Annotated in this window: 49 protein-coding genes, 1 tRNA gene and 2 rRNA genes (2 of these 52 running past the window's edge); 36 read left to right on the top strand and 16 right to left on the bottom strand. The window is 62.5% G+C overall.

Annotation, left to right across the window (positions count from 1 at the left end):
* Positions 1-853 (top strand): 23S ribosomal RNA (locus B0G80_RS13750) (it extends 2,029 nt beyond the left edge of the window).
* A 207-nt stretch (positions 854-1,060) separates the two neighbouring features.
* A 5S ribosomal RNA gene (gene rrf / locus B0G80_RS13745) occupies positions 1,061-1,174 on the top strand.
* 184 nt (positions 1,175-1,358) lie between these two features.
* Here the strand turns inward: rrf and B0G80_RS13740 are convergent.
* The gene (locus B0G80_RS13740; RefSeq protein WP_116119651.1) at positions 1,359-2,555 is read right to left on the bottom strand and encodes a M20 aminoacylase family protein; all 1,197 of its coding nucleotides are present in this window, start codon (positions 2,553-2,555) and stop codon (positions 1,359-1,361) included.
* A gap of 187 nt (positions 2,556-2,742) precedes the next feature.
* Here B0G80_RS13740 and B0G80_RS13735 point away from each other — a divergent pair, with 187 nt between their 5' ends.
* Both B0G80_RS13735 and B0G80_RS13730 read left to right on the top strand, forming a co-directional pair.
* The gene (locus B0G80_RS13735) at positions 2,743-4,821 is read left to right on the top strand and encodes a molybdopterin-dependent oxidoreductase (RefSeq protein WP_116118348.1); all 2,079 of its coding nucleotides are present in this window, start codon (positions 2,743-2,745) and stop codon (positions 4,819-4,821) included.
* Between the two features lie 146 nt (positions 4,822-4,967).
* Positions 4,968-6,641 carry a long-chain fatty acid--CoA ligase gene (locus tag B0G80_RS13730; RefSeq protein ID WP_116118347.1) on the top strand — a complete coding sequence of 558 codons (1,674 nt, stop codon included), beginning with the start codon at positions 4,968-4,970 and terminating at the stop codon, positions 6,639-6,641.
* Between the two features lie 212 nt (positions 6,642-6,853).
* Here the strand turns inward: B0G80_RS13730 and B0G80_RS13725 are convergent, their stop codons facing one another.
* A complete protein-coding gene (locus tag B0G80_RS13725) occupies positions 6,854-8,023 on the bottom strand; it encodes a porin (RefSeq protein WP_106285154.1) in 1,170 nt (389 codons plus the stop codon).
* A gap of 303 nt (positions 8,024-8,326) precedes the next feature.
* On the opposite strand from B0G80_RS13725, the gene coq7 reads away from it, so the two are divergent.
* From coq7 to lpxC, 18 genes are all read left to right on the top strand, one after another.
* On the top strand, positions 8,327-8,965 hold the full coding sequence (gene coq7 / locus B0G80_RS13720) for a 2-polyprenyl-3-methyl-6-methoxy-1,4-benzoquinone monooxygenase (RefSeq protein ID WP_116118346.1): 639 nt from the start codon (positions 8,327-8,329) through the stop codon (positions 8,963-8,965).
* A 410-nt stretch (positions 8,966-9,375) separates the two neighbouring features.
* Positions 9,376-9,804 (top strand): division/cell wall cluster transcriptional repressor MraZ, encoded by a 429-nt coding sequence (mraZ, locus tag B0G80_RS13715; protein ID WP_012434430.1) that lies wholly within the window; start codon positions 9,376-9,378, stop codon positions 9,802-9,804.
* A 15-nt stretch (positions 9,805-9,819) separates the two neighbouring features.
* On the top strand, positions 9,820-10,773 hold the full coding sequence (gene rsmH / locus B0G80_RS13710) for a 16S rRNA (cytosine(1402)-N(4))-methyltransferase RsmH (protein WP_116118345.1): 954 nt from the start codon (positions 9,820-9,822) through the stop codon (positions 10,771-10,773).
* A complete protein-coding gene (ftsL, locus tag B0G80_RS13705; RefSeq protein WP_106285157.1) occupies positions 10,770-11,120 on the top strand; it encodes a cell division protein FtsL in 351 nt (116 codons plus the stop codon). Before rsmH ends, ftsL begins: the two co-directional genes overlap by 4 nt.
* Positions 11,117-12,982 carry a penicillin-binding protein 2 gene (locus B0G80_RS13700; RefSeq protein WP_106285158.1) on the top strand — a complete coding sequence of 622 codons (1,866 nt, stop codon included), beginning with the start codon at positions 11,117-11,119 and terminating at the stop codon, positions 12,980-12,982. The genes ftsL and B0G80_RS13700 overlap by 4 nt, the downstream gene beginning before the upstream one ends.
* Positions 12,979-14,526, top strand: coding sequence for a UDP-N-acetylmuramoyl-L-alanyl-D-glutamate--2,6-diaminopimelate ligase (locus B0G80_RS13695; protein WP_116118344.1), 1,548 nt, complete (start codon positions 12,979-12,981; stop codon positions 14,524-14,526). Before B0G80_RS13700 ends, B0G80_RS13695 begins: the two co-directional genes overlap by 4 nt.
* Positions 14,523-15,935, top strand: coding sequence for a UDP-N-acetylmuramoyl-tripeptide--D-alanyl-D-alanine ligase (gene murF / locus B0G80_RS13690; protein ID WP_116118343.1), 1,413 nt, complete (start codon positions 14,523-14,525; stop codon positions 15,933-15,935). The genes B0G80_RS13695 and murF overlap by 4 nt, the downstream gene beginning before the upstream one ends.
* 17 nt (positions 15,936-15,952) lie before the next feature.
* A complete protein-coding gene (mraY, locus tag B0G80_RS13685) occupies positions 15,953-17,122 on the top strand; it encodes a phospho-N-acetylmuramoyl-pentapeptide-transferase (protein WP_106285161.1) in 1,170 nt (389 codons plus the stop codon).
* 26 nt (positions 17,123-17,148) lie between these two features.
* Positions 17,149-18,663 carry a UDP-N-acetylmuramoyl-L-alanine--D-glutamate ligase gene (murD, locus tag B0G80_RS13680; RefSeq protein ID WP_106285162.1) on the top strand — a complete coding sequence of 505 codons (1,515 nt, stop codon included), beginning with the start codon at positions 17,149-17,151 and terminating at the stop codon, positions 18,661-18,663.
* Positions 18,660-19,937: a putative lipid II flippase FtsW gene (ftsW, locus tag B0G80_RS13675; protein WP_116118342.1), complete on the top strand. Its 1,278-nt coding sequence runs from the start codon at positions 18,660-18,662 to the stop codon at positions 19,935-19,937. The genes murD and ftsW overlap by 4 nt, the downstream gene beginning before the upstream one ends.
* A complete protein-coding gene (gene murG, locus B0G80_RS13670; protein WP_116118341.1) occupies positions 19,934-21,052 on the top strand; it encodes an undecaprenyldiphospho-muramoylpentapeptide beta-N-acetylglucosaminyltransferase in 1,119 nt (372 codons plus the stop codon). Before ftsW ends, murG begins: the two co-directional genes overlap by 4 nt.
* On the top strand, positions 21,049-22,452 hold the full coding sequence (gene murC / locus B0G80_RS13665) for a UDP-N-acetylmuramate--L-alanine ligase (protein WP_116118340.1): 1,404 nt from the start codon (positions 21,049-21,051) through the stop codon (positions 22,450-22,452). Before murG ends, murC begins: the two co-directional genes overlap by 4 nt.
* A gap of 1 nt (position 22,453) precedes the next feature.
* Positions 22,454-23,395: a D-alanine--D-alanine ligase gene (locus B0G80_RS13660; RefSeq protein WP_116118339.1), complete on the top strand. Its 942-nt coding sequence runs from the start codon at positions 22,454-22,456 to the stop codon at positions 23,393-23,395.
* 24 nt (positions 23,396-23,419) lie between these two features.
* Positions 23,420-24,172 (top strand): cell division protein FtsQ/DivIB, encoded by a 753-nt coding sequence (locus B0G80_RS13655; RefSeq protein WP_106285166.1) that lies wholly within the window; start codon positions 23,420-23,422, stop codon positions 24,170-24,172.
* A 27-nt stretch (positions 24,173-24,199) separates the two neighbouring features.
* Complete coding sequence (gene ftsA / locus B0G80_RS13650; RefSeq protein ID WP_007180311.1) at positions 24,200-25,432, top strand: cell division protein FtsA; 1,233 nt, start codon at positions 24,200-24,202, stop codon at positions 25,430-25,432.
* Between the two features lie 155 nt (positions 25,433-25,587).
* Positions 25,588-26,784: a cell division protein FtsZ gene (ftsZ, locus tag B0G80_RS13645; RefSeq protein WP_012434416.1), complete on the top strand. Its 1,197-nt coding sequence runs from the start codon at positions 25,588-25,590 to the stop codon at positions 26,782-26,784.
* Between the two features lie 269 nt (positions 26,785-27,053).
* Positions 27,054-27,557: a peroxiredoxin gene (locus B0G80_RS13640; protein WP_012434415.1), complete on the top strand. Its 504-nt coding sequence runs from the start codon at positions 27,054-27,056 to the stop codon at positions 27,555-27,557.
* Between the two features lie 289 nt (positions 27,558-27,846).
* On the top strand, positions 27,847-28,764 hold the full coding sequence (lpxC, locus tag B0G80_RS13635; protein WP_106285167.1) for a UDP-3-O-acyl-N-acetylglucosamine deacetylase: 918 nt from the start codon (positions 27,847-27,849) through the stop codon (positions 28,762-28,764).
* A 71-nt stretch (positions 28,765-28,835) separates the two neighbouring features.
* Here lpxC and B0G80_RS13630 read toward each other — a convergent pair whose 3' ends face one another.
* The gene (locus B0G80_RS13630; RefSeq protein ID WP_041758585.1) at positions 28,836-29,321 is read right to left on the bottom strand and encodes a DciA family protein; all 486 of its coding nucleotides are present in this window, start codon (positions 29,319-29,321) and stop codon (positions 28,836-28,838) included.
* A 291-nt stretch (positions 29,322-29,612) separates the two neighbouring features.
* Between B0G80_RS13630 and secA the strand changes: the two genes are divergently transcribed.
* The 4 genes from secA (at position 29,613) to mutT (ending at position 35,159) form a co-directional block, all read left to right on the top strand.
* The gene (secA, locus tag B0G80_RS13625) at positions 29,613-32,423 is read left to right on the top strand and encodes a preprotein translocase subunit SecA (protein ID WP_116118338.1); all 2,811 of its coding nucleotides are present in this window, start codon (positions 29,613-29,615) and stop codon (positions 32,421-32,423) included.
* A gap of 149 nt (positions 32,424-32,572) precedes the next feature.
* Positions 32,573-33,814, top strand: coding sequence for a bifunctional glutamate N-acetyltransferase/amino-acid acetyltransferase ArgJ (gene argJ, locus B0G80_RS13620; protein WP_116118337.1), 1,242 nt, complete (start codon positions 32,573-32,575; stop codon positions 33,812-33,814).
* A 41-nt stretch (positions 33,815-33,855) separates the two neighbouring features.
* Positions 33,856-34,725, top strand: coding sequence for an ATP-binding protein (locus tag B0G80_RS13615; protein ID WP_116118336.1), 870 nt, complete (start codon positions 33,856-33,858; stop codon positions 34,723-34,725).
* A gap of 8 nt (positions 34,726-34,733) precedes the next feature.
* Complete coding sequence (gene mutT, locus B0G80_RS13610) at positions 34,734-35,159, top strand: 8-oxo-dGTP diphosphatase MutT (protein ID WP_116118335.1); 426 nt, start codon at positions 34,734-34,736, stop codon at positions 35,157-35,159.
* Positions 35,160-35,239: 80 nt separating this feature from the next.
* Here the strand turns inward: mutT and yacG are convergent, their stop codons facing one another.
* The 9 genes from yacG to B0G80_RS13565 all read right to left on the bottom strand — a co-directional run bounded on the left by yacG (position 35,240) and on the right by B0G80_RS13565 (position 43,506).
* A complete protein-coding gene (gene yacG, locus B0G80_RS13605; RefSeq protein WP_106285173.1) occupies positions 35,240-35,437 on the bottom strand; it encodes a DNA gyrase inhibitor YacG in 198 nt (65 codons plus the stop codon).
* Between the two features lie 123 nt (positions 35,438-35,560).
* Entirely contained in the window at positions 35,561-36,316 is a 756-nt protein-coding gene (zapD, locus tag B0G80_RS13600; RefSeq protein WP_106285174.1) for a cell division protein ZapD, read from the bottom strand.
* A 194-nt stretch (positions 36,317-36,510) separates the two neighbouring features.
* Positions 36,511-37,113 carry a dephospho-CoA kinase gene (coaE, locus tag B0G80_RS13595; RefSeq protein ID WP_116118334.1) on the bottom strand — a complete coding sequence of 201 codons (603 nt, stop codon included), beginning with the start codon at positions 37,111-37,113 and terminating at the stop codon, positions 36,511-36,513.
* A 3-nt stretch (positions 37,114-37,116) separates the two neighbouring features.
* The gene (locus tag B0G80_RS13590; RefSeq protein ID WP_116118333.1) at positions 37,117-38,058 is read right to left on the bottom strand and encodes an A24 family peptidase; all 942 of its coding nucleotides are present in this window, start codon (positions 38,056-38,058) and stop codon (positions 37,117-37,119) included.
* Between the two features lie 27 nt (positions 38,059-38,085).
* On the bottom strand, positions 38,086-39,315 hold the full coding sequence (locus tag B0G80_RS13585; RefSeq protein WP_116118332.1) for a type II secretion system F family protein: 1,230 nt from the start codon (positions 39,313-39,315) through the stop codon (positions 38,086-38,088).
* Complete coding sequence (locus tag B0G80_RS13580) at positions 39,312-40,607, bottom strand: GspE/PulE family protein (RefSeq protein ID WP_116118331.1); 1,296 nt, start codon at positions 40,605-40,607, stop codon at positions 39,312-39,314. Before B0G80_RS13580 ends, B0G80_RS13585 begins: the two co-directional genes overlap by 4 nt.
* A gap of 271 nt (positions 40,608-40,878) precedes the next feature.
* Positions 40,879-42,177: an HlyC/CorC family transporter gene (locus B0G80_RS13575; protein ID WP_116118330.1), complete on the bottom strand. Its 1,299-nt coding sequence runs from the start codon at positions 42,175-42,177 to the stop codon at positions 40,879-40,881.
* 211 nt (positions 42,178-42,388) lie between these two features.
* A tRNA-Pro gene (locus B0G80_RS13570) sits at positions 42,389-42,465 on the bottom strand.
* A 48-nt stretch (positions 42,466-42,513) separates the two neighbouring features.
* Positions 42,514-43,506 carry a polyprenyl synthetase family protein gene (locus B0G80_RS13565; protein WP_116118329.1) on the bottom strand — a complete coding sequence of 331 codons (993 nt, stop codon included), beginning with the start codon at positions 43,504-43,506 and terminating at the stop codon, positions 42,514-42,516.
* 239 nt (positions 43,507-43,745) lie between these two features.
* Between B0G80_RS13565 and rplU the strand changes: the two genes are divergently transcribed.
* The 4 genes from rplU to proB all read left to right on the top strand — a co-directional run bounded on the left by rplU (position 43,746) and on the right by proB (position 46,890).
* On the top strand, positions 43,746-44,057 hold the full coding sequence (gene rplU / locus B0G80_RS13560) for a 50S ribosomal protein L21 (RefSeq protein ID WP_006051835.1): 312 nt from the start codon (positions 43,746-43,748) through the stop codon (positions 44,055-44,057).
* 25 nt (positions 44,058-44,082) lie between these two features.
* Entirely contained in the window at positions 44,083-44,346 is a 264-nt protein-coding gene (gene rpmA, locus B0G80_RS13555; RefSeq protein WP_007180330.1) for a 50S ribosomal protein L27, read from the top strand.
* A 233-nt stretch (positions 44,347-44,579) separates the two neighbouring features.
* Entirely contained in the window at positions 44,580-45,701 is a 1,122-nt protein-coding gene (gene cgtA, locus B0G80_RS13550) for an Obg family GTPase CgtA (RefSeq protein WP_116118328.1), read from the top strand.
* A 70-nt stretch (positions 45,702-45,771) separates the two neighbouring features.
* On the top strand, positions 45,772-46,890 hold the full coding sequence (gene proB / locus B0G80_RS13545; protein ID WP_106285181.1) for a glutamate 5-kinase: 1,119 nt from the start codon (positions 45,772-45,774) through the stop codon (positions 46,888-46,890).
* 108 nt (positions 46,891-46,998) lie between these two features.
* Here proB and B0G80_RS13540 read toward each other — a convergent pair whose 3' ends face one another.
* Positions 46,999-47,556, bottom strand: a complete 558-nt coding sequence (locus tag B0G80_RS13540) for a CNP1-like family protein (RefSeq protein WP_116118327.1) — start codon at positions 47,554-47,556, stop codon at positions 46,999-47,001.
* Positions 47,557-47,633: 77 nt separating this feature from the next.
* Positions 47,634-48,374 (bottom strand): RNA pyrophosphohydrolase, encoded by a 741-nt coding sequence (locus tag B0G80_RS13535; protein WP_116118326.1) that lies wholly within the window; start codon positions 48,372-48,374, stop codon positions 47,634-47,636.
* A 314-nt stretch (positions 48,375-48,688) separates the two neighbouring features.
* Here B0G80_RS13535 and B0G80_RS13530 point away from each other — a divergent pair, with 314 nt between their 5' ends.
* Positions 48,689-50,425, top strand: coding sequence for a proline--tRNA ligase (locus tag B0G80_RS13530; protein WP_116118325.1), 1,737 nt, complete (start codon positions 48,689-48,691; stop codon positions 50,423-50,425).
* 12 nt (positions 50,426-50,437) lie between these two features.
* A complete protein-coding gene (locus tag B0G80_RS13525) occupies positions 50,438-51,037 on the top strand; it encodes a MarC family protein (protein WP_106285185.1) in 600 nt (199 codons plus the stop codon).
* A 127-nt stretch (positions 51,038-51,164) separates the two neighbouring features.
* Here the strand turns inward: B0G80_RS13525 and B0G80_RS13520 are convergent, their stop codons facing one another.
* Together B0G80_RS13520 and ffh are read right to left on the bottom strand one after the other, a co-directional pair.
* A complete protein-coding gene (locus B0G80_RS13520; RefSeq protein ID WP_012434394.1) occupies positions 51,165-51,716 on the bottom strand; it encodes a hypoxanthine-guanine phosphoribosyltransferase in 552 nt (183 codons plus the stop codon).
* A gap of 154 nt (positions 51,717-51,870) precedes the next feature.
* Complete coding sequence (gene ffh, locus B0G80_RS13515; protein WP_012434393.1) at positions 51,871-53,238, bottom strand: signal recognition particle protein; 1,368 nt, start codon at positions 53,236-53,238, stop codon at positions 51,871-51,873.
* Between the two features lie 81 nt (positions 53,239-53,319).
* Between ffh and B0G80_RS13510 the strand changes: the two genes are divergently transcribed.
* The 4 genes from B0G80_RS13510 to B0G80_RS13495 form a co-directional block, all read left to right on the top strand.
* On the top strand, positions 53,320-54,249 hold the full coding sequence (locus B0G80_RS13510; protein WP_116118324.1) for an inner membrane protein YpjD: 930 nt from the start codon (positions 53,320-53,322) through the stop codon (positions 54,247-54,249).
* A gap of 9 nt (positions 54,250-54,258) precedes the next feature.
* Positions 54,259-54,576: a PP0621 family protein gene (locus B0G80_RS13505; RefSeq protein WP_116118323.1), complete on the top strand. Its 318-nt coding sequence runs from the start codon at positions 54,259-54,261 to the stop codon at positions 54,574-54,576.
* The gene (gene ampD, locus B0G80_RS13500) at positions 54,573-55,169 is read left to right on the top strand and encodes a 1,6-anhydro-N-acetylmuramyl-L-alanine amidase AmpD (RefSeq protein ID WP_116118322.1); all 597 of its coding nucleotides are present in this window, start codon (positions 54,573-54,575) and stop codon (positions 55,167-55,169) included. Before B0G80_RS13505 ends, ampD begins: the two co-directional genes overlap by 4 nt.
* 540 nt (positions 55,170-55,709) lie before the next feature.
* Positions 55,710-57,671: the 5' portion of a ribonucleoside-diphosphate reductase subunit alpha gene (locus tag B0G80_RS13495; RefSeq protein ID WP_116118321.1), read on the top strand. It continues 1,044 nt past the right edge of the window; the window shows 1,962 of its 3,006 coding nt (coding positions 1-1,962); its start codon is at positions 55,710-55,712; the stop codon falls past the right edge of the window.

Genomic DNA, 57,671 nt, shown 5'->3' with positions numbered 1-57,671 from the left:
AGACGGAAAGACCCCATGAACCTTTACTGTAGCTTTGCATTGGACTTTGAACCGGTCTGTGTAGGATAGGTGGGAGGCTTTGAAGCGTGGACGCCAGTCTGCGTGGAGCCGACCTTGAAATACCACCCTGGTTTGTTTGAGGTTCTAACCTTGGTCCGTAATCCGGATCGGGGACAGTGCATGGTAGGCAGTTTGACTGGGGCGGTCTCCTCCCAAAGTGTAACGGAGGAGTACGAAGGTACGCTAGGTACGGTCGGAAATCGTGCTGATAGTGCAATGGCATAAGCGTGCTTAACTGCGAGACCGACAAGTCGAGCAGGTGCGAAAGCAGGTCATAGTGATCCGGTGGTTCTGTATGGAAGGGCCATCGCTCAACGGATAAAAGGTACTCTGGGGATAACAGGCTGATACCGCCCAAGAGTTCATATCGACGGCGGTGTTTGGCACCTCGATGTCGGCTCATCTCATCCTGGGGCTGTAGCCGGTCCCAAGGGTATGGCTGTTCGCCATTTAAAGAGGTACGTGAGCTGGGTTTAAAACGTCGTGAGACAGTTTGGTCCCTATCTGCCGTGGGCGCTGGATATTTGAAGGGGGCTGCTCCTAGTACGAGAGGACCGGAGTGGACGAACCTCTGGTGTACCGGTTGTCACGCCAGTGGCATCGCCGGGTAGCTATGTTCGGAAGAGATAACCGCTGAAAGCATCTAAGCGGGAAACTCGCCTTAAGATGAGATATCCCCGGGGCTTCGAGCCCCTTGAAGGGTCGTTCAAGACCAGGACGTTGATAGGTCAGGTGTGGAAGCGCAGTAATGCGTTAAGCTAACTGATACTAATTGCCCGTAAGGCTTGATCCTATAACAGGTGTGTTTTGCGATGATCGTCAGTGCTTCAGCACTGACGGGCATCCCACCCCCGAAGGGGGCAAGGACACCCAGGTTAAGTGATCGTGTTGTGCCAGAAACAACACAACCCCAACAGCTTTACCCCTGGTGAGCATCACCAGAAACTACTTCTTCCAGATTGGCTGCATTGCTCCACGAGCAGTGCAGCAACAAGTCATGCCTGATGACCATAGCGAGTCGGTCCCACCCCTTCCCATCCCGAACAGGACCGTGAAACGACTCCACGCCGATGATAGTGCGGATTACCCGTGTGAAAGTAGGTAATCGTCAGGCTCCCCAGCAGCAGACAGAAACCCCACCCCGAAAAGGTGGGGTTTCTGCGTTTACCCCGCCCCCATACACGGAAAAAACCCGCGGGATAAATCACCTCATTCCCATCCGCAGAAACCATTCGTAGCGCAACGAGAGATGGCTCGGCGGCGAACCATTCACCGCCGCCAACCCCCTCGAAAATATTCTATTTGCCCTGCGCCAGAAACCGCTGCGCCAGCCGTACCCAGTACGTCGAGCCGATCGGCAACAACTCGTCGTTAAAGTCATAGCTCGCGTTATGCAGCATGCACGGACCCGCGCCATGGCCCGAATCTCGGTGCCCGCCATCGCCATTACCCAGGAACGCGTAACAGCCCGGTTTGGCGAGCAACATGAAAGAGAAGTCCTCCGCGCCCATCGTTGGTTCGACCGCGTCGTCGACTTTATCTGCGCCGACAATTTCCTTCATCACCGTCGCTGCAAAGCGGGCCTCCTCGCTGCTGTTGATCGTCGGCGGGTAGTTTCGGTGGAAACGAATATCGACCGAGCAATCGTAGGCCGCGGCCGTGCTCTCCGCGATCTTGCGCATGCGCGCTTCGATCAGATCAAGCGTCTCGGTCGTAAACGTCCGTACGGTGCCTGCGATCCACGCATTGTTCGGGACGACGTTGACCGCGTCGCCGGCGTGAATCTGCGTGATCGACAACACGGCGGTGTCTAGCGGCTTCTTGTTCCGCGTGATGATGCTCTGCAATCCATTCGCAATCTGCACGGCAGTGAAGACGGGATCGCGGCCGTTGTGCGGCAGCGCGGCGTGCGATCCCACGCCTTTGATTTCAATGTGAAATTCGTTGCTCGACGCCATGATTGGACCTTCGGTCACGCCGAAGTGCCCCGCCGGCATGCCCGGCCAGTTATGAATACCGAACACTGCGTCGACCGGAAATTTCGCGAATAGGCCGTCGTCGATCATGGCCTGCGCACCAGCGCCGCCTTCTTCGGCAGGCTGGAAAATGAACACAATTGTGCCGTCGAATTCGCCATGTTTGACCAGATGCCGCGCGGCACCGAGCAGCATCGCGGTATGTCCGTCGTGGCCGCACGCGTGCATCTTGCCGTCGTTTTTCGACCGATGGTCGAAGCTGTTCAGTTCCTGTATCGGCAAAGCGTCCATATCGGCCCGCAGACCAATGGAGCGTGCACCATTGCCGCGTTTCAGCACACCGACGACGCCGGTTTTGCCCAACCCACGATGAGTTTCGATGCCCCAGGACTCGAGCGTTCGCGCCACCAGATCGGCCGTCGCCGTTTCCTCGTAACGCAGTTCCGGATGAGCATGGATTGTTCGTCGGAGGGTCTGAATTTCGCCGTGAGCGGCTTGGATTTCGGGGATAAGTTTCATGATGGAGTGGTGACGCGTCTGTGCTTTTGGCTTGCGTGGAATCGCTCGGGGCCACACTGGCCCGGGCACGGTAATAACCGATTCTACGCCCAAGGCCTTTTTGGCGGCAGCGCGCAGGCCGCGCAGCAATTGCGTAATAGAATCCGGCATTGCTACACCGCTCACCGCCTTCTTGAAAGGATCGCCGATGAATGCTCCGACCGAACTCGCCCGCGCCGTATGCCCGCACGACTGCCCCGACACCTGCGCGATGCGAGTGACGGTCGCGGCTGGACGTGCGATCAAGGTCGTCGCTGATCCCGAACATCCGCCGACTCAAGGCGCGCTGTGCGCCAAGGTCAGCCGCTATGCTGAGCGCGTGCATCATCCGCAAAGATTGACGACGCCGATGAAGCGCGTCGGCCGTAAAGGCGAGGGCCGCTTTGAGCCGATCAGTTGGGATGAAGCCTTCCAGCTCGCGGCAGGCCGTCTCTCGGAGATTGCGCGTCGCGCGCCAGAAGCGATTGTCCCCTACAGCTATGCCGGCACGATGGGTTTGGTCCAGGGCGACAGCATCGCGCAACGATTCTTCCACACGCTCGGCGCATCGCAACTGGACCGTACGATCTGCGCGTCCGCCGGCGCCGCCGGTTTGAAGTACACCTATGGCGCGAGCCTTGGCATGCTCACCGAGTTTTTCGACGAGAGCGAAGTTATCCTCATCTGGGGGTCCAATCCCATCGCATCGAGCCTGCATTTCTGGACCCGCGCTCAACAGGCCAAACGCCGCGGCGCACAGCTGATCGCCATCGATCCGTACCGCTCGCTGACCGCCGAAAAGTGCCATCAGCATATCGCCCTGAAACCCGGCACCGATGGTGCCCTGGCGCTCGGCATGATGAACGTGTTGATCGCGGAAAATCTGCTCGATCACGCCTACATTGAGGCCCACACATTAGGTTTCGATGAACTGAAGGCCCGCGCGCTGAATTACCCGCCGTCGCGCGTTGCGGAAATTTGCGACGTTGATGAAAGCGTTATCGTCGATCTTGCGCGACTTTACGGCAGTACAAAAAAGGCCGCGATCCGCATGAATTACGGTCTGCAGCGCGTGCGTGGCGGTGGCAATGCCGTGCGCGCTATCGCCTGCCTGCCGTCGTTGACGGGCGCGTGGCGCGAAAGAGCGGGTGGTGTGTTGCTGTCCTCGGGCGGTTGGGCGCCGGTCGACTCGCATGCATTGCAGCGTCCGGACCTGATGCCGGGCTGGCCGTCCAAGGTCAGCCGCGTCATCAATATGAATACAATCGGCGATGCGTTGCTGCACAAGGGCGACGCCGTGTTCGGCCCTAAAGTCGAAGCGATCGTCGTCTACAACTCGAATCCGGTGGCCGTCGCGCCGGATTCCGAGCGAGTCGCAGCGGGTTTCGCGCGTGAGGATCTCTTCACCATCGTGCTGGAGCATTTCCAGACCGACACCGCCGACTACGCCGATCTGCTCCTGCCCGCAACGACTCAACTCGAACACCTCGATGTCCATAAGTCATATGGCCACACACACGTGATGGTCAACCTGCCGGCAATCGCTCCGGTCGGCGGCGCACTCCCGAACACGGAGATTTTCCGCGGCTTCGCGCGTCACATGGGGCTGAGCGAGCCGGCGCTATTCGAAAGCGACGAGGCCGTCGCCAAAAATGCGTTCCGCTGGCGGGACAAAACGCTCGAAGGCGTAGATTGGCAGACGTTGAAGCAAACCGGCTGGGCCCGGCTGAACCTGCCCGACGCACCTTTCGCAGACGGCGGTTTCCGAACGCCGTCCGGCAAATGTGAGTTCTACAGTGAACGGCTCGCGCAGCAGGGGCTCGACCCGCTCCCGGATTATCTGCCGCCCTACGAATCCGCCGACGGCGCACCGGAGCTAGCGGCCCGCTACCCGCTTGCGATGATCTCGCCGCCGGCCCGCAACTTTCTGAACAGCACCTTCGTGAACGTCGAAAGTCTGCGTTCGACCGAAGGCGAGCCGCACCTCGACATGCATCCGGCCGACGCTCAATCGCGGGAGATCGTCGATGGCGCTCGGGTGCGGATCTTTAACGATCGCGGTTCCATGCAGGCGCGCGTGCGCGTCACGGATAAAGCCCGTCAAGGGCTCGTGGTCGGCCTGTCGATCTGGTGGAAAAAGCTCGCGTCCGACGGTCGCAATGCCAATCAACTCACCAGCCAGGCGCTCACCGATCTGGGCGGGTCGGCAACTTTCTACGACTGCCTGGTCGAAGTCGAGCGCGTCTGAATTCCGCTCGGTCGTCCCGCAGCCCGCGTCCTTCACAGGTTCGAGGCTGCAGTCTAACCAAGCCGCTTTTCGCGAATAGCACCGAGGTGCCCATGCTACGATGTGTTTTTAGCACGACCATTCGAAAATAAAGGAGGAGACGCTGCATGGACAAAATCTGGCTGAAATCTTATCCGCCCGGCGTTCCCGCAGAGATCGACCCGAGCCGCTATTCGTCGGTCGGAGAACTGCTCGAGGAGGCCTTCCGCGACCACCGCGCCAAACCGGCGTTCGTCTGCATGGGCAAGGAGATCAGCTACGGCGAGCTTGACGCGCTTTCGCGCAAACTTGCCGCGTGGTTTCAATCGAAGAGCTTGGCCCGCGGCGCGCGCATCGCGATCATGATGCCCAACGTGCTGCAATATCCGGTGGCCATTGCAGCCATTTTGCGCGCGGGTTATGTGGTCGTGAATGTGAACCCGCTTTATACGCCTCGCGAGCTCGAGCATCAGCTCAAGGACAGTGGCGCGGAAGCGATCATTCTGCTCGAGAACTTTGCGGTCACACTGCAGGCGATCGTGCGCAACACGTCGATCAAGCACATCGTGGTGGCCGCGATGGGCGACCTGATGGGGATCAAGGGCACGCTGGTGAACTTCGTCGTGCGCAAGATGAAGAAGATGGTGCCGGCCTGGAGTCTGCCGGGTCACGTCAAGTTCAACACCGCCATCGCGGAAGGCGCGCGCCAGAATTTCAAAGCGGTCCAGCAAGGTCCTGACGACGTCGCTTTTCTCCAGTACACGGGCGGCACGACAGGCGTGGCTAAGGGCGCGACGCTGCTGCATCGGAACCTGATTGCGAATGTGCTGCAGTCGGAGATCTGGCTCGATCCGGTTCGCGCGAATCGCACGGATATCGGTCAGTTCGTCACCGTCGTGGCGTTGCCGCTGTATCACGTGTTCGCGCTGACCGTGTGCGGTCTGTTGACGATCCGTACCGGCGGCCTCGGCGTACTCATTCCGAATCCGCGCGACATTCCGGGCATGATCAAGGCGCTCGAAGGCTATCCGATCACGACGATTCCCGCCGTCAACACGCTGTACAACGCGTTGTTGAACAGCCCGGATTTCCACAAGCTCGATTTTTCAAAGCTGATCGCCGCGAATGGCGGCGGTATGGCGGTGCAGGAAGCCGTCGCCAAGCGCTGGTACGAAGAGACTCATACGCCGATTATCGAAGGATACGGTTTGTCGGAGACGTCGCCGTGCGTGACCTGCAATCCGGTCACGGTCACCGAATACAGCGGAACGATCGGTCTGCCGCTGCCGTCGACGGAAATCTCGATTCGTGACGACGACGGCAATGAAGTGCCGCTCGGCCAGCCTGGCGAAATCTGCATCCGCGGCCCGCAGGTGATGGCGGGTTACTGGAACCGGCCCGACGAAACCGCGAAGGTGATGACGCCGGACGGCTTCTTCAAATCGGGCGATGTCGGCCTGATGAACGACGGCGGCTTCGTGAAGATCGTCGACCGTAAGAAGGACATGATTCTGGTGTCTGGTTTCAACGTCTATCCGAATGAAATCGAAGACGTGGTCGCCAAACTGCCGGGCGTGTTCGAAGTCGCCGCGGTGGGCGTGCCGGACCAGCATTCGGGCGAAGCAGTGAAACTGTTCGTCGTGAAGAAGGATCAGGCGCTCACTGATGCCGACATCTTCGCGTACTGCAAGCAGCAGTTGACCGGCTACAAGCGGCCTAAGATCGTCGAGTTCCGCACTGAACTACCGAAGAGCAACGTCGGCAAGATTCTGCGCCGTGAGTTGCGCGACGGACGGGCGTAGGCGGAATCGCACACTGATCGGGCACGAAGCCGGAAAGAAGCTGGCAAGAAGGTGACAAGAAGCGGCGAGTAAGCGAAAAAAGCCCGGCAGACGAAAGTCTGCCGGGCTTTTTCTTTCGCACAGCAATCGCATCGCGAAACCAGTTGGCAGTGCGCGCCATAAAAAAAGGCGCCCGAAGGCGCCTTTGAGGCAGACTGCTTTTTTACGACTTATTAGAACTTGTGGCGGATACCGACGCGAGCCGCGAGTTGGTTCTGGTTCGACGAGCCCGACAGGCCGTTGATGCCTGCCGTTGCGTTGACCGTAGCACCCGCTGCGTTGATCGTATCGCCCAGAGCGTGTTGGTACACGCCAATCACGTACACGTCCGTGCGCTTGGACAGGAAGTAATCCACGCCGAGCGAGCCTTGGTGGTATTGAGCACGCGAGTTGCCGTTGATTTCCGCGCCGCGCGTGTAGTCATACGCTGCGCCGACCAGCAATGCCGGGGTCAACTGATACTTGAAGTTGAGTTCTGCATTGTTGAACGTAGCCGACTGGCCCTTGAACGGCGATGCGAACGAAGCGCCCAGGTTGGCGAAGCGGATGTTCGAGTACGTCGCACCGATGGTCGCTGCGCCGAACGTATAAGCGCCGCCTGCACCGATCACTTGATACGTGTTAGCCGACGAGAAGCCAGCGTACACCGGCGACGTCACAGCCGCGGCCGGCGTTGCAGCCGTACCGCCGTTGTTGAACAGGCCGCCCGAAGCTGCCGGCGTGCGTGCGTTCAAGTAACCAACGCCCAAGACCAACGGACCGTTGTTGTAGCCAGCGCCCAACGACCAGATCTGGTTCGACGTGACGTTGCCGGCAACGCCGCCGAAGCTGTACGTGCCGCCGAACTTCAGGCCGCCGTAATCAGCGCTCGTGTACTTGACCGTGTTGTTGGTGCGGTACGCGTTGTTGAAGTTGTCGATGTCGCCCGGGTGAGCAGCGATGTAGCCGCCCCATTGGTCGCCGGCTTCCAGCGGACCGACGTAGTCGACGACGGAGTCGTACTGACGACCCAGCGTGACCGTACCGAACTGGCTCGACAGGCCAACGTAAGCTTGACGACCGAACATCAGGCCGCCTTGACCCAGCTTGCCGTTGTTCACGTCAAAGCCGTTTTCCAACACGAAGATTGCCTTCAGACCGCCGCCCAGATCTTCCGTGCCGCGCAGGCCGAAACGCGAGCCTTGCATGACGCCGCTGGACAGGTTGTACAGGTGCTTGCCACCCGAGTTGGTGTTGATGTTGAAGCCTTCGTCAATGATACCGTACAGGGTCACGCTGCTCTGAGCATGTGCGACGCCTGCGAATGCGCCCAGTGCTGCGAGAGCGAGAAGCGACTTTTTCATCGAATGATCTCCAAGGATTACGAATCTTTTGTACAAGGCAGAATATTTATCTAGCGTTGAGGCCTTGCATGTCCAACTTCGCGAGAAGTTGCACGTAATGTAACAAAAGGCATACATGGCACAAAGAAAAAGGAGCGGGGCGCGAAGGCTCCTGTTTCGTTTACGCAACATGGTCTAAAATCAGAAATTGGCCGCCCGATTCATGCGGTTTGAAGGTTTTTGCGAAGCCGGTTTTGCACTGCAAAGCCTTGTCGAGCGGACCTGGCGGATCGGTGAGGCGGTTGTCGAGTGAGGGAGTGCTGAATGTTTCTGGACGAGTTGATTAGCGAGTTTGATCGGGGTTTACGCTCAATGACCGGCGTGTCGCGGATGAGTCGTCCGTTGCCGGTGCCGCAAGAATCCGCGGTGACCGAACCGGCGGTCGAACTCTCACCGGCCGAGCGTGCGCACGCGGCCGGCTTGATGCGCGTGAATCACGTCGGCGAGGTCTGCGCCCAGGCGCTCTATCAGGCTCAGAAACTCGCGACCAAATCGCCGTCTTTGCGGGCCGTGTTCAATCGCGCGGCGATCGAGGAAGAAGATCATCTCGCGTGGACTTCCAAACGTCTCGAAGCGCTCGACTCGCGCCCCAGCCTGCTGAACCCGCTCTGGTATACAGGCGCGCTCGCAATCGGCCTCGCGGCCGGGCGCATGGGCGACCGCGTTAGCCTCGGCTTCATGGCCGAAACCGAGCGTCAGGTGGAACTGCATCTCGACGGCCATCTGAACGAATTGCCGGCAGCCGATCACGAGTCGCGTGCAATCGTCGAGCAGATGCGCGCGGACGAAGCGGAACATGGCAAGGCGGCGATGGAAGCCGGTGGCCTCGAGCTGCCGTTGCCCGCGCGCGCGCTGATGCGCGCCGTGTCGAAAGTCATGACGCGTACCGCCTATTACATATAAGTCAAAGCCAACTGTTCACGTACATCTCGAAAGTGGGACGGCGCCTCGCGCCGTTCGCCTGAAGCACCCAGAAACGCCATCCCACGTCTGCCGATCCCGCTTAACGATCTCTTTCATTCCGCGCCTTTCCCCAGCACTTTTCACGTATCACCTTCACAAGCTGCACTAGCTCATTCATTTATAACGGTTTTCCGTTTTATGCGCGACGTGAAGGAGTCGCGCTAAGTCCTTGTTCTAACAAACAAAATTCGCTGGAAAAGCACGTATCTCCCTTGACCCCCGTTTAGCGTTCCTCTAAAGTGGGAGACAGTGTGAGAAAGTGTATTTTTGTGTGATCTCACAAGCGGTTTCGGGTAGATTTTCATGGGTCGGGCAGCTGGCGCGCCAATGCGCCAAATGGGGAGAGCGAAGTGTTCCAAGGGGCGTCGGCGCTGACGCTCGATGCGAAAGGGCGGATGTCTATTCCCTCTCGATATCGGGATGCGCTGCAGACACAGGCAGAGGGCCGGGTGACGATCACCAAGCACCCGGACGGCTGCCTGTTGCTCTTTCCGCGCCCGGAGTGGGAGATCTTCCGCGACAAGGTCGACAAGCTGCCTATGAACGCGACCTGGTGGAAGCGCATTTTTCTCGGCAATGCAATGGACGTTGAAATGGACGGCGCAGGGCGCGTGCTCGTATCGCCGGAATTGCGCACGGCTGGCGGATTGGAAAAAGAAGTGACCTTGCTTGGCATGGGTCGTCACTTCGAGTTGTGGGATGCACAAACATACGCCGCGAAGGAACAGGCGGCAATGGCCGAGGGCATGCCCGACGCGTTAAAAGATTTCACGTTCTGATCGCGGTTTACATATATGGCACCTGCGATGGGAAACGAATTGCAGCATCGCACGGTGCTGCTGGAAGAAGCGGTCCAGGCGCTGGTCACGCGCGCAGACGGCGTCTATGTGGACGGCACGTTCGGGCGCGGTGGGCATAGCCGCCTGGTGCTGGAAAAGCTGGCTGAGTCGGGGCGTCTGATCGCTTTCGACAAAGACCCGCTCGCCATCGCCACGGCGCAGCAGATTACGGATCCGCGCTTCGGCATCGTGCACGAGAGTTTTGCTTCACTGCGCACCGCGATTGCGGAGCGCGGCGTAGGGCGGGTGTCGGGCGTTTTATTGGATCTGGGCGTGTCGTCGCCGCAAGTCGACGATCCGGAGCGGGGCTTCAGCTTCCGCGCCGACGGCCCGCTCGACATGCGGATGGACCCGACGCGCGGCGAATCGGCGGCTGATTGGCTCGCGCGGGCCACGGTGCAGGAATTGACGGAGGTGATACGAGATTATGGGGAAGAACGGTTTGCTTTTCAGATTGCAAAGGCGCTTGTTGCTCGCCGGGCAGAGTCCGACCGTCTTGGGCCTCTCGTCAGCACGGGCGAGCTTGCCCAAATCGTGGCTAACGTCGTCAAAACCCGTGAGAAGGGCAAGGATCCGGCAACCCGCACCTTTCAAGCTATACGGATTCACATCAATCAAGAGCTTGCGGAGCTGCAAGTCGTTTTAGAAGCAGCGTTGTCGCTGTTGGAGCAAGGGGGGCGGCTGGTGGTCATCAGCTTTCATTCGCTCGAGGACCGGATCGTCAAGCGATTCATGCAGGCGCACGCGAGTACGCCAGCGGTGGATCGCCGTCTGCCGATTCGCGCAGTCGATCTGCCGAGCCCTCCGCTCAAAATCATCGGCCGCGTATTCGCGAGCGACGCTGAAGTCGCCGCGAATCCGCGCGCCCGTTCTGCCGTGATGCGCGTGGCGGAGCGGATCGCACCATGAATCGTCTCAACATCTTCCTGCTGATCATCGTGATGGGCTGCGCTCTGTCCGTCGTCAATGCTACCAATCAGCAGCGCCAGATCTTTATCCAGTTGCAGCGCGCTCAATCGCAGGAGCGTCAACTGCAGCAGGATTATTCGCAACTTCAATATCAGCAGAGCGCGCTGTCGAAAACGTCGCGCATCGAGACTATCGCCACTGATTCCCTGAAGATGCAATCGGTCGCCACCGGCCGCACCCAGTACCTGACGCTCGATCCGGGCGCGGCGAAAGCCGAAGACGCACCGATTCCGACTTCCGGCCCGGCATCGGCGCCGGCACCGACCCGTCGCGGAGGCGTGCGATGAAAAAATCGTCGACTCGCAAGAGCGTGGCTTTCTCGGCCAATCCGATCCTGTCGGTGCGCCTGCCGATGTGGCGCTCGAAACTCGTCGTGTTCCTGCTGTTCATGGCGTTCGTCGCGCTGACCGCGCGCGCCTTCTGGATTCAGGGCCCGGGCAACGCGTTCTATCAGAAGCAGGGTGAAATCCGCTATCAGCGCCGGCTCGAACTGCCGGCCACGCGCGGCAAGATTCTCGACCGCAATGGTCTCGTGCTGGCCACGAGTCTGCCGGTGCGCGCGATCTGGGCGATTCCCGAATCGGTGCCGGACGACCTTGGCGCGGACAAGCTCACGTCGCTCGGCAAACTGCTCGGCATGACTAATAAGGAACTGCGCGCCAAGCTCTCGGAAGACAAGACCTTTGTTTACGTCAAGCGCCAGGTGCCGGTGGATGTCGCCGCTAAAGTCGCCGCGCTGGAGATCCCCGGTATTTACGCGCGCGACGAGTACAAGCGCTTCTATCCCGAAGGCGAGATCACGGCCCACCTGATCGGCTTCACCAATGTGGAAGACGAAGGCCAGGAAGGCGTCGAGCTCGGCGACCAGAAGCTGCTCGCCGGCATGTCGGGCAGCCGCCGCGTGATCAAGGACCGCATGGGCCACATCATTGAAGACGTGGACGAGCAGGTCGTGCCGCACAACGGCCAGGACGTGGATCTCTCGATCGACAGCAAGATTCAGTACATCGCCTACACGAACCTGAAGGCGGCCGTCGAGAAGTTCAAGGCCAAGGCCGGCGCGGCCATGGTGATCGACGTGCGCACCGGCGAGGTGCTGGCGCTCGTCAATTACCCTACTTACAACCCGAACGACCGTTCACACCTGACCGGCGATCAGCTGCGCAACCGCATCCTGACCGACACGTTCGAGCCCGGCTCGATCATGAAGCCGTTCACGGTCTCGCTTGCGCTCGATCTGCACCGCGTCACGCCGACTACACTGGTTGATACAGGCGGCGGCCGCTTCGTGCTCGACGGTGCGCCGATTACCGACGACAGCGCGTTCGGCGTGCTGACGGTGGGCGGCGTGATCCAGAAGTCGAGCAACATCGGCGCGACGAAGATCGCCATGCAGCTCAAGCCCGAAGAGATGTGGAACATGTACACGAGCATCGGTCTCGGTCAGGCGCCGAAGGTCGGATTCCCGGGCGCGGCGGCCGGCCGTCTGCGTCCGTGGAAGAGCTGGCGCCGCATCGAGCAGGCCACCATGTCGTACGGTTACGGTCTGTCGGTGTCGCTGTTCCAGTTGGGCCGTGCTTACACCGCGATCGCGCATGACGGCGAGATCATGCCGGTGTCGATTTTCCGCACGCCTGGCGATCAGCCTGCCACCGGCCCGCAGATTTTCGCGCCTACTACCGCACGTCAAGTGCGCGCCATGCTCGAAACCGTTACGGCGCCGGGCGGCACCTCGCCGGATGCGGCGGTGCCGGGCTATCGCGTCGGCGGCAAGAGCGGCACGGCGTACAAGCACGGCGCGCACGGCTACGACCACTCGAAATATCGCGCTTCGTTCGTCGGCATGGCGCCAATGCCGAACCCGCGCATCGTCGTCGCTGTTTCGGTCGACGAACCGACGGCGGGCAGCCACTTCGGCGGTCAGGTGTCGGGCCCGGTGTTCTCGAGCATCGTCGGCGACACGCTGCGCTCCTTGAATGTGCCGCCGGACATGCCGGTCAAGCAAATGGTGGTGTCGGACGATTCGGCACCGGCCGCACCGACCGCGCCCGCCACGCCGGCCACGGCCAAGAAGCTCTCCACCAGCGCCGGCGCGAAGAAGATGACGATTTCCGCAAACGCGAAAAGCCATCCGGGAGTCGTGCGATGAGCATGTTGCGGAAGAAGCATCCCGCACAGCGGCAGATCGCCGACGCCCTCGCCTGGCTGCATGCTCACGTGCAGCCAGGCGCGCATCTGCACGCCGACACGCGCTCGCTCGCGGCCGGCGACGCGTTTTTTGCCTATGCGGTGGATGGCGCGGACAACCGCCCGTTCATCGACGGCGCGATCGAACGTGGCGCTGCCGCCGTGCTGGTTCAGCCCGAAGGCTTCAACGGCGCGATCGATCCGTCGAACACGCTGGCCGTGCCGGCATTGAACGAGCTGGCGGGTTCGATTGCGAGCGGCTGGTACAGCGATCCGAGCGACAGCATGCTGACGCTCGGCGTTACCGGCACGAACGGCAAGACCTCCTGCAGCCAATGGATCTCGGCGGCGCTGACGGCGCTCGGCACGCGTTGCGCGATCATCGGCACGCTCGGCACCGGCTTGCCGGGCCACCTGGTGCACACCGGCTTTACTACGCCCGACGCGCCGCAATTGCAGCGCAGTCTCGCGCAGTTGCGCGACGCGGGCGCGCAGGCGGTAGCCATGGAAGTGTCGTCGCACGCGCTGCATCAGGGGCGCGTGAACGGCACGGCGTTCGACATCGCCGTGTTCACGAATCTTACGCAGGACCATCTCGACTATCACCACACGTTCGAAGCCTACGAAGCGGCCAAGGCGCGTCTGTTCGCCTGGCCGGAATTGCGTGCTGCCGTGATCAACCGCGACGATGCCGCCGGCCGCCGTTTGCTCGCGAGCACGCAAGGTCATGCACGCACCATCGCCTATGGGCTGGATGAAACGCTGCAAGACGCGCCGCAGGCCGACGCGCTTCTGCTCGCTTCGAACGTGCGCGCTACGGCCACGGGCACAGCGTTCCATCTGAGTACCTCGGATTGGGGCGATGCCGAAGTGGAAGTGCAGACGCTCGGCGCGTTCAACGTCAGCAATCTGCTCGGCGTGCTGGGCGCACTGCTCGCCGCGGACGTCCCGTTCGACGCCGCCGTGGCCGAACTTGCAAAGCTCGAGTCGGTGAACGGCCGCATGCAGCGGCTCGGTGGCCGCTTGCAAAACGACGAACCGCTCGTCGTGATCGACTACGCGCACACGCCGGACGCGCTGGAAAAAACACTCGAAGCGTTGCGCCCGATGGCGACCGCGCGCGGCGGGGAACTGATCTGCATGTTCGGCTGCGGCGGTGACCGCGACGCCACCAAGCGTCCGCTGATGGGCGCGATCGCCGAGAAAATCGCCGACGGTGTCGTGGTCACCAGCGACAACCCGCGCAGCGAAGATCCGCAAGCCATCATCGAGCAGATCGCGGCGGGCATGAAAGACGCGTCGAAAGCGCGGCGTATCGAGGACCGCGCGAGCGCGATCCTGCAAGCGATCCGCAGCGCCGCGCGCGAAGACGTCATCGTGCTGGCCGGCAAGGGGCACGAAGCAACACAGGAAATCATGGGCAAGAAACGCGCTTTCTCGGATCAGGACCACGCTCGCCTCGCGCTAGCCGCGCGCGCGACGCACGCACGCGGAGGTGGCGAATGAACATGTTCTCTCTGCGTGAAGCCGCCGCGCTGATCTCCGGCGCAACCGTGCTGGGTGACGAGGGCGTTTCCTTCGAACGCGTCTCGACCGACAGCCGCAGCGCGGGCCCCGGCGATCTGTTCGTCGCGATCAAGGGCGATCGCTTCGACGCCCACGATTTTCTGCCGGACGTCGCCGCGCGCAACGTGAGCGCTGTTCTCGTCACGCGCACGCCGCAAGACTGGACTGTGCCGGCGCTCAAAGTCACCGACACGCGCATCGCGCTCGGCGCGCTCGCACGCGGCTGGCGCCGCCAGTTCAGCATGCCGCTCGTCGCGGTGACGGGCAGCAACGGCAAGACCACGGTCAAGGAAATGATCGCGTCGATCTTCGCCGCCGCCGTCGGCGCCGACGCGCGTCTCGCGACCGCGGGCAACTTCAACAACGACATCGGCTTGCCGCTCACGCTGTTCCGTCTGCACGCAGCGCATCGGCTGGCAGTGGTCGAACTGGGCATGAATCATCCGGGCGAAACCTCGGAGCTCGCGAAGATCGCTGAGCCGACGGTCGCCGTGGTGAACAACGCGCAGCGCGAGCATCAGGAATTCATGGCGACGGTCGAAGCGGTCGCGCTCGAACACGCAAGCGTGATTCACGCGCTCTCGCCGGAAGGCGTCGCGGTGTTCCCTGCGGACGACGCCTACGCGAGCATCTGGCGCGTGGCCGCAACCGGCAACCGCATCATGGACTTCGCGCTGAACTCCGCCGAGCGCACCACTGAAGCCGCAGTAAAAGGCACGTTCGCCGGCAACGTCCTGAGCGTCGACACGCCGGAAGGCCAAATCGAAGTCACGCTGAAAGTGCTGGGCGACCACAACGCGCACAACGCCTTGGCCGCAACGTCGGCAGCGCTGGCCGCGGGCGTGTCGCTCGACGCGATCAAGCGCGGCCTCGAATCGTTCGGCGCCGTGAAGGGCCGCTTGCAGGTGAAGCAGGCCGTACTCGGCTCGCTCGCCGGCGCCACCGTCATCGACGACACCTACAACGCCAACCCCGATTCGATGCGCGCCGCGATCGACGTGCTTGCCTCACGCGCCGCGCCGCGCGTGCTGGTGATGGGCGACATGGGCGAAGTCGGCGACAACGGCCCGGCGTTTCACCGCGAAATCGGCGCTTACGCCAAGGAACGCCGTATCGACGCGCTGTACGCAATGGGCGACGCCTCGCGCGACGCCTGCACCGCGTATGGCGCGAACGCGCATCACGTCGCCGACATCGGCACGCTGGTCACGCAATTGCAGCAGGCCGGTTTCGGTCCTGGTGCAACGCTTCTCGTGAAAGGCTCGCGCTTCATGCAGATGGAGCGCGTGGTGGACGCCGTAACGAGTCCACAACCCAACGCAGCGGGCAGTACGCTCGCCGCACATTGAAATAGAAGGACCGAAGCATGCTACTGGCGCTGGCGCAATGGCTGCAGAATGACGCAAGCTTCTTGCGCGTGTTCAGTTATCTGACTTTCCGTGCGGTGATGGCGACCATCACCGCGCTGCTGATCGGGCTCGTCTGCGGCCCGGCGGTGATTCGCAAGCTGACCTCCATGAAGGTCGGTCAGGCCGTTCGTAAAGACGGCCCGCAAACTCACCTCGTCAAATCCGGCACGCCGACCATGGGCGGCGTGCTGATTCTGCTCGGCATCGCCGTGGCGACGTTGTTGTGGGCCGATCTGACCAATCGCTTCATCTGGATCGTGATGCTCGTCACGTTCGGTTTCGGCGTGATCGGCTGGGTCGACGATTACCGCAAGGTGGTCTACAAGGATCCGCGCGGCATGTCGTCGCGCGAAAAGTATTTCTGGCAGTCGGTGATCGGTCTGTTCGCGGCGGTTTATCTGGCTTTCAGCGTGTCGGAAGCGAGCAATGTGCGCGTGTTCGACCTGTTCATGGCGTGGGTGCGCAGCGGCCTCTCGATGGGCTTGCCGGCCCGTGCCGACCTGATGCTGCCGTTCGTCAAATCGATCAGCTATCCGCTCGGCGTGTGGGGCTTCATCGTGCTGACGTATCTGGTGATCGTCGGCGCGAGCAACGCGGTCAATCTCACTGACGGCCTCGACGGTCTCGTGATCATGCCGGTCGTGCTGGTCGGCGCGTCGCTCGGTGTGTTCGCTTACGTGATGGGCAGCTCGGTCTACTCGAAATACCTGCTGTTTCCGCATATCGCCGGTGCGGGCGAACTGCTGATCTTCTGTTCGGCAATGGGCGGGGCAGGGCTCGCGTTCCTCTGGTTCAACACGCACCCGGCGCAGATGTTCATGGGCGACGTCGGCGCGCTCGCGCTCGGCGGCGCGCTCGGCACGGTGGCGGTGATCGTGCGCCAGGAAATCGTGCTCTTCATCATGGGCGGCATTTTTGTCGCGGAAACGCTCTCCGTGATGTTGCAAGTGACGTGGTTCAAATTCACCAAGCGCCGCTTCGGTGAAGGGCGGCGTCTCTTCAAGATGGCGCCGCTGCATCACCATTTCGAATTGTCGGGTTGGAAAGAAACGCAAGTGGTCGTGCGCTTCTGGATCATCACGTTGATGTTGTGTCTCTTTGGTTTGTCCACGCTCAAACTGCGTTAAGCAGCAGGTCCTTAAGGAAGCAGGCGATGTTCGGCGAGAAGTTTCGGGATCGGCAAAAGCCGATGGTGCTCGTGCTGGGACTGGGTGAATCCGGTCTTGCAATGGCGCGCTGGTGCGCGCGGCACGGCTGTCGGCTGCGTGTGGCCGATACGCGTGAAGTACCGCCGAACCTGCCCGCGCTGGAAGCGCATGGCATCGATGCCGCATTCGTCGGCGGCCCGTTTTCGCCGGTGCTGCTCGAAGGTGTCGAACTCGTCGCCATTAGCCCCGGCCTGTCGCCGCTTGCCGCCGATCTGTTGCCGCTGATCGAAGCTGCGCGCGAGCAGGGCATCCCCGTGTGGGGCGAACTCGAACTGTTCTCGCAAGCGCTGAAGTCGCTTGGCGAAAGCGGCTATGCGCCGAAGGTGATCGCGATTACCGGCACCAACGGCAAGACCACGACGACGAGCCTGACCGGCCTGCTGTGCGAGCGCGCCGGCAAGAAGGTCGCGGTGGCGGGCAACATCAGCCCGTCGCTGCTCGACAAACTCGCTGAAGCGATCGACAACACCGCGTTGCCCGACGTGTGGGTGCTGGAACTGTCGAGCTTCCAGTTGGAAACGGCGCACACGTTCTCGCCGGATGCGGCGGTCGTGTTGAACATCACGCAAGATCATCTGGACTGGCACGGCGGTCTGGACGCATACGCCGCCGCGAAGGGCCGCATCTTCGGTGCGCAGACCGTGCGCGTGCTGAATCGCGACGACTCGCGTGTCATGAAGCTCGCGCCCGCGGAAGATAGCGAAGCCGAGATGGTCACGTTCGGCGTCACCGAGCCGAAGAACGACGGCGACTACGGTCTGCTGCGCGACAACGGCATGATCTGGCTCGTAGAGGCGCACGATCGCGACGCGAGCGACGAACCCGTGCCGAAGCGCCGTCGCAAGAACGAAGTGGTCACGCCGCCGAACATCGCGCTTAAACGCCTGATGCCTGCAGACGCCCTGCGCATTCGTGGCCTGCACAACGCCGCCAACGCGCTCGCCGCCTATGCACTCGCACGCGCGGTCGGTCTGCCGGGCGCGCCGCTGTTGCACGGTCTGCGCGAATATCGCGGCGAGCCGCATCGCGTGGAATTAATTGCGTCGATCGACGGTGTCGACTATGTGGACGACAGCAAGGGCACCAACGTCGGCGCGACGGTGGCCGCGCTCGACGGGCTCGCACAGCGCATCGTGCTGATCGCCGGCGGCGACGGAAAGGGTCAGGATTTCGAACCGCTCGCCGCGCCGGTCATGCGCTGGTGCCGCGCCGTGATGCTGATCGGCCGCGACGCGCCGCAGATTCGCGCCGCGCTGGAAGAAACCGGCATCGCCATGACGGATCACGCGACGCTCGAAGAAGCGACGCGCGCCGCGACCGCGCTCGCTGAGCCGGGCGATGCCGTACTGCTCTCGCCGGCTTGCGCGAGCTTCGACATGTTCAAGGGTTACGCGCACCGCGCCGCGGTATTCCGCAGCACGGTAGAAGACATCGCGGCCGAACGGGGGACGATGATATGAGCTGGTCGGAACGTTTCGGTTCGCGCCAGGCCGCTGGCGGCGATGCGGGTGGTTCGGGCGGCGCGGCTCGCGTCGGCGGCCGCACGGGCGGCAGTGGTCTTGCGAGCGCCGTCAATGGCGTGCGTCCGCTGCGCTCGCGCATGCTCGACTACGATCACTCGCTGCTGTGGGTGGTCGTCGCGCTGCTCGGTCTCGGCGTGGTGATGGTGTATTCGGCGTCGATCGCCATGCCCGATTCGCCGAAGTACGCGTCGTACCGCGATTACGCGTTCCTCGTGCGCCAGATCATCTTCGTGGTGATGGGCTCGGTGATCGGCATCGTGTCGTTCCGCATTCCGATCGCGACATGGGACAAGTACGCGCCAAAGCTGTTTCTGATCTCGCTGTTCGCGCTGGTGATCGTGCTGATCCCGCACGTCGGCAAGGGCGTCAACGGCGCGCGCCGCTGGATTCCGCTCGGCATCACGAACATGCAGCCGTCGGAAATCATGAAGCTCGCGGTGACGATTTACGCCGCGAACTACACGGTGCGCAAACAGGAATACATGCACAGCTTCGCCAAAGGTTTTTTGCCGATGGCGGTCGCCGTGGGTCTCGTCGGCGCGTTGCTGCTGCTGGAACCGGACATGGGCGCGTTCATGGTGATCGCGGCGATCGCAATGGGCGTGCTGTTTCTCGGTGGCGTGAACGGCAAGCTGTTCGGCGGCCTGGTGGCGACCGCGGTCGGCACGTTCAGTTTGCTGGTGTGGGCGTCGCCGTGGCGTCGTGAGCGGATTTTCGCGTACCTCGATCCGTGGGACGACCGCTACGCACAGGGCAAGGCTTATCAATTGACGCACTCGCTGATCGCGTTCGGGCGCGGCGAGTGGTTCGGCGTGGGTCTTGGCGGCAGCGTCGAGAAACTCAACTATCTGCCCGAAGCGCATACCGACTTCATCCTCGCGGTGATCGGCGAGGAACTGGGTTTTGTCGGCGTGCTGGTGGTGATCCTGATGTTCTACTGGATCGTGCGCCGCTCGTTCGAGATTGGCCGTCAGGCGCTCGCGCTCGATCGCACGTTCGCGGGCCTGGTCGCGAAGGGCGTCGGCATCTGGTTCGGCGCGCAGACCTTCATCAACATGGGCGTGAACCTCGGCTTGCTGCCGACCAAGGGTCTCACGTTGCCGCTAGTCAGTTATGGCGGCTCGGGCATTGTTTTGAACTGCGTCGCTGTTGCCGTGTTGATGCGTGTGGATTACGAAAATCGTGTGCTGATGCGCGGAGGGAAAGTATGACCGCTCTGCCGCAACGCACGCTGATGGTGATGGCCGGCGGCACCGGGGGACACGTGTTCCCGGGGCTTGCGGTCGCTCATCTGATGCAGGCGTGGGGCTGGAAGGTCGTGTGGCTCGGCAATCCCGCGGGCATGGAAGCGACGCTGGTGCCGAAGCATGGCATCCCGATGGAATACGTGCGCTTCGGCGGCGTGCGCGGCAAGGGCCTGAAACCCAAGCTGATGCTGCCGCTGAATCTGCTGCGTGCCTGCACGCAAAGCCTCTCCGTGCTGCGTCGCGTGAAGCCGGACGTCGTGCTCGGCATGGGCGGCTACATCACGTTTCCGGCCGGCTTGATGACCGCGTTGAGCGGCCGTCCGCTGGTGCTGCATGAACAGAATTCGATTGCCGGTCTCGCGAACAAGGTGCTCGCGAAAGTCGCTAAACGCGTGCTGGTTGCGTTTCCGAATGCACTGCCGCACGGCGAATGGACGGGAAATCCAATTCGTGAGGAACTTGCGCGCGCGATTGCACCCAAAGCACGCTACGCGCAACGCAGCGGTCCGTTGAATGTGCTCGTCGTGGGCGGCAGTCTGGGCGCCGCGGCGTTGAATGAAGTGGTGCCGCGCGCGGTGGCCTTGCTCGCGCCGAACGAACGGCCGCGCATCGTGCATCAGGCGGGCGCGAAGCATATCGAAGCGCTGCGCGAGAACTACGCGGCAGCAGGTCTGCAAGCAGGCGCCGACGTCGAACTCGTGCCGTTCATCGACGACATGACGAGCGCTTATGCGCAAGCGGACCTGGTGATTTGCCGGTCCGGCGCAATGACGGTGTCCGAGATTTCAGCAGTAGGCGTGGCGGCGTTCTTCGTGCCGTTCCCGTATGCAGTAGACGATCACCAAACCACTAATGCAGCGTTCCTCGCCGACAACGGCGCGGCGCTGGTCGTGCAGCAACGCGATCTGTCGGCGGAAACCCTCGCTGACTGGTTGCGCAGCCAGACGCGAGCAACCCTCGCGGAGATGGCGGAGCGTTCGCGCTCGCTCGCGAAACCCGACGCCACGGAACAGGTCGCGCAGATTTGCGCGACCGTGGCGGGTTCGATTTCGGGCGCGAGCCCAGAAGGAAAGCAATGAAACACATCGTCAAACACATTCACTTTGTCGGCATCGGTGGTGTCGGCATGAGCGGCATCGCGGAGGTGCTGGTCAACCTCGGCTATCAGGTGAGCGGCTCGGATCTCACGAGCAACGCAATCACCGATCGCCTCGCCGCACTCGGCGCGCGGATTGCGATCGGCCACGCGGCGGAGAACATCGAAGGCGCGAACGCGGTGGTCGTTTCCACCGCGGTGCGCAGCGACAACCCGGAAGTGCTGGCCGCGCGTCATCGCCGCATTCCGATCGTGCCGCGCGCGGTGATGCTCGCGGAACTGATGCGCCTGAAGCAGGGCATCGCGATTGCCGGTACGCACGGCAAGACCACGACCACCTCGCTGGTGGCGAGCGTGCTCGCGGCGGGCGGTCTCGATCCGACCTTCGTGATCGGCGGCCGGCTCATCAGCGCGGGCGCGAATGCGCGCCTCGGCACGGGCGACTTCATCGTCGCGGAAGCCGACGAGTCGGATGCGTCGTTCCTGAATCTGTTTCCGGTGATCGAAGTCATCACGAACATCGACGCGGATCACATGGACACCTACGGCCACGACTTCGCGCGGCTCAAGCAGGCGTTCATCGAATTCACGCACCGGCTGCCGTTCTATGGGATCGCGGTGTTGTGCGTCGACGATCCGAACGTGAAGGAAATCCTGCCGTTCGTGTCGAAGCCGATCATTCGCTACGGCTTCGCGCCAGATGCGCAGGTGCGCGCGGTCAACGTGAAAGCGCGTGACGGCAAGATGCATTTCACGGCCATGCGCGAAGACGCGGCGCCGATCGACATCGTCTTGAACCTGCCGGGCGAGCACAACGTACAGAATGCTTTGGCCGCAATTGCAATTGCGACTGAACTTGAAGTGAAAGATGCCGATATCCAGCGAGCGCTGGCGGATTTCAACGGCGTGGGCCGACGCTTCCAGCGCTACGGCGAAGTGCCGGTCGTCAGCGAAGGCAAAGCGAGTGGCGCGTACACGTTGGTGGACGACTACGGTCATCACCCGGTCGAAATGGCGGCCACGGTGGCGGCGGCGCGCGGCGCATTTCCGGGCCGCCGTCTGGTGCTGGCGTTCCAGCCGCACCGCTTCACGCGCACGCGTGATTGCTTCGAGGATTTTGTGAAAGTGCTGTCCACCGTCGACGCGCTCGTGCTGACCGAGGTCTATTCGGCCGGCGAGTCGCCGATCGTCGCTGCGGACGGCCGCGCGTTGGCGCGTGCGCTGCGTGTGGCGGGCAAGGTCGAGCCGGTATTTGTCGATACGGTGGATGAAGTGCCGGACGCGCTCTCAGCAGTGGTGCGCGACGGCGATGTGGTGATCACGATGGGCGCGGGTTCGATCGGCGGTGTGCCGGGTCGCCTCGCGCAGGAAACGAAGGTGTGAAATGAGCAGTATCGACCCCAAACAATTCGGCAAAGTGGCAGTACTGCTCGGTGGTAATTCCGCCGAGCGCGAGGTCTCGCTCAATTCCGGCCGCCTCGTGCTGCAAGGTCTGCGCGACGCCGGCGTGGACGCGCATCCGTTCGATCCGGCCGAGCGTCCGCTCGCCGCATTGAAGGAAGAAGGCTTTGTGCGTGCGTTCAACGCGCTGCATGGCGGTTACGGCGAGAACGGCCAGATTCAGGGCGCGCTCGACTTTTACGGCATTAAGTACACCGGCAGTGGCGTGCTCGGCTCGGCGCTCGGTCTGGACAAGTTCCGCACCAAGCTCGTGTGGCAGCAACTCGGCATTCCGACGCCGCCATTCGAAGCGGTACTGCGCGGCGACGACTACGAAGCGCGCTCGAAAGACATCGTCGCGAAGCTCGGTTTGCCGCTCTTCGTGAAACCGGCGAGCGAAGGTTCGAGCGTCGCGGTGATCAAGGTGAAGAGCGCCGGCGCGCTGCCCGCCGCGCTGATCGAAGCGGTCAAGTACGACAAGATCGTCGTGGTCGAAAAGAGTATTGAAGGCGGCGGCGAATACACCGCGTGCATAGCCGGCAATCTGGATTTGCCGGTGATCCGCATCGTGCCGGCCGGCGAGTTCTACGACTATCACGCGAAGTACATCGCGAACGACACGCAGTATCTGATCCCGTGCGGTCTGGCGGCGGACGAGGAAGCGCGCCTGAAAGTGCTGGCGCGCCGTGCCTTCGACGTGCTCGGCTGCACCGACTGGGGCCGCGCGGATTTCATGCTCGACGCCGACGGCAACCCGTATTTCCTCGAAGTGAACACGGCGCCTGGCATGACCGATCACTCGCTGCCGCCGAAAGCGGCGCGTGCGGTGGGCATCAGCTATCAGGAACTGGTTGTCGGCGTGTTGGCGCTGACGCTGCAGGACTAACCGGGGCGACCCGAAAGCAACACCATGTGGAACAACGTTCGCCAGCTCAATTTTGCCGCCAACACATTGCATGTGTTGCTGGTGCTCGTGCTGCTGGCGGCAGGCGGTTACTGGCTGATCCAGCGCCCGAATTTCGCGCTGCGCGAAATCCAGATCGACGGCGATACCGAGCACATCAATTCGCCGACGGTGCGCGCGGGTGTGGTGGGGCGCTTGAAGGGCAACTTTTTTACGGTGGATCTCGACGTGGCGCGTCAGGCGTTCGAGCAGATGCCGTGGGTGCGTCATGCGAGCGTGCGGCGCGTCTGGCCGAATGCACTGGCTGTCACGCTGGAAGAGTACAAACCGCTGGGAACGTGGGGCAGCGATCAGCTGGTGAGCGTCGACGGCGAGCTGTTCACCGCGAACCAGGGCGAGCTCGAAGAAGATCTGCCCGCGTTCGACGGTCCGGACGGTACGGCAAAAGAGGTGGTCGCGCGGTATCACGACTTCCAGAAATGGTTTGCGCCGTTGGGCGCGACGCCTGAAGAAGTGACGCTGTCGCCGCGCTACGCGTGGACGGTGAAGCTCTCGAACGGCACGCAGGTGGAACTTGGGCGCGAACGCAATCAGGACACGCTGCTCGATCGGAGCAAACGTCTGAGCGCGGCGTGGAGCGCCGTGACGCAACGTTGGGGAAAGGATATCGAGTATGCGGACTTGCGCTATCCGAACGGTTTCGCGATTCGCGCGGCAGGGATGCGCTTTATCACCGAACCCGACAAGGGCAAGAAGTAAACGGACATCACACGCAATGAGCACGCTATGAGTAAAGACTATAAAGATCTGCTGGTCGCCCTCGACATTGGGACGTCGAAGGTCGTGGCCATCGTCGCCGAGTTGAAGGGCGAAGGTCACTACGAGGTGATCGGCCTCGGCCAGAGCGAATCGAAGGGGCTCAAGAAAGGCGTGGTGGTGAATATCGAGGCCACCGTGCAGTCCATTCAGCGTGCGCTCGAAGAAGCCGAACTCATGGCCGACTGCAAGATCACCAACGTATTTACCGGGATTGCCGGCAGCCATATCCGCAGCTTCAATTCCAGCGGCATGGTGGCGATCAAGGAGAAGGAAGTCACGCAGACGGACGTGGCGCGCGTGATCGAAACGGCGAAGGCGATCAACATCCCGACCGATCAGCAGGTGCTGCATATCCTGACGCAGGAATTCATCATCGACGGTCAGGAAGATGTGCGCGAGCCGATCGGCATGAGCGGCATTCGCCTTGAAGTGAAGGTGCATATCGTCACCGGCGCGGTGAGCGCGGCGCAAAACATCGTCAAGTGCGTGCGCCGTTGCGGGCTCGAAGTGAACGATCTGATCTTGCAGCCGCTGGCGTCGTCGCTGGCGGTGCTGACGGAAGACGAGAAAGAACTCGGCGTGGTGCTGGTCGATATCGGCGGCGGCACGACTGATATTGCGATTTTCAGCGAAGGCGCGATCCGTCATACGGCGGTGATTCCGATCGCCGGCGACCAGATCACGAGCGACATCGCGATGGCGCTGCGCACGCCGACGCCGGACGCGGAAGACATCAAGGTGGATTACGGCATCGCCAAGCAGGCGCTGGCCGATCCGGACGAAATGATCGAAGTGCCGGGTCTCGGCGAGCGCGGTCCGCGCACGCTGTCGCGCCAGGCGCTGGCGGCGGTGGTCGAGCCGCGCGTCGAAGAACTGTTTTCGCTCGTGCAGCAGGTGGTGCGCGAGTCGGGTTACGAGGAACTGCTGAGCTCCGGCGTGGTGCTGACCGGCGGCGCGTCGATGATGCTCGGCATGGTCGAACTGGGTGAAGACATCTTCCTGAAGCCGGTGCGTATCGGCGTGCCGGAATATGCGGGCGGTCTGGCTGACGTAGTGCGCAATCCGCGCTACTCGACGGCGATGGGCCTGCTCGTCGAAGGACGCTCGCAACGCATGCGCGGCCGCAAGGTGGCCGTGCAGTCGGGCTCGATGGGACAGGTGTTCACGCGCATGAAGGACTGGTTCCTCGGCAACTTCTAAAGCATTCGCTGTATCGCTGCACAGAACGGGTTTTCGAACGGGTTTCAAAAAAAATACGCGCTGGTGCCGGCGGCCGGCGCGCGACAGGCGGTTGCCCGATCTCCTGCCGAATAACGGCCGAAGTGGCTGCAAATTTTTATCTTGACGGAGGCATCATGGATTTCCAAATGCTGGAAACCGAAACGAACGGCACCATCATCAAGGTGGTCGGAGTAGGTGGCGCTGGCGGCAATGCTGTTCAGCACATGATCAACAAAGGCGTGCAAGGCGTCGACTTCATCGTGATGAACACGGACGCGCAGGCTTTGTCGCGTTCGCGCGCCACCGCGGTGATCCAGCTCGGCAACACGGGTCTGGGCGCCGGCGCCAAGCCGGAAATGGGCCGCGCCGCAGCGGAAGAAGCACGTGAGCGCATCGCCGACGCACTGCGCGGCGCGCACATGGTCTTCATCACGGCCGGCATGGGCGGCGGCACGGGCACGGGCGCAGCACCCGTGGTCGCGCAGATCGCTAAAGAAATGGGTATCTTGACCGTTGGCGTGGTCAGCAAGCCGTTCGAATTCGAAGGCGGCAAGCGGATGCGCGTGGCAGAAGCCGGTTCGCAGCAACTGGAGGATCACGTCGACTCGCTGATCGTCGTTCTGAACGACAAGCTGTTCGAGGTGATGGGCGATGACGCCGAGATGGACAAGTGCTTCCAGTGCGCAGACGACGTTCTGAACAACGCAGTTGCCGGCATCGCGGAAATCATCAACGTCGACGGTCTGGTGAACGTCGACTTCGAAGACGTGAAAACGGTGATGGGCGAGCAGGGCAAGGCGATGATGGGCACGGCGACGGTTGCCGGCGTCGATCGCGCGCGTCTGGCTGCTGAGCAGGCTGTGGCCAGCCCGTTGCTGGAAGGTGTGGATCTGTCGGGCGCGCGTGGCGTGCTGGTGAACATCACGTCGAGCCGTTCGCTGCGTCTGTCGGAAACGCGCGAAGTGATGAACACGATCAAGAGCTACGCGGCAGAAGACGCGACCGTGATTTTCGGCGCCGTGTACGACGATGCAATGGGCGACGCGCTCCGCGTGACGGTCGTGGCAACGGGTCTGGGCCGTGCGGCCAAGAAGCAGCAATCGGCACCGATGACGCTGCTGCGCACCGGCACCGATAACCAGCCGATCAGTGCACACGCTGCTTACGCACCGCAGTCGTCGCACGCCAGCACCGCCGACTACGGCGCACTGGACACGCCGGCAGTGTGGCGCACGTCGCGCGATACGGCCGCATCGCATGTGCAGGCGTTGCAGGAAAAGGGCGTCGACACGTACGACATTCCGGCATTCCTGCGCAAGCAGGCGGACTGAGCGCACGGGCAGGCTTTCGTTGCGGCGCTGCGAGTTGGACAGCAGTGCGGCGCTGGCGGACGAATGCACGAGCGTGGCGGGTGAACGGCGAACAAGTCGCGTATCTTTGAAGATTCGCGACAAGGACAAGTGCCCTCTTCGGATTCGCGAAGCGGATTGGGCGACTGTCGCCGGACGGCGGAGCATGCAGTGGTTGGTGCCCACGCCGGATTTTTCACTGCGACACGACGACGTGCGAGCGTGCTTCGCATCGATGCAAAGGACTGAGCATGATTCAGGCAGGTGACAAGCTGCCCGACGCGACGCTCTTCGAGTTGATCGAAGACGAGCGGGCGGGCTGCACGATCGGGCCTAACAGCTTCGACGTGCGCGAGCAGACGGCGGGCAAGCGTGTGGTGATCTTCGGATTGCCGGGCGCGTTCACGCCAACCTGTTCGGCCAAACATGTACCGGGTTATGTCGAGCACGCCGAGCAGTTGCGCGCTCTTGGCATCGACGAGATCTGGTGCGTGTCCGTCAACGACGCGTTCGTAATGGGCGCGTGGGGACGCGATCAGCACGCCTCGGGCAAGGTGCGCATGATGGCGGACGGCAGTGCGGCTTTCACGCGAGCGCTCGGTCTCGAGCAGGATTTGTCGGCGCGCGGCATGGGAATCCGTTCCCAGCGCTACGCGATGGTGGTCGACGACGGCGTGGTCAAGACGTTGAACGTCGAGGCTGCCGGCAAATTCGAAGTCAGCGATGCAGGGAGTATTCTCGCTACGTTGAGCTAGGCACGCTGGTGTCGTGGCCTTCGCCACAGGCACGCGCGGTTGGCGCGTTGTGCTTGGGCAACGGTCGATAAGACGCTTTTGTGACAGGCCGTTACGCGGGCCGATGACCGGAAACGCCTCCGTTCCGGGGCATCGGCCCGTCACGCTTTCCCTGGCGGGCGCCCAAGGGTAATGCAGCGAAACAGATTGATACGTTCCGCGGAAAGACGCTCCCTAGGGTATTGGAGTATAATTCGTGCTATGGAATAAAAAGTCCCGATTGGGATTTTCAATCGAATAGAAGATCACCATGCTGAAGCAGCGCACTATCAAACAAATCGTCAAGACAGTCGGCATTGGCCTGCACTCGGGCCGCAAAGTCGAACTGACGCTCCGTCCGGCCGGGCCGGACACGGGCATTGTGTTTTCGCGCGTGGACCTCGCCACGCCGGTGGACATTCCTGCGTCGGCGATGGCGATTGGCGATACGCGTCTGGCTTCCGTGTTGCAGAAAGACGGCGCGCGCGTCTCGACCATCGAGCATTTGATGTCCGCCTGCGCCGGTCTCGGCATCGACAACCTGTATGTCGACGTCACCGCCGAAGAAATCCCGATCATGGACGGCAGTGCCGGTTCATTCGTGTTTCTGATTCAGTCGGCGGGTATTGAAGAACAGAACGCGGCGAAGAAATTCATCAAGGTCACCAAGCCGGTCGAAATTCGTGACGGCGATAAATTCGCGCGTCTAGACCCGTACTTTGGTTTCAAGCTCAAGTTCACGATCGATTTCCGTCACCCGGCTGTGGATAAAACCGGCCAGGCGCTGGAAGTGGATTTTGCCAATACGTCGTACGTGCGCGAGATCGCGCGGGCTCGCACCTTTGGTTTTGCGCATGAAGTGGAAATGATGCGCGAACTGGGTCTGGCGCGTGGCGGCAGCATGGACAACGCGATCGTGCTGGACGAGTACCGCATTCTGAATAACGACGGCCTGCGCTACGACGATGAGTTCGTAAAGCACAAGATGCTCGACGCGATCGGCGACCTGTATGTGGTCGGCCACCCGTTGTTGGCGGCGTATGACGCCTACAAATCGGGCCACGGCCTGAACAACGCGCTGCTGCGCGAACTGCTGGCGCACGAAGATTCGTACGAAATCGTCACCTTCGACGACACGCAGAAGGCGCCGCGCGGTTTTGCCTACGAGACGCAGACGGCTTTTGCCTGACGCCTTCGGGTGAAATTTCCGAAGCAAGCGCATGAAAAGTAAGCGGCCCAGTCGGGCCGCTTTTCTTTTGACTAGCGATTTCTCCGATGCCGGGCCGCCATTTTCGCCAGCGCCTCCTGTAACGGCGACGGCGCCAGCGACTCGCTCAGCGCGTGGAGCGCATCAGCGCCGGCTGGCGTCATGCGCGCCTGTTTGACCGGCGGCGGTTCCTTCACAGCCTGCGGCCGCACGCGAATCCGCAGCGAATTCACCGGCCAGCCGCGCTGCTGCAGATCCGCCAGCAGCCGTGGCTCCAGATGCCGCAGCCGCGCCGCCAGCGCGTTATGGCCGGCGAACAGGGCGAGCACGCCTTCCTTGATAAAGCTGGGTTCGACGCTCGTCGCCAGATAGTCGGGCAGCAGAGCGCGCAGATCCTTCTCCAACGCCGCAATCTGCTCGACGCCCGCGCGCAGGGCCGCGAACGCGTCCGTGCGATTGAGCACCTCGGCGACCGGCTGCGGGCGGCGCGCCTTGAACTGCTGGGGCGGCGGCCTTGAAAAGGAAGGAAAACGGCTCATGTTCGATGGGTCACGGCGTGTCCGCGCCCTATGCGCGTTCACGCCGCGATTGTACCGCGCAGGACGCACGCGGGCCCGCCTCAATGCGGACTGCCGGAGCTCGCTGCGGCGGGCTTCCGATGCCCTGCCGCCGTCTCGCTGCTGACATAAGCGTGGGCGGGGGCGCGTGCTAAAATGCGCGATTCGAATTCACTCTTGGACTAAGCCGCCGAGGCCCTTCCGACCCCGGAGCGCGCGTGCACGAACTGCACGCCGCGACCCAGCCGAAGCCGCGACGCAGACACCGATCCGATGACCACCGGTTTTCTACAGAAGATTTTTGGCAGCCGCAACCAGCGGCTAGTCAAGCAATATCAAAAGACCGTCACGGCGATCAATGCGCTCGAACCGCAGATCGAGCAATTGACGGACGATCAACTGCGCGCCAAAACGGGTGAATTCCGCCAGCGCGTCGCGAGCGGCGAATCGCTCGACAAGCTCCTGCCGGAAGCCTTCGCGGTGTGCCGCGAGGCCAGCAAGCGGGTGCTGAAAATGCGCCACTTCGACGTGCAGCTGATCGGCGGCATGGTTCTGCACTACGGCAAGATCGGCGAAATGCGCACCGGTGAGGGCAAGACGCTCGTCGCCACGCTGCCGGTGTACCTGAACGCGCTGTCCGGCCGCGGCGTGCACGTGGTCACGGTCAACGACTACCTCGCCCAGCGCGACGCCGAATGGATGGCGCGCCTGTACAACTTCCTCGGTCTGTCGGTCGGCATCAATCTGTCGCAGATGGATCACGGCGCGAAGCAGGAAGCCTACGCGGCGGACATCACGTACGGCACCAACAACGAATTCGGCTTCGACTACCTGCGCGACAACATGGTCTACGAGACCGACGCGCGCGTGCAGCGAGCCCTCAATTTCGCGGTGGTCGACGAGGTCGACTCGATCCTGATCGACGAAGCCCGTACCCCGCTGATCATCTCCGGCCAGGCCGAAGATCATACCGACCTGTACGTGCGCATGAATGCGTTGCCGCCGCTGCTCGAACGCCAGATCGGCGAAGAGAAAGCGGACGGCACCGGCGTCGAAAAGCCGGGCGACTATACGCTGGACGAAAAAGGCCGCCAGGTGTTCCTGACGGAATCGGGCCACGAAAAGGCCGAGCGTCTGCTCGCCGAGTGGGGCCTGATCGGCGACGGCGAAAGCCTGTACGCGCCGCAGAACATCACGCTGATGCACCACGTGTACGCCGCGCTGCGCGCCCACACGCTGTTCTTCAAGGATCAGCACTACGTGGTGCAGAACGGCGAAGTGGTGATCGTGGACGAATTCACCGGCCGTCTGATGTCGGGCCGCCGCTGGTCGGACGGGCTGCACCAGGCTGTCGAGGCGAAGGAACACGTCAAGATCCAGAGCGAGAACCAGACGCTCGCGTCGATCACGTTCCAGAACTACTTCCGCATGTACGCGAAGCTGTCCGGCATGACCGGCACGGCGGATACGGAAGCATTCGAATTCAACGAGATCTATGGTCTCGAAACGGTCGTGATCCCGACCAACCGTCCGCCCAAGCGGATCGACAAGCAGGATCAGATCTACAAGACGGCCAAGGAACGCTACGACGCGGTAATCCGCGACATTCGCGATTGCTACGAACGCGGTCAGCCGGTGCTGGTCGGTACGACGTCCATCGAAAACTCCGAGTTGCTGTCGCATCTGCTGAAGCAGGCCGGTCTGCCGCACGAAGTGCTGAACGCCAAGCAGCACGCGCGTGAAGCCGAGATCGTCGCCGAAGCCGGCCGTCCGAAGCGCATCACGATCGCCACCAACATGGCCGGTCGCGGTACCGACATCGTGCTCGGCGGCAACGCGGAAAAGCAGGCGTCGTTCCTCGAACTGGACGAAACGCTGGCTGAAGACGACAAGCAACGCCGCATCCAGAAGCTGCACGACGAATGGCAAGCGCTGCACGATCAGGTGAAGGCCGCGGGCGGTCTGCACATCATCGGCACCGAGCGCCACGAATCGCGCCGGATCGACAATCAGCTGCGCGGCCGTGCCGGCCGTCAGGGCGACCCGGGTTCGTCGCGCTTCTATTTGTCGCTGGAAGATCCGCTGCTGCGCATTTTCGCCGGCGATCGCGTGCGCGCGATCATGGACCGCCTGAAGATGCCCGAAGGTGAGGCGATCGAGGCGGGCATCGTCTCTCGCTCGATCGAATCGGCGCAGCGCAAGGTGGAAGCGCGCAACTTCGACGTTCGCAAGCAATTGCTCGAATACGACGATGTGTCGAACGATCAGCGCAAGGTGATTTACCAGCAGCGCAATGAATTGCTCGAAGCGAACGACATCACCGAAACGATCGGCGCGATGCGTCAGAGCGTGATCGCCGATATCGTCCATCAGTTCGTGCCGGCAGGCAGCATTGAAGAGCAGTGGGACGTGCCCGAATTGGAAGAGGTGCTGCGCAACGAATGGCAGCTCGACCTCGCGATCCAGGAAATGATCAACGAGTCGAACTCGATCAGCGCGGACGAGATTCTCGAAGCGGTCGAAGCCGCCGCGGACGAAGCCTACGAAGCGAAGGTCGAACTGGTCGGCCGCGAATCGTTCAGCGCATTCGAGCGCTCGATCATGCTGCAAACGCTGGATCGCAGCTGGCGCGAACATCTGGCCGCGCTCGATCACTTGCGTCAGGGCATCCATCTGCGTGGCTATGCGCAGAAGAATCCGAAGCAGGAATACAAGCGTGAGGCGTTCGAACTGTTCGCCGCCATGCTCGACGCCGTGAAGCTCGAAGTCACCCGCGTGGTGATGAACGTGCAGATCCAGTCGCCTGAACAGTTGGAACAGGCTGCTGAACAGCTCGAAGAGCAGGGCGGGCACCTTGAAAACGTCGAGTTCCGCCACGCCGAATTCGCCGAAGCGGCCGCCGCAGCGCCTGTTGCCGCGGAAGCAGCCACCGCCGCCATGATCGGCGATGCCATGAGCCACGGTTCGTCGCATACGGCAGCAGCGAACATGAGCGCGGACAACGTGCCGAAGGTCGGCCGTAACGACCCGTGCCCGTGCGGCAGCGGCAAGAAGTACAAGCAGTGCCACGGCAAGATCGTGTAATGCCGAAGGCGGCGCGCTGAGAGGCGCGCCGCGTCGTTTCAGGCGGTAGGTTGCCTTGATTTCGCGGTGGTCCGGCAACAAGCCCGGACCATCAGTTCCGTTTCCCCGATGCCGGCGCCTGCCGGCATTTTCTTCGACAGGTCGCGACCATGGCTGTCAATTTCCCCTCGATCGATCCCGCTCAACTCTATCCCGTCGCCGGCGTTTCGCTCGGCTGGGCGGAGGCGAATATTCGCAAGCCGAACCGCAAGGACGTGCTCGTCATTTCCGTGGGCGAAGGCGCCACGGTGGGCGGCGTGTTCACGCAGAACCGTTTTTGCGCGGCGCCCGTCACGGTGTGCCGTGAGAATCTGGAACGCGTGCGCGCCGGCGGCAAGCCGATTCGCGCGCTGGTGATCAACACCGGCAACGCCAACGCTGGCACGGGTGAGCCGGGCCTCGTGGCGGCGCGCGAAACCTGTGCCGAACTCGCGCGTCTGGCGGACATCACGCCGGAACAGGTGCTGCCGTTTTCGACGGGCGTGATTCTGGAGCCGCTGCCGGTCGATCGTTTGAAAGCGGGTTTGCCGGCCGCGCTGGCGAACCGCAAGGAAGCGAACTGGTACGACGCCGCGCAGGCGATCATGACCACGGACACGCTGCCCAAGGCCACGTCGCGCCAGGTGACGATCGAGGGCCACACGGTCACGCTGACCGGCATCAGCAAGGGCGCCGGCATGATCAAGCCGAACATGGCGACCATGCTCGGCTTCCTCGCGTTCGACGCCGCCGTCTCCCAGCGGGTGCTCGATGCGCTGGTCAAGCACGTGACGGATCGCTCGTTCAACTGCATCACGATCGATGGCGATACGTCGACCAACGATTCGTTCATCCTGATCGCGTCGGGCAAATCGAGCCTGCCGGCGATCACGTCCACCGATTCGCCCGCTTATGCAGCGCTGCGCGACGCGGTGACCGAAGTCGCCCAGACCCTCGCGCAGCTGATCGTGCGCGACGGCGAAGGCGCGACCAAATTCATGACCGTGCAAGTGGAAGGCGGCGCGAGCGTCGGCGAATGCCGCCAGATCGCGTATGCGATCGGCCACTCGCCGCTCGTGAAAACGGCTTTCTATGCATCGGATCCGAATCTCGGCCGCATTCTCGCGGCCATCGGCTATGCCGGCGTGGACGATCTCGACGTCGGCAAGATCGATCTGTATCTGGACGACGTGCTGGTTGCGACTGCCGGCGGCCGCAATCCGGCCTACCGCGAAGAAGACGGCCAGCGCGTCATGAAAAAGAGCGAGATCGGCATACGTGTGGTACTCGGGCGCGGCGATGCGCAAGCCACGATCTGGACTTGCGATCTGTCGCACGACTACGTGAGCATCAACGCCGACTATCGTTCGTAACCAGGTTCATTACGCGGCCTAAGGCCGCTTATTTCCCAGCCATGGATAAACTCGAACAGTTTCTGACCCGGGCCGAAGCCGTGCTCGTGCGCCTCGAAGCGATGCTTCCGCCCGCTTCGCCCGATATCGACTGGTCGGCGGCAGTGGCCTTCCGCTGGCGCAAGCGCCAAGGGCGCGGCTACCTGCAGCCGGTGCCGGCCATCTCGGCGATCACGCTCGACGACCTGCAGAACATCGATCGCCAGAAAGGCCTGATCGAGCAGAACACGCGTCAATTCGTCCACAAGCAGCCGGCCAACAACGTGTTGCTGACAGGCGCGCGCGGCACCGGCAAGTCGTCGCTGATCAAGGCGTGTCTGAATGCGTACGCGAAAGACGGGCTACGTCTGATCGAAGTGGATAAGGACGATCTGCACGACCTCGGCGATATCGTCGACCTGATCGCGCAGCGGCCGGAGCGCTTCGTGGTGTTCTGCGACGACCTCTCGTTCGAAGATGGCGAGTCGGGCTACAAGGCGTTGAAGGTCGCGCTCGACGGCTCGATCGCCGCGCAATCGGACAACGTGCTGATTTATGCGACGTCGAACCGCCGCCATTTGTTGCCCGAATACATGAGCGACAACGAGACGTACAAGCACACGTCCGACGGCGAGATTCATCCCGGTGAGCTGGTCGAAGAAAAGATCTCCCTGTCCGAGCGCTTCGGTTTGTGGGTCAGCTTCTATCCGTTCAAGCAGGATGACTACCTGTCGATCATCAGCCACTGGCTGCGCCATTTCGGTTGCGACGACGCCGAAGTCGAAGCGGCGCGCGGCGATGCGCTGGTGTGGGCGCTCGAGCGCGGGTCGCGTTCGGGACGTGTCGCGTGGCAGTTCGCGCGCGACTGGTCCGGCCGCAAGACGTCGGCATGAGTGAGCGCATGAGCGACGACGTCGAGAAGAACGCCGCGGGCCGCAAGGTGACGCAGGTCGCGGTTGGCGTGCTGGTCCAGCCCGATGGGCGCTATCTGCTGGCGCAGCGCCCGGCGGGCAAGCCGTACGAAGGCTACTGGGAATTTCCGGGCGGCAAGCTGGAAGCGGGCGAATCAGTCGAAGCCGCGCTCGCTCGCGAGTTGCACGAGGAGTTGGGTATCGCGGTCGAGGCAAGCCATCTTTGGCATACGCTCGAACACGACTACCCGCACGCGTATGTGCGGCTCTTTTTCTGCAAGGTGACGCAGTGGTCCGGCGAGCCGCACGGCCGCGAAGGTCAGGCTTTTGTCTGGCAGACGCTGCCCGCGGACGTCGAGCCGCTGTTGCCGGCGACCATTCCCGTGCTGGAATGGCTCGCTGCCGAAAAGAGCTGAAGCGAAAAGAAAACGGCGCACGACGTCAGGCGCTGCTCTAGCGCAGCGCCGATCGGTATGGCCCGGCCAGCGGGCCGCGCTCAATGCGGGGTGTAATCCCCGCCGGGCGTCTCGTCCGACGACGCTTCCTGCTCGTTCCCGCCGATCTTGTACTTCTCAGCGGCCCAGGCGCCGAGGTCGATCTGCTTGCAGCGATCGGAGCAGAAGGGGCGGAAGCGGTTTTCAGGTGTCCAGCGGACGTCCTTTCCGCATGTGGGGCATTTGACGACAGTAGGCATACGGTCAGGCAATCAATCGCAAACAGAACAAGTAACGAATATAGGGGCATTTCTCGCCGCTTTAAAGGCGTGCCCCACCGTTTCTGATTTAACAGGTGAACATGACAGGCTTGCGAGCGTGACCTACAGGCTGCAAAGCGTGAGCTGGAAAGGAACGTCGACATCCACCGCACGCGGACGCAAATCGCCGTCCTGCACGGTGAAACGCACCCACAGCATGTACTTGTTCGCGCTGGCTTCGGGGATCACGCGCAATTCCGGTGCCACACGCACTTGCATCAATTGATACGAACGGCCGGACAGCATCTGCTGATAGCTGCCCTGCATGGCCATGACCTTGGACGCCTGGCCGGACTCGCGCGCGAGCCGCAAGACGATGATGGCCGCGTCGCGCAGCGGCAGCAGCGGCGTCACCCACTTGGCGATGTCCTGGCGGCGCTGATCGGGATGAATCTGCTGCCAGGCGTAATAGGACGGCAGATCGAACTTGCAGGTGCCGCCCGGAATGATCGCGCGGCTGCGGATACTGGCTAGCCACTCGTTGTCTGCAAGATGCTGGCCGGTCTTGCCCTGCATCTGCGAAAGCCCCGCGAGTGTTTGCTCGATCTCGCCGAGTACGGCTTCAAGCGCATTCTGTTCGATTCCCGGATTGCCGCGAAACGGTGCCAGCGTTTGCCGTTGGCGTTCGAGTTCTTTCATCAGATCCGACTTCAGATCCGCGCGGCCCGCAACCTCCGAGATTTCGAACAACGTTGTCAGTGCGACGTGATGTTCCCTGGCGTCTTCCTGAGTCAGAAAGAACGTGAAGCGCTCGAACAGATCTTCGAGGCGCAATAGCGTCCGGATTCGCTCGTTGAAGGGATACTCGTAAAGGATCAAGCGGGCTCGCCTCGGGCGTGGTCGGTGACGGGAATGCAGAACATTCTAATGCCGTGAGACTACCCTAGCAATCACGCACTTTTTCAGCACGCATTTGCAACTTTTTTCACGTGTTTCGGGCGGTTTTCAACGCACTTTTGGCACGCGCATCGCTGCGAAGTTCAACCGGGGTTTCCCGAAGTGTCACGTCCGCGTCATGCGCGGGCGAGCGACAGATACACGCGATGCAGCGCGTCGACTTGCGACTCGAGCGCGTCCAGCGGCGCGTTGTCGTTGTCGATAATGTCGTCGGCCGCGGCGAGGCGCGCTTCGCGTGTGGCCTGACGAGCGATGATCGCCAGCACCTGTTCGCGACTGAAATTATTGCGGCTCATCACACGCGAGATCTGCGTTTCGATGCTGCAGTCCACCGTCAGCACGCGATTCACACGCGCCTTCCACTTGCCGGATTCGACCAGCAGCGGTACTACGACGATCACATAAGGCCCTTGAGCCTCACGCTGCTCGCGTTCGGTTTCAGCGCGAATCAATGGATGCGTGATGCCTTCGAGGCGTTTGCGTGCGCTGTCGTCGCTGAATACGAGTGTGCGCATGGCGGCGCGGTCGAGTGAGCCGTCAGGCGCGACGAACTCCTCGCCGAACTCGGCGGCGATTGGCGGCATGGCGATGCCGTGCGGCGCGGTGATGCGGTGCGCGATCAGGTCGGTGTCGACGAGCGGCACGCCGTGCGCCGCAAACAGGTCGGCGACCGTCGATTTGCCGCTGCCGATGCCGCCGGTCAATCCCACAGCAAACATGCTTCAGCCTCCCAAAGCCAGATAAAGCGGTGTGCCGAGAAACAGCGTCAGCGCGCCGCCCGCCGCAAGGAACGGCCCGAAGGGCAGCGGCTCCTCGAAGCGCATGCGGCCGCGCCATGTTGCCAGCAGACCGACCACCGCGCCGCTCACCGCCGCGATCAGCACGATCTGCGGCAGCGCCGCCCAGCCGAGCCACGCGCCGAGCGCCGCCAGCAGTTTGAAATCGCCATAACCCATACCTTCAACGCCGCGGATGAGGAGAAATAACCAGTGCACGACCCACAGCACCAGATACCCGAAGATCGCGCCCAGCACCGCATCGTGCAAGTTCGTAAACATACCGTTGAAGTTGACGATGATGCCTGCCCACAGCAACGGCAGCGTCAGGGAGTCGGGCAGCAGATGCGTGTCGATGTCGATCGCGCTCATGGCGAGCAACGTGGCGCAAAGACCAAAGGCGGCGAGCGCCGTGACGGTTGGGCCGAACAACGCGAGTGCGCCCGCCGCGAACGCCGCACTGGCGATTTCGAGCAGCGGATAGCGCAGGCTCACGTGCGCCTTACATGCGGAGCAGCGGCCGCGTAGCAATAGATAGCTCAGTACCGGCAGGTTCTCCCATGCGCTCAACACGTGGCCGCAGTGAGGACAGGCGCTGCGCGGCACCCACAGGTTGTAGCGCGCCGGCAAGCCGTCTGCTTGCAGTGGTTGATCGGCGGCCTCGCTGACTTCAGCGCGCCAGGCGCGGTCGAGCATGATCGGCAGCCGATGCACGACGACGTTCAGGAAGCTGCCGATCACGAGGCCGAACACAATGGCGAACGTCATCTGCAGTGCTGTGGGCAGGCTGCCGAACGCCTGGCCGAGGCCGGTCGCGAAATGGTCGGGCAGCAAGCCCGACAGCAGGCTGGAAGAAGTGTCTGGCACGAATGGAAGAGTGGCCCGCATAGATTAAGGATGGATTCGGCTGCGATCCTACACCACGTTGCCGAGTTGAATAATGGGAAGATACATCGCGATCACGAGGCCGCCGACCAGCGCGCCGAGCACGACGATGACGAGTGGCTCGCATAGACTCGACAGCGTGCCGATCTTTTCGTCTACCTGACGATCGGCCAGCGACGCCACGTCGATCAGCATGGCGTCGAGTGCTCCGGACTCCTCGGCAACCGCGATGGGCTGCACGACTTCGGGCGGAAAGCAGTGTGCCGCGCGCATTGCGGCGGCGAGCCGTTCGCCGCGCCGCAGACGCGCGGCGATTTCCACGGTGGCGCGGTCGAAGAATGCGTTGCCGGTGGCGTGAGTCAGCGAATCGAACGCGTCGGCCAGCGGTGTGCCGGCTGATAACAAGGTGCCGAGCGCGCGGCTCCAGCGCGCCGCGCACAACGTGCGCAACAGCGGACCGGCGACCGGTATTGTCAGCGATATGCGCGCAAAGCGGATGCGCGCGGCTTCGGAACGTCGCAGCAGAAACGTCGCTGCTGATCCGAACGCGAAGATCATGGCGACTGCCGGTATGCTCCATCGCGCCACACCGGACGACAATGCCAGTACGAACTGCGTGGGTGCGGGCAGCCTGGCGCCGAAGCCGTCGAAGATCTGTTTGAAGGTCGGTACGACCCACACGAGCAATGCCGCGGTGATTGCCATCGCCAGCACGAGGATCGCGACGGGATAGGTCAATGCCGCGCGCACTTTGGCGCGCTGCGCGGCGGCGCGTTCGCGGTCGTCGGCGATACGGGCGAGGACCGCCGCGAGTGCGCCGGCCGCCTCGCCGACTTCGACGAGTTGGCAGTACAGCGCGTTGAATTGCGCGGGATGCCGCTGCAACGCCGCGGAAAAACGCAGGCCGCCGGTGATGTTGCGCGCAAGCGCGCCGACAATGCGCGGCATGCCGTGGCGGCGCGAAGTCTGGGCTTGCGCGAGCAGGTCCAGCGCGGGCGCGAGTGGGAGACCCGCGCGCAGCAGACTGGCGAGCTGGCGCGTGAATAGCGTGATGTCCGCGGCGCGTGTGGTGGGACGCGGTGCCGGTCCGAGCGCCGTCAGTTCGAAGATGAACAGATTGTCGCGCTTGAGTATTGAGCGAGCGATGGCTGCGTCCGGCGCGATGAGCGCGCCGTTTTTCCGCACGCCGTCGGCATCGACGCCGCGCCATTTGAAACGCATGTCGGGGGCCGGAAGCCTTTGGGTCGTCGCTGTATTCATGCGAACTCGGTGGCGGCGAGCGCTTCGGCGAGGCTGGTGGTGCCGTCGCGCACACGCCTCAACGCGGCGTCGCGCAAGGTGCCCACCTGTTCGGTTTGTGCCAGCCGCGCGAGTTCATGCGTGCCGGCGCTCGCGACGATCAGTTCGCGCATCGCATCGGATACGGGCATCACCTGATGAATGCCGACGCGGCCGCGATAGCCGATGCCGTGACACGCGGGGCACCCGGCGGTGGCGTAGGGCTGCCAGCCATCGAGTTGCTGCTCACTGAAACCTGCTGCCCGGAGCGCCGCGACCGACTGCGGCGCCGGCACGCGGCACGCGACGCAGAGCCGCCGCACCAGCCGTTGCGCGGTGACCATCCGCAACGCGGCGGCGAGGTTATACGGCTCGACGCCGATATCGATCAGACGCGCGATGGCTGCCGGCGCGTCGTTCGTATGCAGGGTCGACAGGACGAGGTGGCCCGTTTGTGCGGCTTTTACGGCGACGTCGGCGGTTTCTTCGTCGCGAATTTCGCCGACCATGATCACGTCGGGATCCTGGCGAAGAAATGCACGTAGCGCGACCGCGAAAGTGAGCCCGGCTTTTTCGCGCACACTGACCTGATTGATGCCAGCCAACTGGATCTCCGCGGGGTCTTCCACTGAACAGAGATTGCGGGCCTCGCCGTTGAGCAGATTCAGGAAACAGTACAGCGACAATGTCTTGCCGCTCCCGGTGGGACCGGTGACAAGCATGAGGCCGTGCGGCGCGCGAATCGCGGCATCCACGGTTTCGCGTTGATGCGGATCGAGGCCGAGCGAGTCGAGTGAAAGATCGGCGGGCAGCGCGTCGAGCCTGCGCAGCACGAGCTTTTCTCCGAATAGCGTGGGCAGCGAGTTGACGCGGTAGTCTTCAACGCGTCCGGGCGAAGTGGAAATGCGCAGCCGGCCGTCTTGCGGCACGCGACGCTCTGCGATATCCATGCGCGCCAGCACCTTCACCCGAGTGATGAATGCGTCGCGCAGATGCGCCGGCGGCGGCGGGATTTCGTGCAGCACGCCGTCGATTCGCAAGCGCACGCGCCAGCCGTGTTCCGCTGGCTCGATATGAAGGTCCGACGCGTTTCGGCGAGTTGCTTCCTGCAATGTGTCGGTCAAGAGACGCACGGCGGGAGCGTTGTCGGTATCAGTGGGATTTGTTGCGCCGACGTCGGGCGCGAATGGTCTCAGTTTCGCTTTGACGGCGCTTTCGTGGACGTTTGCGATGGGGCGCGGCGATGCCGCCGTGGGCTGGAAAGAGGCTTGCATGAGAGACCGGTGATGAACCGCCTGTAGAACACGACGGCTTCATCTTCCGGCAAGGTGGCGGGCGCCGCTATTCGGCCATTCGGCTAATGGCGCGCGCTGCGTTGGTGTGCGATGCTGCTGCAGGTTTGGCCGCTGTGCTCGGCGCGTGTTCTGCCGCTGCCTGCCGCGCCCCTGCCGTCCCGGGTGTGGTGCCTGGCCGTGTCGCGCTGTTGCTGGTCGTGCCATGCGTTCGCGCGCCGCGTTGCGAAGTTGCGCAGTTGCGTCGACTAACCTAGCCGCGCAATACCTTGCCGGCTTTCACACGAGTCGGCGGTCTGAACAGCTTGACCGTACGAATCGCCTGATCGTCGCTGCGCATCACTTCGAGTTTGACTTCGCCGATCTGCACGCACACGTCGCCGTCGGGAATGTCTTCGAGAATTTCGAGGATTAGACCATTGAGCGTTTTCGGCCCGTCGGTAGGTAGCGTGAGATGCAGCCAGCGGTTCAACTCCCGCAGCGGCATGCTGCCGGCCACGATGCATTCGCCGTTCTCGTTCCAGCCGCCGCGCGAGTTGGCGCCGCGCGGAATCGAGGTAGTGAACTCGCCGATCAGTTCCTCGATGATGTCTTCCGGTGTGACGAGGCCCTGCAACTCGCCGTATTCGTTGACGACCAGCGCTGTGCGGTGGCGGCTCTCCTGGAAGAATTGCAATTGCTGGAACACGGGCGTGCCGCTCGGCACGAAGTACGGCTCGGCCAGCAGCTCGCGCAGCGTCTCGCGCTCGAGTTCCTGGTTGTGCAGCGCCGCCAGTGTCTTGCGTACGTGCAGCACACCGAGCACGCGATCGATGTCGCCTTGATAGACGATCAGTTTGTTGTGATAGCAGGTTTCCAGTTGATGCAGGATGTGCTCGAACGGCGCGTCGAAATCCAGCGCCTCGATGCGGCGGCGCGGGATCATCACGTCGTCGACGGAGATGTTTTCCAGATCGAACAGGTTCAGCAGAATGCTGCGGTGCTTGGTCGGCATGAAGCTGCCGGACTCCAGCACGATGGTGCGCAGCTCTTCGGTCGACAGGCGCTGGTCGTGCGCGCCCTTTGTATTGATATGCAGCACGCGCAGAATGCCGTTTGCAAAAAGATTGACGAACCAGACTAGCGGTTTGGCGACGCGCATCATCGGCGCGATCAGCAGACTGGCCGGCAGCGCGACTTTTTCAGGGAACGTCGCGCCGACGATCTTCGGCGTGATTTCCGCGAACACGATGATCAGAAACGCGACGATACCGGTCGCGATCGACAGCACGAGGTTGTTCCGGCCGAACGTGTGCAGGGCGATCGAGGTGGTGAGCACCGGAATGATGGTGTTGAACAGATTGTTGCCGATCAGCACGACGCTCAAAAGCTGATCCGTTTGCGCGAGGAGACCTTGAGTGGTCTTTGCGCCGAGCGCGTTCTGATTGGCCAGATGTTTCAGGCGATGGCGATTGATCGCCATCATCGCCGTTTCGGAAATCGAAAAGAAGCTCGAGCAGATAAGCAGCAGAAAGACGGCGCCAATCTGCGCCCATAAGGGAAGTTGTTCCACGCGTCGTGAAGGATAGGGAAAGGATGAAGAGAATATAGCAGAGGGGCTTGCGCGCACTGTTCGTACTGGCGGCAAAAGACAGGGCAACGATGGCGGTGCGGGGTGCGTGAGGGGAAATAACACGCTGAACACGCCGCGCGTGACCCAAGAAAACAAAAAACCGCCGAGCAAGCTGGGCGGTTTTTTGAGCCTTGAACTAACAAGGCGAATCTGGTCGGGGTGAGAGGATTCGAACCTCCGGCCTCTACGTCCCGAACGTAGCGCTCTACCAGGCTAAGCTACACCCCGATGTGTACTGCAGACTCGATTCAGACTAAGCCGGCGTTTCAGTCTCGTTCAAGACTGTCTTGCCGTCGAGTAAGAACATAATTCTAGCAGGCTCTCTTTAAAAATGGAATCCGGAAACGAAGAAATTGCTGCAGCTGCGGCCTGAGCTTCCTTTTTCGCGCATTCAAGCGTGTGATCCAGTGCGCCGGAGCGCGTGATCGCCTCGAAAATAGTGTCGAAACGTTCCGTGCCACCTTGCTCGATCACTTCCCGCGCGAGCGCCGACTGGTCCGGCGTGCCGCGTTCGATCAGATAGATCAGCGGCAGAGTGGGTTTGCCTTCGCGAAGGTCGTCGCCGGCGTTCTTGCCCATCGACTCAGCTGTGCCCGTGTAGTCGAGCCAGTCGTCCATGATCTGGAATGCGGTGCCGATGCGTCGGCCGAATTCGGCGGCGGCGGCTTCCGTTTTCGCGTCTGATCCGGCCAGTACCGCGCCCAATTGGGCGGCTGCTTCGAACAGCTTGGCGGTCTTGTAGCGGATCACCTGCATGTAGCGGGCTTCGTCCACGTCGGCGTCGTGCATGTTCAGCAACTGCAGCACCTCGCCTTCGGAGATGATGTTGGTCGCCTCCGACAGAATCTCCATCACGCGCATCTTGCCCACGCCGACCATCATCTGGAACGAGCGCGAGTACAGGAAATCGCCCACCAGCACGCTCGCGGCGTTGCCGAACAGCGCGTTGGCGGTCTGGCGCCCGCGCCGCAGGTCGGATTCGTCGACCACGTCGTCGTGCAGCAGCGTGGCCGTATGGATGAATTCGACGACCGCCGCCAGTTCGTGCCGATGCCCTGTGGTTTCGCCCAACGCGCCGGCCACCAGCAGCAGCAAGGCCGGCCGCAGCCGCTTGCCGCCCGCGCTGATGATGTACTCGGAAATCTGGTTGATCAGCATCACGTCGGATGCAAGACGGTGCCGTATGACGCGATTGACCTGCTGCATGTCTTCGGCGATCGGAGCGAGCAGGCTGGCGGCGTTGGAGGAGGGGGTGGCAGTCGACGACATGATGGCTGAATTGGGTAGTGCCGCGAATTATAAGGCGAATCGCGACAGTTCCGGGTCGCAGGCTGCGGCGCGGCGCGTTCCGGGCGGCGGCAGAACCGCGCGCCGGGCCTGTGCTGCAAGGCGCCGGGCGCTGCGCGCGGCGCTCCTCAATGAGTTTTGACCGAGCAGCTAACTCTATGTATAATCACGGGTTTCCGCGCGCGGTGCGTGGAAAAAATGAACACAGAGTGAGGTTCTCAATGTACGCGGTCATAAAAACCGGTGGCAAGCAGTATAAAGTTGCCGTCGGCGAAAAACTTAAAGTAGAACAGATACCGGCAGACATTGACGCTGAAATCACGCTCGACCAGGTTCTCGCAGTGGGCGAAGGCGAATCGATTAAGTTCGGTGCGCCGCTGGTCAGTGGGGCTTCCGTCAAGGCTACCGTCGTGTCGCAAGGTCGTCACAAGAAAGTGACCATCTTCAAGATGCGTCGCCGGAAGCACTACCAGAAGCATGGCGGCCACCGCCAGAACTATACCGAACTGCGCATCGACGCGATCAACGCGTAAGCGCACCGGTTAAGGAGCAAATCAAATGGCACACAAAAAGGCAGGCGGATCATCCCGCAACGGCCGCGACTCCGAATCGAAGCGCCTCGGCGTGAAGGTTTACGGCGGTCAGGCTATCAACGCTGGCGGCATCATCGTTCGTCAACGTGGCACGCGCATGCACCCGGGCGAAAACGTTGGCATCGGCAAGGATCACACCTTGTTCGCGCTGACGGACGGCCACGTCAATTTCTCGACGAAGGGCGCAGCGAAGAAGCACATGGTCAACGTCGTCCCGGCAGCAGTCTGAGCTTACTCAGGCACGGGCTTCAGGACCGGAAAAAGGCCCCGCGAAGTTAGCGGGGCTTTTTTTATTCCGGCAGGTTTTCGCCGGATGAATGGGCAGGAACGCCCTTCGTGCCGCTATGTCCTATGCCGCTCGGTCGATTGATCGACTCGCGGCGGGCGCGGCAAAATAGCGGCATCCAGTAGCAATAAATCTAGCAGCACCATCTGGCAGTACACCACGGGACGGAGTTACGCATGAAGTTCATTGACGAAGCGAGGATTGAAGTCATCGCCGGCGACGGAGGGGATGGCAGCGCGTCGATGCGCCGCGAGAAGTTCGTTCCATTCGGCGGCCCGGATGGCGGCGACGGCGGCCGGGGCGGCAGCGTGATCGCGGTCGCGGACCGCAACATCAACACGCTGATCGACTACCGCTACGCGAAGAAACACCTGGCGCGCAACGGCGAAAACGGTCGCGGCGCGGACTGCTACGGCAAAGGCGGCGACGACATCACGCTGCGCATGCCGGTCGGCACTACGATCACCGACATGGAGACCGGCGAGCTGATCGCCGATCTGACCGAGCACAACCAGAGCGTGCAGATCGCTCAGGGCGGCGCGGGCGGTCTCGGTAACCTGCATTTCAAATCTAGCACGAACCGCGCACCGCGTCAGAAAACGGACGGCAAGCCGGGCGAGCGCCGCATGGTGCGCCTCGAACTGAAGGTGCTGGCGGACGTCGGTCTGCTCGGCATGCCGAACGCCGGCAAGTCGACCTTCATCGCGTCGGTGTCGAACGCCAAGCCGAAGATCGCCGATTACCCGTTCACGACACTCGCGCCGAATCTCGGCGTGGTGCGTGTCGGGCCGAGCCGCAGCTTCGTGATCGCCGACATTCCTGGCTTGATCGAAGGCGCGGCGGAAGGCGCGGGCCTTGGCCACCAGTTCCTGCGTCACTTGCAGCGCACGGGTTTGTTGCTGCATATCGTCGACCTCGCGCCATTCGACGACGCGGTTGATCCGGTCGCGGAAGCCAAGGCGATCGTCAACGAGCTGCGCAAGTACGACGAGCTGCTGTATGAAAAGCCGCGCTGGCTGGTGCTGAACAAGCTTGACATGGTGCCCGAAGACGAGCGCCGAGCTCGTGTTTCGGCGTTCATCGAAGGCTTCGGTTGGGACGGCCCGGTGTTCGAAATCTCTGCGCTGACAGGCCAGGGCTGCGAAAACCTTTGCTACGCGGTGTTCGACCACATCGCCGCGCACTCGGACGCACAGCGCGCAGCGGAAGCCGAAGATCTCGCTGCTGACGTGCGTTTCCGCGAGAAGCCGGAAGCCGCAGCCGCCGCGGACGACGCCGGCACCGACCCGCAGGCATAAAAAGCTCGAGCGCCGGCGCCCGGGCGGGTTGCCGGCATGCATCACGCGACATCTTGGGAGACCGCGCACAATGCGTTCCGTCATCGCAGATTCACGGCGATTGGTAGTAAAAGTCGGTTCGAGCCTCGTCACGAATGACGGGCGCGGCCTCGATCATGCTGCTATCGGCCGCTGGGCCGCGCAGATTGCCGCCCTGCGCGCGCAAGGCAAGGAAGTGGTGCTCGTCAGCTCGGGTGCCATTGCCGAAGGAATGCAACGGCTCGGCTGGACCAAGCGGCCACGCGAGATCGACGAACTGCAAGCGGCTGCGGCCGTCGGCCAGATGGGTCTCGCGCAGGTGTACGAAAGCCGCTTTGCCGAGCACTCCATTCAGACCGCGCAGATTCTGCTAACGCACGCCGATCTGGCCGATCGTGAACGCTATCTGAATGCGCGCTCCACGTTGCTCACGCTTCTGCGCCTGGGCGTCGTGCCGATCATCAACGAGAACGACACGGTCGTCACCGATGAAATCAAATTCGGCGACAACGATACGCTGGGAGCGCTCGTCGCAAACCTGATCGAAGGCGACGCGCTCGTCATCCTCACCGATCAGCAAGGACTTTTCACCGCCGATCCGCGCAAGGATCCGACTGCCACGCTGGTCCAGCAAGCCGACGCTGGGGCGCCGGACCTCGAAGCAATGGCGGGCGGCGCGGGTTCGAGTCTCGGTCGTGGCGGCATGCTGACCAAGATTCTCGCCGCCAAGCGCGCGGCGCACAGCGGCGCCAATACGGTGATCGCAAGCGGGCGTGAAGCGGATGTGCTGTCACGGTTGGCCTCGGGTGAGGCGATCGGCACGCAGTTGATCGCGCGCACGGCGCGCATGGCGGCGCGCAAGCAATGGATGGCGGATCATCTCCAGGTGCGCGGCCATGTGGTGATCGACGACGGCGCGGTCGAAAAACTCACTGACGGCGGCAAGAGCCTGCTGCCTATTGGCATCGTCGGCGTTCAGGGTGCCTTTGCGCGCGGTGAAGTGATCGCCTGTCTGAGCGCAACTGGGCGCGAAGTGGCGCGCGGCCTGACGAACTACAGCAGCGCCGAAACCAAGCTGATTCAGCGGCGCCCGAGTGGCGAGATTGAATCGGTGCTTGGCTATATGCTCGAGCCGGAGCTGATCCACCGCGATAACCTGGTGCTCGTCTAGGTCACAGATAGTCGCAAGCGCGGGGACCCGGATACGGCAAACAAAAAGCCGTTCCAGCGAAAACTGGAACGGCTTTTTTCACGCCCATAAGCTGCATGGATCCCAAGCTCAGTGAATCGACGAACTCGCTGTGCGCTTATAGCGGATGTTCTCCAGAATCGAGGCCGCATTCCCCATGGGCATCTTGTTCGCGCATAGATAGTCCTGATACAACGCCGCCTGATAGGCGTTCAGCGCGCCATTCTCGATACGCGTGAAGCTGTTGGCGACCGTCGTGTCCCACCCGTCGTGATCAGAATTCAGGCCCGCATACTGGCGCCATTCGTACGTGTCGCAGCGAATCCCTTCGTAAATTACGTTACGAGCGCCGCTCGGGCTTACCACGACGACGGTAAAGCGAACCACGCCGTCCGTACCCACGGTCAGCGAATTGCGGTCGACCGCGAACTGCAGCGGCGTATTGCCGGAGACTTCGAAAGGCAGCAGATTCGAATCCTGCGGCAGCGGCGGCAGAGCGTCCACCTTGTTCTCAACCCAGTTGCCCTGGCGGTCCAGCAGATAGACAAACGCGCTGTCGTCTTTATTGGTAGGTTTGCCGGCGCTCGAACAACCAGCCAGCAGGGCGCCGGTGGCGACGCACGCCACGACGAGAGCAAGTGCTTTCAATATGGTTTCCTCGAAACACTGGCGCGGCTCGTCGAGCCGCGCCAGAGAGAGGCGGCGTGGACAGCCGCACAGAGTTGTTAATTGCGCACGCCCGGGCGGAACAGCGAGCCGGCCGTTTCGCCTGCCGATTCGTCTTCGTGTTCCGGCGCGGCGTCTACTTCTGCCGTTGACCCGGACCCCGGACCGCAATCGGACGCGATCGTAACGTGAACCGATGTTTCGATGCTGACGGTGGTCACAGAAGTCACCGTCATTACCGTGGAATCCGGCGGACTTTCCATTGACGACGCTATCCGGGGATAGCGCGGCCCATGGTGCCCGCCAGGTTTTTCCGCACGCGGCGCAGCCCGGCGCATGAAACGGGATAGCTCCGTCAGCGCCAACTGATATACATCCCGCTTGAACTCGATCACACAGTCGAGCGGCACCCAGTACTCGTTCCAGCGCCACGCATCGAACTCAGGGTGGTCGGTGGCGCGCAAGCAGATGTCGCAGTCGCGTCCAACCATCCGGAGCAAAAACCAGATTTGTTTCTGGCCGCGGTAATGACCGCGTACTTCGCGCTTGATGAACTTGTCAGGCACCTCGTAACGCAACCAGTCGCGCGTGCGACCAATCACCTTGACGTGCTCAGGAAGCAGCCCGGTTTCTTCGTGTAACTCCCGATACATCGCTTGCACGGGGGTCTCTCCGTACTTGATGCCCCCTTGCGGAAACTGCCAGGAATGTTCACGGAGCCGTTTGCCCCAAAACACCTCGTTGTGCGCGTTCAAGAGGATGATGCCGACGTTCGGGCGAAAGCCTTCACGATCCAGCATACAACCACCTTCGAATCCTTTAAAATTGCTTTGATTATAAACAGATAACGGGTCTGACGCACCGATTCGCACCAGATTGGAACGATTCGCCGCCAAAGGCCCGCGTTTGCGGTAGCCTGTCAGTCTTTCCGTGCCTTATCCCTTGTGCAAAGGCTTTGCGCGGCGGCGTCGGCGCCGCGGTCGGACCGCGCTGTACCGATGTCAGTGTATTGTCAGGTGAGCCATGCCGGCTCAGAGCCGGATCTGTGTCGATTTCCCCACCGTTTTCACCTTTCGGGCGGTCCCTCCGGAGCCGCCGCTTTTGGATAATCTGAATGAAAGCTTCCCGTTTCTTTATCGGTACCCTCAAAGAAGCTCCCGCCGACGCAGAGATCGTCAGCCACAAGCTCATGGTGCGCGCCGGCATGATCCGGCGTGTCGCCGGCGGTATCTATAACTACCTGCCGGTCGGCCTGCGCTCGATCCGCAAGGTGGAAGCCATCGTGCGCGAAGAAATGAACCGGGCGGGCGGTATTGAATTACTGATGCCGGCGGTGCAGCCGGCTGAGTTGTGGCAGGAATCGGGCCGCTGGGAGAAGTACGGTCCCGAACTGCTGCGCTTCAAGGATCGCAAGCAGTCCGATTTCGTGATCGGACCGACCCACGAAGAAGTGGTGACGGACATCGCGCGCAATCAGATCAAGAGCTATCGCCAGTTGCCGGTGAACTTCTACCAGATCCAGACCAAGTTCCGCGACGAGATCCGTCCGCGTTTCGGTGTGATGCGCGGCCGCGAGTTCATCATGAAAGACGCGTACTCGTTCGACAAGGACATGGACGGTCTGCGCGAGTCGTATCGCAAGATGTACGACGCGTACGTGCGCATTTTCACGCGCCTCGGTCTGGACTTCCGAGCGGTGGCGGCGGACAACGGTTCGATTGGCGGCAGCGGCTCGCACGAATTCCACGTGATCGCCGAGACCGGTGAAGACGCGATCGCCTATTGCCCGACCTCCGATTTCGCGGCGAACGTTGAAGCGGCCGAAGCATTGCCGCTCTACGCGGAACGCGCGGCGCCCGCCGAAGAGATGAAGAAGACGCCCACGCCGGGCAAGGCGAAGTGCGAGGCGGTGGCCGAGCTGCTGAACATTCCGCTCGAGCGCACGATCAAGTCGATCATCCTCGCCACTGAAAATGAAGGCGCCGAGCCGACCATCTGGTTGTTGATGCTGCGCGGCGATCACGATCTGAACGAGATCAAGGCGAGCAAGCTGCCGGGTCTGGCCGACTTCCGCATGGCGACAGAAGCGGAAATCATCGAAACCTTCGGTACGCCGCCGGGTTATCTCGGCCCGATCGGCACGAAGAAGCCGATCAAGGTCGTCGCGGATCGCACGGTCGCGAACATGAGCGACTTCGTGGTGGGCTCGAACGAGGTGGATTACCACACCACCGGCGTGAACTGGGGCCGCGATCTGCCGGAACCGGTCGTCGCCGACATTCGCAACGTCAAGAAGGGCGATCCGTCGCCGGACGGCAAGGGTGTGATCGACATCTGCCGCGGTATCGAAGTGGGTCACGTGTTCCAACTCGGCACCAAGTATTCCGAGGCGATGAACGCGACCTGCCTCGACGAAACCGGCAAGCCGCGTCCGATGGAAATGGGCTGCTACGGCATTGGCGTCACCCGTATCCTGGGCGCCGCGATCGAACAGAATTTCGACGACAAGGGCATCATCTGGCCGGAATCGATTGCGCCGTTCGAAGTCGTGCTGTGCCCGATGGGTTACGACCGCAGCGAAGCGGTGCGCACGGAGGCCGACAAGCTGTACGCGGCGCTGGTCGAAGCCGGCATCGACGTGATCCTCGACGACCGCGGCGAGCGCCCGGGCGTGATGTTTGCCGACTGGGAACTGATCGGCGTGCCGCATCGTCTGGTGATCGGCGACCGTGGCCTCAAGGAAGGCAAGCTCGAATACCAGGGCCGCCGCGATGCTGAGGCGACGCTTCTGCCCGTCGAAGACGCCGCGCAAACGGTAATCGGGAAAGTTCGCGCTGCGTTGGCGCGCTAAGCGGAGCGGACGGTGGAGTACACCTTCCTGTCCGCGACCGTCCTGCTGATTCTGATCACCGATCCGCTCGGCAACATTCCGCTCTTCATCAGTTGTCTGCGCGGGGTGGCGCCGAAGCGGCGCACGGTCGTCATTCTGCGCGAGGTGGCGATCGCCTTCGCGATTCTGCTGATCTTCATGGTGGTCGGCGACCGCTTTCTGCGCATGATGAGTCTGACCGACCAGTCGCTGCGCATCGGCGGCGGGATCGTGCTGTTTCTTATCGCGCTCAGAATGGTGTTTCCGCATCCGGACGGTCCGTTCGGCGGCGACACGCGCGGCGGAGAGCCGCTGATCGTGCCGCTCGCCATTCCCGCGCTGGCGGGGCCGTCGGCACTCGCCACGGTGATGCTGCTGACGTCGCAGGCGCCCGGCAAGATGTTTGAGTGGATCGGCGCGCTGACCGTCACGATGGTGGTCTGCGCGATCGTGCTGATGCTGGCCGAGCGTATTCAGGCATGGCTCGGCGAGCGCGCCATGATGGCCTTCGAGCGGCTGATGGGTCTCGTGCTGGTGGCGATTTCGGTGGAGATGATGCTCGGCGGTATCCGGTCGTTCGTGCATCAACTTTGATGCTGGAGCGGGCCAATGTTTGGCGCGGCGGCGTCACACAGCCAACAAAAAAGCGGCCCGCGGGCCGCTTTTTTTCCATACCGATACCGGCGGCTTAACCGCCCGAAAGCGGGGCCTCAAAGAGACCTCAAGCCCCTTCGGTCAGCGCACGAATCGTCGGCAGGTTGCGCCAGTAACCCTTCGCATCCATGCCGCAGCCGAACACATAGCGGTCCGGCACTTCAAAGCCGCAATAATCCGGACGCAGCGGCTTGGCCTTCGGAATGATTTTCTCGCACAGTACCGCGCTCAGGAAGCGCTTCGCACCCATCGCGAGAATGCGGTCGCGAATCGCGGCCATCGTCTCGCCTTCGTCGAGAATGTCGTCGAGCACCAGCACGACGCGATCCTTCACCGACTCCGCCGGCGCCACGCGCCACTGCATCTCGTTGCCGCCCTTGGTGGTATTGCGGTAGCGGGTGAGGTGGATGTAGTCGAACTCGAGCGGGAAATCGAGGTGTGGCAGCAGCATGCCGGTGAACACCGCCGCGCCGCCCATGACCGACAGCACGAGCGGGAAGTCCTCGCTCATCTCGTTGCGGATGGCGGCCGCCATGCCGCTGATCGACGCGTTGACGTCGTCGGCCGAAACGATTTCTTCGGAGTGGCTAAAAATGTGGAGAGCTTCTTCGCGGTTCATGACGTCTGGCGGGCGGTGACTGTATACATAGTGTGAGTGAGGACGGCGGCGCGCGGTACAGAATAAACCCGCACAAAGCGGGAGTCGGCCCAGCGGAGTCAGGGGCGCGTTCCGTGGTTCATGCGCGGAACGCGCGTCGCCGTCTTGCTAAAGCTTAGCGCATGCCGGGCAACATACCCTTCATGCCGCGCATCATCTTTTGCAGATTGCCGCCCTTGAGCTTTTTCATCATGGTGCGCATCTGGTCGTACTGATTCAGCATGCGGTTGACTTCCTGCACCTGCACGCCCGCGCCCGCGGCGATGCGGCGCTTGCGCGTGGCCTTGATGAGATCGGGCTTGGCGCGCTCCTGCGGCGTCATGGAATTGATGATGCCTTCCATGCGGCGCATCTGTTTCTCGGCCTGGCCCATGTTCGCGCCGGCGGCGGCCTGCTGAAACTGCGCGGGCAGCTTGTCCATCAGCGACGACAGGCCGCCCATGCCCTTCATTTGCGTGAGCTGTGCGCGGAAGTCGTTCAGATCGAAGTCGCCGCCCTTCTTGACCTTGTCGGCGAGCTTCTGCGCGGCCTGCACGTCCACGCCGCGTTGCGCTTCTTCGACGAGGGCGAGAATGTCGCCCATGCCGAGAATCCGGTTCGCCATGCGATCCGGGTAGAAGACTTCGAGGCCGTCGAGCTTTTCCGCGACGCCGACGAACTTGATCGGCTTGCCGGTGACATGACGCACGGAGAGCGCGGCGCCGCCGCGCGAGTCGCCGTCGAGCTTGGTCAAGACCACGCCGGTGAGCGGCAGCGCGTCGCTAAACGCCTTGGCTGTGTTGACCGCGTCCTGACCGAGCATCGCGTCGACCACGAACAGCGTCTCCGCCGGCTTCAGCGTGTTATGCAGCGCGGTGATTTCCTGCATCATCGCTTCGTCGATGCCGAGACGGCCGGCCGTGTCGACCAGCAGTACGTCGTGATAGTGGCGCTTGGCCCAATCCACGGCGGCGCGCGCGATGTCGACCGGTTTCTGATCCGGTTCGGACGGGAAGAAATCCGCGCCGACCTGCTCGGTCACCGTCTTCAACTGCGCGATAGCGGCAGGGCGGTAAACGTCGCACGAGACGGTCAGTACTTTCTTCTTGTACTTCTCGCGCAGCAGCTTGGCGAGCTTACCCACGGTGGTCGTCTTACCCGCGCCTTGCAGACCCGCCATCAGGATGACGGCCGGCGGCGTGACGGCGAGGTTGAGCTCGACCGCCTTGCCTTCGTAGTCGCCGCCGATGATCGCGGTCAGTTCGCGCTGCACCACGCCGACCAGCGCCTGGCCCGGCGAGAGGCTGCTAATAACTTCTTCGCCGAGCGCCTTTTCCTTCACCTTGGCGATGAACTCGCGCACAACGGGCAACGCCACGTCGGCCTCGAGCAGCGCGAGACGCACCTCGCGCAGCATTTCCTGGGTGTTCGCCTCGGTGAGCCGGGCTTCGCCGCGCAGCGTCTTGACGACGCGCGCCATCCGTTGAGTCAGATTGTCGAGCATGGGGAGCGATGAACAGTGCGGCCGGAGCGGGGCGCGATGCAGGAGACGTCGCGGAGCAGGGGCCTAGTGTAAACTTCGAATATGGATATTGTACTGTATGCCCTCACTGCGCTCCTCTACGGCGGTTTAGCCGTGGCCGGCTGGCGCTCGCACCGGCACGCCGCGTTGCATCCCATGCTCGAAAGCGTGCCGCCGGTGCCCGCCGCGCCGGCGTCCGTGTCGGCCCCGTCGGCTGCTTCGGGCATGAGCAGCTCGGGCCGCGCGCTGTTGTTCGTGGCACTGCTCGCCCACGGGGTGCTGCTGCATACCACCATCTTCCCGCAGAACGCCATGGTGTTCGGCTTCGCGTTCGCTCTGTCGGCCATGTTCTGGCTGGGCGCCGGCATCTATTGGATAGAGAGTTTTTTCTTTCCGCTCGACGGTCTGCGCCTGCTGGTCCTGCCGCTTGCCTGTGTCGCTTCATTGTTGCCGCTCGCGTTCGGCGGCGTGCGCGTGCTGCCGTATTCCGCCGCGCCGATGTTCAAGCTGCACTTTCTGATCGCCAACATCGCCTACGGTTTGTTCGCGATCGCCGCGCTGCACGCCATTCTGATGCTGCTGGTCGAGCGGCGGCTGCATGCCATGCGCGGCGGCGTCGCGCAGCGTCACGCGGCTGCGGCCGGCAACGGCTGGCTGTCGAGCTGGCTCGATACGCTGCCGCCGCTCCTCACGCTGGAGAAGCTGCTGTTCCGTTTGATCGGCGCGGGTTTCGTCCTGCTGACGTTGACGCTGGTGTCGGGCATTCTGTTCAGCGAGCAACTGGTCGACCGCGCGTTGCGGCTCGATCACAAGACCGTGTTCGCGATTCTTTCCTGGGTGATGTTCGGCGCGCTGCTGACCGCGCGCAAGGTTTCCGGCTGGCGCGGCCGTGCGGCACTGCGCTGGGTGCTGGCGTCGTTCGTCGCGCTGTTGCTGGCGTACGTCGGCAGCCGGTTTGTATTCGAGGTGCTGTTGCACCGTGCTGTAGTGTGAGCGTGTCCCATGCGACAAATTTTTCTCTTGATCCTGTTGTTCATCGTCGGCCAGTGGCTGGTGAAGGCGCTGCGCCGTCATGACGCGCAGGCGTCGCAACGTACCGGCTCCGGCGCGAATGGCGCCGCGGGTGCCAAAGGTCCGAACGGCGGCGCGGGTTCAACCGCGTCCGCGCCGGCGCAACTCCCCGAGCCGATGATCCGTTGTGTCGAATGCGGCGTGCACGCGCCGAAGAGCGATTCCGTGGTGGTGGCGGGGCAGCCCTTCTGCAGCGCCGCGCACGCGCAGCGTCACGGCGCGCGACCCACGGGCCGCGACGCTCGATGAGCGTCGAGTTCGCCGTCGACGCCGACGGTTGGGTCGCCGCTGCGCGCAAACTGCCATCGCCGAATTTCGAAGCGCGGCCCGCAGGGGCCGTGCCGACACTGATCGTCGTTCACAACATCAGCCTGCCGCCCAACGAATTCGGCGGCACCGCGATCGCCGAACTGTTCCTCAACACGCTCGATTGCGACGCCCATCCCTACTATGACTCGCATCTGCGCGGCGTGCGGGTGTCGGCGCATTTCGTGATTCATCGCGACGGCGCGCTCGAACAGTTCGTGTCGTGCAACGAACGCGCGTGGCACGCCGGGCCGTCGAATTTTTTCGGCCGCGAGCGCTGCAATGATTTCTCGATCGGCATCGAGTTGGAGGGCAGCGACAGCACGCCTTTCGAAGCGGCTCAGTACCGCACGCTCGGTGCGTTGGTAAGCGCCCTCAAGGCTCGCTATCCGGTCGAAGCGCTTGCCGGTCACTCGGACATCGCCCCCGGTCGCAAGACCGATCCTGGGCCGCATTTCGAGTGGTCGCGTCTGCAGCGCGACACCGCGCTCGACGCTCAGTATTTCCCCTATCTCAAGTTTTCCAAAACGCGGTAACGACCCTTCGCGCGACTTCGCGTGATGCGAGGAGAGCGAGGCGCCGCCTTGTTCTTCGGGGAGTCGGCTTCGCGCCGCGCGATGCGTTGTCAACCCTTTCGCGACAAAATAAAACGATTTGACCTGTCTCGAATCTCCACTATACTTGGTGCCACAAATCCAGTTGCGCACTACATCTTGTGGTGTTCTGTGCATAACCATGTGAATAACCGGGTGCACAACTGGGTGAATAAGTCAGCGCGTCCGCTCTCCGAGCACGGCGCCGCAAGCATTTCAGGCAGCGAAAAAATATTCCTGTGGCGTGGCCGGAGAGACCACCGGCGGCATCCAGAAGCATTCAGGAAAGGGGCTTGGCAAGTGATCGCGACATACACGATGAAGACCGTTATCAATTCGAACCAGGCTTCATCGCACTCGCATCCCGCCAGCCGGCTCAGCCGGTCCTTTTCCTGCACCTCATCGCTTGCGCACGCGGCGGCGCAGCGTTCGTTTTAATCCGCGGATCTTCCCGCAACATTTCCAGGACCAGGAGCTTTGCACATGCAAACCACCGACAACGTGACGACCCGGTACGAGGGCTCACCGACTGGCCAGGCCTTCGGCCAGGCACAAGGCGCACAAGCGCTCGCGCCGCAAGCGACCTTCGCCGACTACAAGGTGATCCGCCGCAACGGCAGCGTCGTGTCGTTCGAACCGTCGAAAATCGCCATCGCCGTGACGAAGGCATTTCTGGCCGTGAACGGTGGTCAAGGCGCCGCGTCGGCGCGTGTGCGCGAACTGGTCGAGCAGCTCACGCAGAATGTGGTGCGCGCACTCGTGCGCAGCCGTCCGAACGGCGGCACGTTCCATATCGAAGACATTCAGGATCAGGTCGAACTCGCGCTGATGCGCGGCGGCGAGCACAACGTCGCGCGTGCATACGTGCTGTATCGCGAGAAGCGCACGCAGGCGCGCGGCCATGACGATCAGATCGTGGCGAACACGCCGGGTCTGAACGTGACCGACAACGGCGTCACGCGTCCGCTGGACATGGCTGCGCTGCGCGGCATCATCGAACTGGCTTGCTCGAACCTGGGCGACGCCGTGAGCGCCGATCCGATCATCGCGGAAACGGTCAAGAATCTGTACGACGGCGTGCCGATGAGCCAGGTCTACGACTCGGCGATCCTGGCTGCCCGCACCATGATCGAAAAAGATCCGGCTTATAGCCAGGTCACCGCGCGCATCCTGCTGCACACGATCCGCCGCGAGATCCTCGAAGAGGAAGTCACGCAAACGGAAATGGGCGAGCGTTACGCCGAATATTTCCCGCAGTTCATCAAGCGCGGCGTGCAAGCCGAGCTGCTCGACGACAAGCTGCTGCAGTTCGACCTGAAGCGCCTCGGCGCCGCGCTCGACAACAACCGCGATCTGCAATTCGGCTACCTCGGTTTGCAAACGCTGTACGACCGCTACTTCCTGCATCACGACGGTGTGCGCATCGAAATGCCGCAGGCATTCTTTATGCGTGTCGCGATGGGTCTGTCGCTGAACGAGATCGACCGCGAAGCGCGCGCGATCGAGTTTTACAACGTGCTGTCGAGCTTCGACTTCATGTCGTCCACGCCTACGCTGTTCAACTCGGGCACGCGCCGTTCGCAACTGTCGTCGTGCTACCTGACCACGGTCGACGACGACCTCGACGGCATCTACGAAGCGCTGAAGGAAAACGCGCTGCTGTCGAAGTTCGCCGGCGGTCTGGGCAACGACTGGACGCGCGTGCGTGCTTTGGGCTCGCACATCAAGGGCACCAATGGCAAGTCGCAAGGCGTCGTGCCGTTCCTGAAGGTGGTCAACGACACGGCGGTCGCCGTGAACCAGGGCGGCAAGCGCAAGGGCGCGGTGTGCGCGTACCTGGAAACGTGGCACCTGGACATCGAGGAATTCCTCGAACTGCGTAAGAACACCGGCGACGACCGTCGTCGCACGCACGACATGAACACGGCGAACTGGATTCCCGACCTGTTCATGAAGCGCGTGATGGAAGGCGGCGACTGGACGCTGTTCTCGCCGTCCACCTGCCCGGATCTGCACGACAAGTTCGGCGCGGAATTCGAAACGGCTTACACGGCTTACGAAGACAAGGTCGCGCGCGGCGAGATCAAGCTGTTCAAGAAGATCCCGGCGGCGCAACTGTGGCGCAAGATGCTAGGCATGCTGTTCGAAACCGGCCACCCGTGGATCACGTTCAAGGATCCGTGCAATGTGCGCTCGCCGCAACAGCACGTCGGCGTCGTCCACTCGTCGAACCTGTGCACGGAAATCACGCTGAACACCAGCGACGCCGAAATCGCCGTCTGCAACCTGGGCTCGGTGAACCTCGTCGCTCACCTGAAGGAACAGGCCGACGGCACGCTCGTGCTCGACCACGACAAGCTGAAGCGCACCGTCAGCGTGGCGATGCGCATGCTCGACAACGTGATCGACATCAACTATTACGCGGTCGCCAAGGCGCGTAACTCG

The sequence above is a fragment of the Paraburkholderia sp. BL6669N2 genome (genome assembly GCF_003387275.1).
In the GTDB taxonomy this organism is placed as follows: domain Bacteria; phylum Pseudomonadota; class Gammaproteobacteria; order Burkholderiales; family Burkholderiaceae; genus Paraburkholderia.
This window is presented reverse-complemented; position numbering and strand designations above follow the sequence as displayed.

Coding starts and splice junctions, on each gene's coding strand:
- B0G80_RS13585 (WP_116118332.1), bottom strand. CDS start 39,315: ATGAATACAGCGACGACCCAAAGGCTTCCGGCCCCCGACATGCGTTTC.
- argJ (WP_116118337.1), top strand. CDS start 32,573: ATGGCTGTCAATTTCCCCTCGATCGATCCCGCTCAACTCTATCCCGTC.
- B0G80_RS13615 (WP_116118336.1), top strand. CDS start 33,856: ATGGATAAACTCGAACAGTTTCTGACCCGGGCCGAAGCCGTGCTCGTG.
- B0G80_RS13740 (WP_116119651.1), bottom strand. CDS start 2,555: ATGAAACTTATCCCCGAAATCCAAGCCGCTCACGGCGAAATTCAGACC.
- lpxC (WP_106285167.1), top strand. CDS start 27,847: ATGCTGAAGCAGCGCACTATCAAACAAATCGTCAAGACAGTCGGCATT.
- B0G80_RS13580 (WP_116118331.1), bottom strand. CDS start 40,607: ATGCAAGCCTCTTTCCAGCCCACGGCGGCATCGCCGCGCCCCATCGCA.
- mutT (WP_116118335.1), top strand. CDS start 34,734: ATGAGCGACGACGTCGAGAAGAACGCCGCGGGCCGCAAGGTGACGCAG.
- coq7 (WP_116118346.1), top strand. CDS start 8,327: ATGTTTCTGGACGAGTTGATTAGCGAGTTTGATCGGGGTTTACGCTCA.
- ftsL (WP_106285157.1), top strand. CDS start 10,770: ATGAATCGTCTCAACATCTTCCTGCTGATCATCGTGATGGGCTGCGCT.
- proB (WP_106285181.1), top strand. CDS start 45,772: ATGCGTTCCGTCATCGCAGATTCACGGCGATTGGTAGTAAAAGTCGGT.
- B0G80_RS13530 (WP_116118325.1), top strand. CDS start 48,689: ATGAAAGCTTCCCGTTTCTTTATCGGTACCCTCAAAGAAGCTCCCGCC.
- murG (WP_116118341.1), top strand. CDS start 19,934: ATGACCGCTCTGCCGCAACGCACGCTGATGGTGATGGCCGGCGGCACC.
- murD (WP_106285162.1), top strand. CDS start 17,149: ATGTTCGGCGAGAAGTTTCGGGATCGGCAAAAGCCGATGGTGCTCGTG.
- B0G80_RS13630 (WP_041758585.1), bottom strand. CDS start 29,321: ATGAGCCGTTTTCCTTCCTTTTCAAGGCCGCCGCCCCAGCAGTTCAAG.
- ampD (WP_116118322.1), top strand. CDS start 54,573: ATGAGCGTCGAGTTCGCCGTCGACGCCGACGGTTGGGTCGCCGCTGCG.
- ftsW (WP_116118342.1), top strand. CDS start 18,660: ATGAGCTGGTCGGAACGTTTCGGTTCGCGCCAGGCCGCTGGCGGCGAT.
- mraY (WP_106285161.1), top strand. CDS start 15,953: ATGCTACTGGCGCTGGCGCAATGGCTGCAGAATGACGCAAGCTTCTTG.
- B0G80_RS13660 (WP_116118339.1), top strand. CDS start 22,454: ATGAGCAGTATCGACCCCAAACAATTCGGCAAAGTGGCAGTACTGCTC.
- B0G80_RS13565 (WP_116118329.1), bottom strand. CDS start 43,506: ATGTCGTCGACTGCCACCCCCTCCTCCAACGCCGCCAGCCTGCTCGCT.
- B0G80_RS13735 (WP_116118348.1), top strand. CDS start 2,743: ATGAATGCTCCGACCGAACTCGCCCGCGCCGTATGCCCGCACGACTGC.
- B0G80_RS13510 (WP_116118324.1), top strand. CDS start 53,320: ATGGATATTGTACTGTATGCCCTCACTGCGCTCCTCTACGGCGGTTTA.
- B0G80_RS13700 (WP_106285158.1), top strand. CDS start 11,117: ATGAAAAAATCGTCGACTCGCAAGAGCGTGGCTTTCTCGGCCAATCCG.
- B0G80_RS13730 (WP_116118347.1), top strand. CDS start 4,968: ATGGACAAAATCTGGCTGAAATCTTATCCGCCCGGCGTTCCCGCAGAG.
- murF (WP_116118343.1), top strand. CDS start 14,523: ATGAACATGTTCTCTCTGCGTGAAGCCGCCGCGCTGATCTCCGGCGCA.
- B0G80_RS13725 (WP_106285154.1), bottom strand. CDS start 8,023: ATGAAAAAGTCGCTTCTCGCTCTCGCAGCACTGGGCGCATTCGCAGGC.
- rpmA (WP_007180330.1), top strand. CDS start 44,083: ATGGCACACAAAAAGGCAGGCGGATCATCCCGCAACGGCCGCGACTCC.
- coaE (WP_116118334.1), bottom strand. CDS start 37,113: ATGTTTGCTGTGGGATTGACCGGCGGCATCGGCAGCGGCAAATCGACG.
- B0G80_RS13535 (WP_116118326.1), bottom strand. CDS start 48,374: ATGCTGGATCGTGAAGGCTTTCGCCCGAACGTCGGCATCATCCTCTTG.
- ffh (WP_012434393.1), bottom strand. CDS start 53,238: ATGCTCGACAATCTGACTCAACGGATGGCGCGCGTCGTCAAGACGCTG.
- rplU (WP_006051835.1), top strand. CDS start 43,746: ATGTACGCGGTCATAAAAACCGGTGGCAAGCAGTATAAAGTTGCCGTC.
- cgtA (WP_116118328.1), top strand. CDS start 44,580: ATGAAGTTCATTGACGAAGCGAGGATTGAAGTCATCGCCGGCGACGGA.
- rsmH (WP_116118345.1), top strand. CDS start 9,820: ATGGCACCTGCGATGGGAAACGAATTGCAGCATCGCACGGTGCTGCTG.
- B0G80_RS13695 (WP_116118344.1), top strand. CDS start 12,979: ATGAGCATGTTGCGGAAGAAGCATCCCGCACAGCGGCAGATCGCCGAC.
- B0G80_RS13655 (WP_106285166.1), top strand. CDS start 23,420: ATGTGGAACAACGTTCGCCAGCTCAATTTTGCCGCCAACACATTGCAT.
- B0G80_RS13640 (WP_012434415.1), top strand. CDS start 27,054: ATGATTCAGGCAGGTGACAAGCTGCCCGACGCGACGCTCTTCGAGTTG.
- murC (WP_116118340.1), top strand. CDS start 21,049: ATGAAACACATCGTCAAACACATTCACTTTGTCGGCATCGGTGGTGTC.
- B0G80_RS13590 (WP_116118333.1), bottom strand. CDS start 38,058: ATGCGGGCCACTCTTCCATTCGTGCCAGACACTTCTTCCAGCCTGCTG.
- B0G80_RS13520 (WP_012434394.1), bottom strand. CDS start 51,716: ATGAACCGCGAAGAAGCTCTCCACATTTTTAGCCACTCCGAAGAAATC.
- B0G80_RS13505 (WP_116118323.1), top strand. CDS start 54,259: ATGCGACAAATTTTTCTCTTGATCCTGTTGTTCATCGTCGGCCAGTGG.
- secA (WP_116118338.1), top strand. CDS start 29,613: ATGACCACCGGTTTTCTACAGAAGATTTTTGGCAGCCGCAACCAGCGG.
- ftsA (WP_007180311.1), top strand. CDS start 24,200: ATGAGTAAAGACTATAAAGATCTGCTGGTCGCCCTCGACATTGGGACG.
- ftsZ (WP_012434416.1), top strand. CDS start 25,588: ATGGATTTCCAAATGCTGGAAACCGAAACGAACGGCACCATCATCAAG.
- yacG (WP_106285173.1), bottom strand. CDS start 35,437: ATGCCTACTGTCGTCAAATGCCCCACATGCGGAAAGGACGTCCGCTGG.